This window comes from Winogradskyella psychrotolerans RS-3, assembly GCF_000427335.1.
GTDB lineage: Bacteria > Bacteroidota > Bacteroidia > Flavobacteriales > Flavobacteriaceae > Winogradskyella > Winogradskyella psychrotolerans.
Genome location: NZ_ATMR01000034.1, coordinates 1 through 57,671, shown reverse-complemented (window position 1 = coordinate 57,671; position 57,671 = coordinate 1). Strand labels below are relative to the sequence as shown.

At 32.9% G+C, this 57,671-nt stretch carries 59 protein-coding genes, 1 other RNA gene and 3 pseudogenes (1 of these 63 running past the window's edge); 40 read left to right on the top strand and 23 right to left on the bottom strand.

Annotated elements, in window-relative coordinates:
* The 9 genes from ADIWIN_RS02615 to ADIWIN_RS02575 all read left to right on the top strand — a co-directional run.
* Window positions 1-520, top strand: partial view of a DUF6503 family protein gene (locus tag ADIWIN_RS02615; protein ID WP_020894838.1) — the 3' portion only. It extends 317 nt beyond the left edge of the window; 520 of the gene's 837 nt are visible here — the last part of the coding sequence; its start codon lies beyond the left edge, outside the window; the stop codon is at window positions 518-520.
* A 12-nt stretch (window positions 521-532) separates the two neighbouring features.
* Window positions 533-1,063: a GNAT family N-acetyltransferase gene (locus ADIWIN_RS02610; RefSeq protein WP_040756379.1), complete on the top strand. Its 531-nt coding sequence runs from the start codon at window positions 533-535 to the stop codon at window positions 1,061-1,063.
* Window positions 1,064-1,080: 17 nt separating this feature from the next.
* Window positions 1,081-1,431, top strand: coding sequence for a GIY-YIG nuclease family protein (locus tag ADIWIN_RS02605; protein ID WP_020894836.1), 351 nt, complete (start codon window positions 1,081-1,083; stop codon window positions 1,429-1,431).
* Window positions 1,432-1,558: 127 nt separating this feature from the next.
* The gene (locus tag ADIWIN_RS02600; RefSeq protein WP_040756377.1) at window positions 1,559-2,764 is read left to right on the top strand and encodes a tetratricopeptide repeat protein; all 1,206 of its coding nucleotides are present in this window, start codon (window positions 1,559-1,561) and stop codon (window positions 2,762-2,764) included.
* Window positions 2,764-4,413 carry an ATP-binding protein gene (locus ADIWIN_RS02595; protein WP_316929620.1) on the top strand — a complete coding sequence of 550 codons (1,650 nt, stop codon included), beginning with the start codon at window positions 2,764-2,766 and terminating at the stop codon, window positions 4,411-4,413. Before ADIWIN_RS02600 ends, ADIWIN_RS02595 begins: the two co-directional genes overlap by 1 nt.
* 212 nt (window positions 4,414-4,625) lie before the next feature.
* Window positions 4,626-5,168, top strand: a complete 543-nt coding sequence (locus ADIWIN_RS02590; RefSeq protein ID WP_020894833.1) for a nuclear transport factor 2 family protein — start codon at window positions 4,626-4,628, stop codon at window positions 5,166-5,168.
* Window positions 5,169-5,204: 36 nt separating this feature from the next.
* Window positions 5,205-5,681 carry a YybH family protein gene (locus ADIWIN_RS02585; RefSeq protein WP_020894832.1) on the top strand — a complete coding sequence of 159 codons (477 nt, stop codon included), beginning with the start codon at window positions 5,205-5,207 and terminating at the stop codon, window positions 5,679-5,681.
* 235 nt (window positions 5,682-5,916) lie between these two features.
* Window positions 5,917-6,291: a TlpA family protein disulfide reductase gene (locus ADIWIN_RS21090; protein WP_235046973.1), complete on the top strand. Its 375-nt coding sequence runs from the start codon at window positions 5,917-5,919 to the stop codon at window positions 6,289-6,291.
* Window positions 6,292-6,477: 186 nt separating this feature from the next.
* Window positions 6,478-7,248, top strand: coding sequence for a thioredoxin family protein (locus ADIWIN_RS02575; RefSeq protein WP_020894830.1), 771 nt, complete (start codon window positions 6,478-6,480; stop codon window positions 7,246-7,248).
* A gap of 92 nt (window positions 7,249-7,340) precedes the next feature.
* On the opposite strand, the pseudogene guaB reads toward ADIWIN_RS02575, so the two are convergent.
* The 7 genes and pseudogenes from guaB to ADIWIN_RS02545 form a co-directional block, all read right to left on the bottom strand.
* A pseudogene (guaB, locus tag ADIWIN_RS02570) lies at window positions 7,341-8,812 on the bottom strand (IMP dehydrogenase).
* 97 nt (window positions 8,813-8,909) lie between these two features.
* Window positions 8,910-9,512, bottom strand: a complete 603-nt coding sequence (locus ADIWIN_RS21085) for a ferredoxin reductase domain-containing protein (RefSeq protein ID WP_040756375.1) — start codon at window positions 9,510-9,512, stop codon at window positions 8,910-8,912.
* Window positions 9,513-9,612: 100 nt separating this feature from the next.
* Complete coding sequence (locus tag ADIWIN_RS02560; protein WP_020894825.1) at window positions 9,613-11,106, bottom strand: PepSY-associated TM helix domain-containing protein; 1,494 nt, start codon at window positions 11,104-11,106, stop codon at window positions 9,613-9,615.
* Window positions 11,107-11,116: 10 nt separating this feature from the next.
* On the bottom strand, window positions 11,117-11,602 hold the full coding sequence (locus tag ADIWIN_RS02555) for a DUF2271 domain-containing protein (protein WP_040756372.1): 486 nt from the start codon (window positions 11,600-11,602) through the stop codon (window positions 11,117-11,119).
* A 13-nt stretch (window positions 11,603-11,615) separates the two neighbouring features.
* Window positions 11,616-12,374 carry an ankyrin repeat domain-containing protein gene (locus ADIWIN_RS21080; RefSeq protein ID WP_235046983.1) on the bottom strand — a complete coding sequence of 253 codons (759 nt, stop codon included), beginning with the start codon at window positions 12,372-12,374 and terminating at the stop codon, window positions 11,616-11,618.
* Window positions 12,353-13,096: an ankyrin repeat domain-containing protein gene (locus ADIWIN_RS21075; protein WP_020894822.1), complete on the bottom strand. Its 744-nt coding sequence runs from the start codon at window positions 13,094-13,096 to the stop codon at window positions 12,353-12,355. The genes ADIWIN_RS21080 and ADIWIN_RS21075 overlap by 22 nt, the downstream gene beginning before the upstream one ends.
* 26 nt (window positions 13,097-13,122) lie before the next feature.
* Window positions 13,123-14,025: a DUF6607 family protein gene (locus ADIWIN_RS02545; RefSeq protein ID WP_020894821.1), complete on the bottom strand. Its 903-nt coding sequence runs from the start codon at window positions 14,023-14,025 to the stop codon at window positions 13,123-13,125.
* Window positions 14,026-14,127: 102 nt separating this feature from the next.
* Here ADIWIN_RS02545 and ADIWIN_RS02540 point away from each other — a divergent pair, with 102 nt between their 5' ends.
* Window positions 14,128-16,266, top strand: a complete 2,139-nt coding sequence (locus tag ADIWIN_RS02540) for a TonB-dependent receptor plug domain-containing protein (RefSeq protein ID WP_020894820.1) — start codon at window positions 14,128-14,130, stop codon at window positions 16,264-16,266.
* Window positions 16,267-16,278: 12 nt separating this feature from the next.
* Entirely contained in the window at window positions 16,279-17,376 is a 1,098-nt protein-coding gene (locus ADIWIN_RS02535) for an HmuY family protein (protein WP_020894819.1), read from the top strand.
* A gap of 65 nt (window positions 17,377-17,441) precedes the next feature.
* Here ADIWIN_RS02535 and ADIWIN_RS02530 read toward each other — a convergent pair whose 3' ends face one another.
* Both ADIWIN_RS02530 and ADIWIN_RS02525 read right to left on the bottom strand, forming a co-directional pair.
* A complete protein-coding gene (locus tag ADIWIN_RS02530; protein ID WP_020894818.1) occupies window positions 17,442-18,293 on the bottom strand; it encodes a hydroxymethylglutaryl-CoA lyase in 852 nt (283 codons plus the stop codon).
* Window positions 18,294-18,437: 144 nt separating this feature from the next.
* Window positions 18,438-19,055 (bottom strand): LysE family translocator, encoded by a 618-nt coding sequence (locus ADIWIN_RS02525; RefSeq protein WP_020894817.1) that lies wholly within the window; start codon window positions 19,053-19,055, stop codon window positions 18,438-18,440.
* Between the two features lie 97 nt (window positions 19,056-19,152).
* Between ADIWIN_RS02525 and ADIWIN_RS02520 the strand changes: the two genes are divergently transcribed.
* Window positions 19,153-20,082: a T9SS type A sorting domain-containing protein gene (locus ADIWIN_RS02520; RefSeq protein WP_020894816.1), complete on the top strand. Its 930-nt coding sequence runs from the start codon at window positions 19,153-19,155 to the stop codon at window positions 20,080-20,082.
* Here ADIWIN_RS02520 and ADIWIN_RS02515 read toward each other — a convergent pair.
* The gene (locus ADIWIN_RS02515; protein ID WP_020894815.1) at window positions 20,075-21,118 is read right to left on the bottom strand and encodes a quinone-dependent dihydroorotate dehydrogenase; all 1,044 of its coding nucleotides are present in this window, start codon (window positions 21,116-21,118) and stop codon (window positions 20,075-20,077) included. The genes ADIWIN_RS02520 and ADIWIN_RS02515 overlap by 8 nt on opposite strands.
* Window positions 21,119-21,255: 137 nt before the next feature.
* On the opposite strand from ADIWIN_RS02515, the gene ADIWIN_RS02510 reads away from it, so the two are divergent.
* The 7 genes and pseudogenes from ADIWIN_RS02510 (at window position 21,256) to ADIWIN_RS21065 (ending at window position 25,179) form a co-directional block, all read left to right on the top strand.
* Entirely contained in the window at window positions 21,256-22,086 is an 831-nt protein-coding gene (locus ADIWIN_RS02510) for a universal stress protein (protein WP_020894814.1), read from the top strand.
* 21 nt (window positions 22,087-22,107) lie between these two features.
* Window positions 22,108-23,337 carry a peptidase T gene (gene pepT / locus ADIWIN_RS02505; protein ID WP_020894813.1) on the top strand — a complete coding sequence of 410 codons (1,230 nt, stop codon included), beginning with the start codon at window positions 22,108-22,110 and terminating at the stop codon, window positions 23,335-23,337.
* A gap of 133 nt (window positions 23,338-23,470) precedes the next feature.
* Window positions 23,471-23,836, top strand: coding sequence for a DUF2200 domain-containing protein (locus tag ADIWIN_RS02500; protein ID WP_020894812.1), 366 nt, complete (start codon window positions 23,471-23,473; stop codon window positions 23,834-23,836).
* Window positions 23,837-23,935: 99 nt separating this feature from the next.
* Window positions 23,936-24,055 (top strand): annotated as a pseudogene (locus ADIWIN_RS22085) (A24 family peptidase C-terminal domain-containing protein); the annotation flags it as partial.
* Between the two features lie 99 nt (window positions 24,056-24,154).
* Window positions 24,155-24,583, top strand: coding sequence for an SMI1/KNR4 family protein (locus tag ADIWIN_RS02495; RefSeq protein ID WP_040756370.1), 429 nt, complete (start codon window positions 24,155-24,157; stop codon window positions 24,581-24,583).
* 43 nt (window positions 24,584-24,626) lie between these two features.
* A complete protein-coding gene (locus ADIWIN_RS21070; RefSeq protein ID WP_020894810.1) occupies window positions 24,627-24,908 on the top strand; it encodes a DUF1801 domain-containing protein in 282 nt (93 codons plus the stop codon).
* Between the two features lie 211 nt (window positions 24,909-25,119).
* Window positions 25,120-25,179, top strand: a complete 60-nt coding sequence (locus ADIWIN_RS21065; RefSeq protein ID WP_235046981.1) for a hypothetical protein — start codon at window positions 25,120-25,122, stop codon at window positions 25,177-25,179.
* A 191-nt stretch (window positions 25,180-25,370) separates the two neighbouring features.
* Here the strand turns inward: ADIWIN_RS21065 and yajC are convergent, their stop codons facing one another.
* The 4 genes from yajC to ADIWIN_RS02470 all read right to left on the bottom strand — a co-directional run bounded on the left by yajC (window position 25,371) and on the right by ADIWIN_RS02470 (window position 28,645).
* Entirely contained in the window at window positions 25,371-25,661 is a 291-nt protein-coding gene (yajC, locus tag ADIWIN_RS02485; RefSeq protein WP_020894808.1) for a preprotein translocase subunit YajC, read from the bottom strand.
* A gap of 24 nt (window positions 25,662-25,685) precedes the next feature.
* Window positions 25,686-26,261 carry a DUF1573 domain-containing protein gene (locus tag ADIWIN_RS02480; RefSeq protein ID WP_020894807.1) on the bottom strand — a complete coding sequence of 192 codons (576 nt, stop codon included), beginning with the start codon at window positions 26,259-26,261 and terminating at the stop codon, window positions 25,686-25,688.
* A gap of 229 nt (window positions 26,262-26,490) precedes the next feature.
* Window positions 26,491-27,435 carry a transcription antitermination factor NusB gene (gene nusB, locus ADIWIN_RS02475; protein WP_235046971.1) on the bottom strand — a complete coding sequence of 315 codons (945 nt, stop codon included), beginning with the start codon at window positions 27,433-27,435 and terminating at the stop codon, window positions 26,491-26,493.
* 106 nt (window positions 27,436-27,541) lie between these two features.
* Complete coding sequence (locus ADIWIN_RS02470) at window positions 27,542-28,645, bottom strand: Glu/Leu/Phe/Val family dehydrogenase (RefSeq protein ID WP_020894805.1); 1,104 nt, start codon at window positions 28,643-28,645, stop codon at window positions 27,542-27,544.
* A gap of 132 nt (window positions 28,646-28,777) precedes the next feature.
* Here ADIWIN_RS02470 and ADIWIN_RS02465 point away from each other — a divergent pair, with 132 nt between their 5' ends.
* From ADIWIN_RS02465 to ADIWIN_RS02455, 3 genes are all read left to right on the top strand, one after another.
* Window positions 28,778-30,532: an ABC transporter ATP-binding protein gene (locus tag ADIWIN_RS02465; protein ID WP_040756368.1), complete on the top strand. Its 1,755-nt coding sequence runs from the start codon at window positions 28,778-28,780 to the stop codon at window positions 30,530-30,532.
* 63 nt (window positions 30,533-30,595) lie between these two features.
* On the top strand, window positions 30,596-30,985 hold the full coding sequence (locus tag ADIWIN_RS02460) for a PUR family DNA/RNA-binding protein (protein ID WP_020894803.1): 390 nt from the start codon (window positions 30,596-30,598) through the stop codon (window positions 30,983-30,985).
* A gap of 84 nt (window positions 30,986-31,069) precedes the next feature.
* Window positions 31,070-33,577, top strand: a complete 2,508-nt coding sequence (locus tag ADIWIN_RS02455; protein ID WP_020894802.1) for a M14 metallopeptidase family protein — start codon at window positions 31,070-31,072, stop codon at window positions 33,575-33,577.
* A gap of 230 nt (window positions 33,578-33,807) precedes the next feature.
* Here the strand turns inward: ADIWIN_RS02455 and ADIWIN_RS02450 are convergent, their stop codons facing one another.
* On the bottom strand, window positions 33,808-34,143 hold the full coding sequence (locus ADIWIN_RS02450; RefSeq protein ID WP_020894800.1) for a tRNA-binding protein: 336 nt from the start codon (window positions 34,141-34,143) through the stop codon (window positions 33,808-33,810).
* A gap of 35 nt (window positions 34,144-34,178) precedes the next feature.
* Here ADIWIN_RS02450 and ADIWIN_RS02445 point away from each other — a divergent pair, with 35 nt between their 5' ends.
* The 3 genes from ADIWIN_RS02445 to ADIWIN_RS02435 all read left to right on the top strand — a co-directional run bounded on the left by ADIWIN_RS02445 (window position 34,179) and on the right by ADIWIN_RS02435 (window position 35,974).
* A complete protein-coding gene (locus ADIWIN_RS02445) occupies window positions 34,179-34,742 on the top strand; it encodes a thioredoxin family protein (RefSeq protein WP_020894799.1) in 564 nt (187 codons plus the stop codon).
* Between the two features lie 386 nt (window positions 34,743-35,128).
* Window positions 35,129-35,464: a hypothetical protein gene (locus tag ADIWIN_RS20235; protein ID WP_152487199.1), complete on the top strand. Its 336-nt coding sequence runs from the start codon at window positions 35,129-35,131 to the stop codon at window positions 35,462-35,464.
* Window positions 35,465-35,608: 144 nt separating this feature from the next.
* Window positions 35,609-35,974, top strand: a complete 366-nt coding sequence (locus ADIWIN_RS02435; protein ID WP_152487198.1) for a hypothetical protein — start codon at window positions 35,609-35,611, stop codon at window positions 35,972-35,974.
* A gap of 397 nt (window positions 35,975-36,371) precedes the next feature.
* Here ADIWIN_RS02435 and ADIWIN_RS02425 read toward each other — a convergent pair whose 3' ends face one another.
* The gene (locus tag ADIWIN_RS02425; RefSeq protein WP_040756362.1) at window positions 36,372-37,316 is read right to left on the bottom strand and encodes an IS110 family RNA-guided transposase; all 945 of its coding nucleotides are present in this window, start codon (window positions 37,314-37,316) and stop codon (window positions 36,372-36,374) included.
* Window positions 37,317-37,771: 455 nt separating this feature from the next.
* On the opposite strand from ADIWIN_RS02425, the gene ADIWIN_RS02420 reads away from it, so the two are divergent.
* The 8 genes and pseudogenes from ADIWIN_RS02420 (at window position 37,772) to ADIWIN_RS02385 (ending at window position 43,609) form a co-directional block, all read left to right on the top strand.
* On the top strand, window positions 37,772-38,266 hold the full coding sequence (locus tag ADIWIN_RS02420; protein ID WP_020894793.1) for a hypothetical protein: 495 nt from the start codon (window positions 37,772-37,774) through the stop codon (window positions 38,264-38,266).
* A gap of 144 nt (window positions 38,267-38,410) precedes the next feature.
* On the top strand, window positions 38,411-38,773 hold the full coding sequence (locus ADIWIN_RS22285; RefSeq protein ID WP_438874647.1) for a WapI family immunity protein: 363 nt from the start codon (window positions 38,411-38,413) through the stop codon (window positions 38,771-38,773).
* A gap of 85 nt (window positions 38,774-38,858) precedes the next feature.
* Window positions 38,859-39,299: a UPF0158 family protein gene (locus ADIWIN_RS02410; protein WP_020894792.1), complete on the top strand. Its 441-nt coding sequence runs from the start codon at window positions 38,859-38,861 to the stop codon at window positions 39,297-39,299.
* Between the two features lie 88 nt (window positions 39,300-39,387).
* The gene (locus tag ADIWIN_RS02405; RefSeq protein ID WP_020894791.1) at window positions 39,388-39,915 is read left to right on the top strand and encodes a DUF6933 domain-containing protein; all 528 of its coding nucleotides are present in this window, start codon (window positions 39,388-39,390) and stop codon (window positions 39,913-39,915) included.
* Between the two features lie 745 nt (window positions 39,916-40,660).
* The gene (locus tag ADIWIN_RS02400) at window positions 40,661-41,101 is read left to right on the top strand and encodes a thioredoxin family protein (protein WP_040756358.1); all 441 of its coding nucleotides are present in this window, start codon (window positions 40,661-40,663) and stop codon (window positions 41,099-41,101) included.
* A 37-nt stretch (window positions 41,102-41,138) separates the two neighbouring features.
* Window positions 41,139-42,082, top strand: a pseudogene (locus ADIWIN_RS02395) (FAD:protein FMN transferase).
* Window positions 42,079-42,291: a DUF4266 domain-containing protein gene (locus ADIWIN_RS02390; RefSeq protein ID WP_020894787.1), complete on the top strand. Its 213-nt coding sequence runs from the start codon at window positions 42,079-42,081 to the stop codon at window positions 42,289-42,291. Before ADIWIN_RS02395 ends, ADIWIN_RS02390 begins: the two are co-directional and overlap by 4 nt.
* Before the next feature lie 22 nt (window positions 42,292-42,313).
* Complete coding sequence (locus tag ADIWIN_RS02385; protein ID WP_438874648.1) at window positions 42,314-43,609, top strand: DUF3570 domain-containing protein; 1,296 nt, start codon at window positions 42,314-42,316, stop codon at window positions 43,607-43,609.
* Window positions 43,610-43,775: 166 nt separating this feature from the next.
* Here the strand turns inward: ADIWIN_RS02385 and ADIWIN_RS02380 are convergent, their stop codons facing one another.
* Together ADIWIN_RS02380 and katG are read right to left on the bottom strand one after the other, a co-directional pair.
* A complete protein-coding gene (locus ADIWIN_RS02380) occupies window positions 43,776-44,246 on the bottom strand; it encodes an ankyrin repeat domain-containing protein (protein WP_020894785.1) in 471 nt (156 codons plus the stop codon).
* A gap of 78 nt (window positions 44,247-44,324) precedes the next feature.
* Window positions 44,325-46,556 carry a catalase/peroxidase HPI gene (katG, locus tag ADIWIN_RS02375; RefSeq protein ID WP_020894784.1) on the bottom strand — a complete coding sequence of 744 codons (2,232 nt, stop codon included), beginning with the start codon at window positions 46,554-46,556 and terminating at the stop codon, window positions 44,325-44,327.
* A gap of 212 nt (window positions 46,557-46,768) precedes the next feature.
* Between katG and ADIWIN_RS02370 the strand changes: the two genes are divergently transcribed.
* A complete protein-coding gene (locus ADIWIN_RS02370; RefSeq protein WP_020894783.1) occupies window positions 46,769-47,011 on the top strand; it encodes a putative signal transducing protein in 243 nt (80 codons plus the stop codon).
* Between the two features lie 156 nt (window positions 47,012-47,167).
* Here ADIWIN_RS02370 and ADIWIN_RS02365 read toward each other — a convergent pair whose 3' ends face one another.
* Entirely contained in the window at window positions 47,168-48,793 is a 1,626-nt protein-coding gene (locus tag ADIWIN_RS02365; RefSeq protein ID WP_040756408.1) for an ABC-F family ATP-binding cassette domain-containing protein, read from the bottom strand.
* 353 nt (window positions 48,794-49,146) lie between these two features.
* Between ADIWIN_RS02365 and ADIWIN_RS02360 the strand changes: the two genes are divergently transcribed.
* On the top strand, window positions 49,147-50,607 hold the full coding sequence (locus ADIWIN_RS02360; protein WP_020894781.1) for a TlpA family protein disulfide reductase: 1,461 nt from the start codon (window positions 49,147-49,149) through the stop codon (window positions 50,605-50,607).
* A gap of 19 nt (window positions 50,608-50,626) precedes the next feature.
* Here the strand turns inward: ADIWIN_RS02360 and fsa are convergent, their stop codons facing one another.
* The 4 genes from fsa to ffs form a co-directional block, all read right to left on the bottom strand.
* Entirely contained in the window at window positions 50,627-51,280 is a 654-nt protein-coding gene (fsa, locus tag ADIWIN_RS02355) for a fructose-6-phosphate aldolase (RefSeq protein ID WP_020894780.1), read from the bottom strand.
* A gap of 101 nt (window positions 51,281-51,381) precedes the next feature.
* On the bottom strand, window positions 51,382-51,762 hold the full coding sequence (locus ADIWIN_RS02350) for a hypothetical protein (RefSeq protein ID WP_040756354.1): 381 nt from the start codon (window positions 51,760-51,762) through the stop codon (window positions 51,382-51,384).
* A gap of 76 nt (window positions 51,763-51,838) precedes the next feature.
* Entirely contained in the window at window positions 51,839-52,642 is an 804-nt protein-coding gene (locus ADIWIN_RS02345) for an SDR family oxidoreductase (RefSeq protein ID WP_020894778.1), read from the bottom strand.
* Between the two features lie 144 nt (window positions 52,643-52,786).
* Window positions 52,787-52,885: signal recognition particle sRNA small type (ffs, locus tag ADIWIN_RS19885), an RNA gene on the bottom strand.
* A gap of 88 nt (window positions 52,886-52,973) precedes the next feature.
* Here ffs and ADIWIN_RS02340 point away from each other — a divergent pair.
* The 5 genes from ADIWIN_RS02340 (at window position 52,974) to ADIWIN_RS02320 (ending at window position 57,637) form a co-directional block, all read left to right on the top strand.
* Complete coding sequence (locus ADIWIN_RS02340; protein WP_040756405.1) at window positions 52,974-54,002, top strand: glutaminyl-peptide cyclotransferase; 1,029 nt, start codon at window positions 52,974-52,976, stop codon at window positions 54,000-54,002.
* Window positions 54,003-54,009: 7 nt separating this feature from the next.
* Window positions 54,010-54,399 carry an acyl-CoA thioesterase gene (locus ADIWIN_RS02335; protein ID WP_020894775.1) on the top strand — a complete coding sequence of 130 codons (390 nt, stop codon included), beginning with the start codon at window positions 54,010-54,012 and terminating at the stop codon, window positions 54,397-54,399.
* Window positions 54,400-54,482: 83 nt separating this feature from the next.
* Window positions 54,483-55,256 carry a carboxypeptidase-like regulatory domain-containing protein gene (locus tag ADIWIN_RS02330; protein ID WP_020894774.1) on the top strand — a complete coding sequence of 258 codons (774 nt, stop codon included), beginning with the start codon at window positions 54,483-54,485 and terminating at the stop codon, window positions 55,254-55,256.
* A gap of 152 nt (window positions 55,257-55,408) precedes the next feature.
* The gene (locus tag ADIWIN_RS02325) at window positions 55,409-56,986 is read left to right on the top strand and encodes a right-handed parallel beta-helix repeat-containing protein (protein ID WP_020894773.1); all 1,578 of its coding nucleotides are present in this window, start codon (window positions 55,409-55,411) and stop codon (window positions 56,984-56,986) included.
* A 57-nt stretch (window positions 56,987-57,043) separates the two neighbouring features.
* Window positions 57,044-57,637: a hypothetical protein gene (locus ADIWIN_RS02320; RefSeq protein WP_020894772.1), complete on the top strand. Its 594-nt coding sequence runs from the start codon at window positions 57,044-57,046 to the stop codon at window positions 57,635-57,637.
* Window positions 57,638-57,671: the final 34 nt, after the last annotated feature.

Genomic DNA, 57,671 nt, shown 5'->3' with positions numbered 1-57,671 from the left:
ATCCAATCTTGAAGGCTTAATAGAACAAGGTTATGACGGCAACGACTATTGGTTAAAACATAACGGTGATATTTTAACTAATGAAGACTACTTAAAAAGAGTCGCTTTCAATAGACCTACAAATTTTTACTGGTTTACGATGTTTCAAAAATTATTAGACCCAGGATTGAATTATGAATTTGTAGAAGAAACAACTATAGACAACAAAAACTATGATGTTGTAAAGGTGAGTTTCGATTCAAAAAATGATAAACCTACTGACATCTACCAATTGTATATTAATAAAGACACTAAAGAGGTTGATCAGTTTCTTTTTACTGTTGCTGACTATGGAAAAATGGAGATTCCTAATTTAATGGTTTTAGACTACGAAAAAGTTGACGGTTTATTAATCCCTACAAAACGAAAATATAAACGCTCTACTTGGACAGCAGACGTCGATGAAAATCCATGGATTATCGTAAATTGGACTAACATAAAATTCAATACTAATTTAACCAAGGACGATTTCAAAAAATAAAACCAAACATTAGTGTCTATCTATAAACAGTTGCAAACCCCTAGGTTACTCATTAAGCCCATTGACACGGATGATGCTGCGTTTATCTTAGAATTAATGAACACGCCAAAATGGATTAAAAATATCGGCGATAGAAACGTAAAAACTGTTAAAGACGCTAAAGATTATATCATCGAAAGAGCCTTTCCACAGTTAAAAAAATATGGCTACAGTAATTACGTCGTAATTAGAACATCAGATAATACAAGACTGGGTACTTGTGGTTTATACCATAGAGAAGACAGAAAAGATCCTGATATTGGTTTTGCTTTCCTACCTGCTTATATAGGCAAAGGTTATGCTTTTGAAGCCGCAAATCAATTACTAATTGCTGCTAAAGAAGACTACGGTTTAACCGAATTGAGTGGCTATACATTAGAAACTAATTTAGCTTCAAGAAAACTATTAGAGCGTTTAGGTTTTAGTTTAAAAGGTATTGGCAAACTACCAAATAATGATAAAGAGTTACTCCATTGTTATCGCGTACTAAGCGATGACAAATAGAGTCTATACATCTAAAAATGGCAAAAACGCTTTACACCATATATGTTATAGAATTATCTAAGCGTGTCTTTACCGACAATGCTAAGTTTAGAAATGCCAATCCACAATTTAATGGTGTATTAGAATGTTTGTATGTTGGCATGACCAGCAAAACGCCAAAAGAACGATTTCTTCAACACAAAACAGGACATCGTAATAAAAAAGGTTATAAAATATCTGCGAATATTGTCGAAAAATATGGCACCTATTTACGTCCGAGTCTTTTTAATCATATCGATCCATTTTTTACTAGAACTGAAGCATTAAAAGCAGAAGAACAAATTGCCTTAGAATTGCGACGCGAAGGTTATGCTGTTTGGTTTAACTAACACTATAAACACTTACAATCAATAAATTACAAACTTTTAAAATTAATTCAAACATAAATAAGCAAGTGCTTTTCTACTTGAATTTGTTAAAATTTTAAACTAACTTCGTTTCAATTAGATAGAAAAATTGAGACTGTTTTTTGTAATCATATGTACATTTATTTTTTCGGAAATTTCTTTTGCTCAGAAACAAAGAGATTCTTTAAAATCAGTATGGTCTAACACAAAGCTTCAAGATTCTTCACGGTTCAAAGCCATCTCACAATTAATTCCTGATTACTATCTATTTTCTAAAACTGATAGCGCACTTGTTTTAGGTTATGAAATGCTTCAATTAGCTCAAAATAAAAACAATTCAACTTTTCAAGCTAAAGCACATTCCTTAATTGGTAATATCTATTTTGAACTTGAAGATAATAACAAAGCAACTGAAAGCTATAAAAAAGGACTAGAACTAGCTCTAGCTATAAAAGACAGCATGCTATACGCAAAGGAATTATACCATCTTGGAGATGCCTATCTTGATTACTCTGATTATACTAATGCTTATAAAGTCTTAAAAAAATCAGCTCTAGTTTCAAAGAAAATTGGTGATAGCGTCACTGAAGGCTGGAGTCTTGATCACTTAGGCATGGTTCATAGAGCTTTGGGTAATTTTGACGAGGCTGAAAAATACCATCTAGAACATTTAAAGCTGAGTACAGACTATGGAATAAAGTACAGCATTTCTGGAGCACATGGTAATTTGGGTGGTTTTTATCGCTTAAAAGGAGATATTCCTAAATCTCTTTTTCATTGGAAAGAAGGCATTAGATTAGCGAATGAAATAGGAGATCCTATATATGGATCTAAAGGAATATATAATCTAATTTCTATTTACATTGATGAAGAAGACTATGATAATGCGAGTAAGTATTTGATTGAATATATTTCAATTATTGGACACATTGATCATCCAGATTATAAAAGCAATATTAGTTTATTTAAATGTCAAATAGACTATGGTTTAGGAAACTACACAAAAGCCAACCTTGAGTGCAACGATTGCTTAAGTATTTATAAAGCCAATAACTGGAAATTAGATAAAAGCATATTAAAAAGTCTGTATGAGGTTAATAAAAAATTAAATCGGCATCACATAGCGCTTAACTATTTTGAAAAGTATCAAGTTCTATTAAATGATGAAAAAGAAGATAAAGCTAGGACAGAAATTCAGAATATTATTTTCAACAATCAATTAGCTACAGATAGTATTGCGCAAGTACAAGAAAAAGAACTCCTAAATGCTAAGTTTCAAAAAGAGCTAAATAAAAAAACACCGCGAAGAATTTAATTTTAGGTATTGGGCTTCTTGTCCTTTTATCTGCTTTAGCCTATGTTTTTATATCTAGAAAATTAGCAGCTTCAGAACGCAAAAGACTTAAAGAAATTAACCAACTTAAAAATACCTTATTCACAAATATTACGCATGAGTTTAGAACACCACTAACTGTTATTAAAGGGATGGCAGACTCCATGAAATCGAATATAAAAAACAAGGACATTAAAAATTTAGAGACATCTCTAGAAATGATTGAACGCAATAGCGATAATCTATTGCATTTGGTAAATGAAATGCTCGATCTTTCGAAAATTGAAAGCGGAAATATGGACTTACAATTGGTGCAGTCTGATGTGATTCCGTTCTTAAAATATATAAGTGAGAGTTTTAATTCTTATGCCGAAGAAAATGGAATTAGTTTAACGGTCTACTCAGAAATTGATTCCCTAATTATGGGTTTTGACAGTAATAAGCTAACATCTATTGTGTCTAATATACTTTCTAATGCTGTGAAATTTACCCCAGAACACGGTAAAATTATTGTGCATATCAATGAAATAACTCGGAAGGATCAGCATGCTTTATTTATAAAAATTAAAGATAATGGTATTGGTATTTCTAAAAATGATCTTCCAAATGTATTTAATAGATTTTACCAAACAGATGCTTCCACCATTAGAAAACATGAAGGCACAGGCATTGGATTAGCCTTGACGAAAGAACTTGTTGAATTAATGAATGGAAACATAAATGTTAAAAGTACACTAGAAAAAGGAAGTGAATTTAGCGTTACAATACCTATTACTAGAAAGGCGTCACTGAGTCCAAAAGTTCAAATAGAAGATGTTTCAAACTTTCCAACGCTTAAGACTTCGGTAAACCAAACGATTCAACTTTTAGATACTAACTCTGAATTGCCATTAGTACTTATCATTGAAGATAATATCGATGTGGCACACTATTTAAAAACATGTCTCACTGATAAATACCAAACTATTCATGCTGTAAATGGTATTGAAGGTATTGAGATGGCTTTAGAAAATATACCAGATATTATTATTTGTGATGTTATGATGCCAGGTAAGGATGGTTTTGAAGTTTGTGCAACATTAAAAACAGATGAACGTTCAGACCATATTCCCATCATAATATTAACGGCTAAAGTTACAACCGAAGATCGTATAACAGGGTTGTCTCATGGTGCCGATGCCTATTTAGCAAAACCATTTAATAAAGAAGAATTATTTACACGCTTAGATCAATTAGTGGCTATAAGACAAAAATTAATACATAAAATTAAAAATGATGGATTTAAGACCATACTAAAAAATCAGACTCAAGATCCTAAATTACAATTCCTTCAAAAAGCAATAAATTTAATTCAAACAGAAATCAATAATTCAAATTTTAGATCAGCAGAACTAGCGAAAAAATTAGTTATTAGTGAATCTCAATTATATAGAAAGATAAAAGCAATTACAGAAAAATCTACAGCTGTTTTTATTCGTTCTATTCGTTTGCAATATGCTAAAGAATTATTAACAACTACAGACAAAACCGTTTCTGAAGTTGCTTATGAAGTTGGTTTTAATGATCCATCTTGGTTTAGTCGTGCTTTTAAAGATGAATTTGGATTTCCACCAAGCGACACCTCTAAGTAATTAATTTACAATAAATTACAATACTCTCATTAACTATTTAATCACAGCTTTGCATAAATAGTACAACTAAAATTCAGCTTTTCTTAAATACTTCAAGCTTTTGAAAGCATAGTAAATGCCTCAATATAGCTAAAACTCTAATTTCGTAATATACTTTTTAAACATATAATTAAAGGTAAAAATTAAATCATTAACCTCTTAAACTTATTATTATGAAAACGAAATCAGTATTACTTGCAATCTTAACATCCTTATTACTTCTTGTTGGGTGTTCAAATGATGATGACAATGTTCAAACCGAGCAAATTCCAGATTTAATTAACCCAACATTTCCTGAAGCCAAACAGCAAGTCATGGAAACCTTTGGCGCCATTGCACAAAGTATAACTGCTGGAGCAGGTAATGGAGCAAATGGTATGCATTTAGACCAACTTATTTCTTTTCATGCGTATGGCCCTAAATTTACCGAATTCAATGATGGCCATACTTTTGATAGTGCTGGTAATGAAGCGAATGAACGTATGTTATTTGGCGAAACAGTAGATCCTGGAGGAGTTGTAAAATTTGCGCCTGTAGATGGAACTTTGAAGGTTGCTGTATATGGAAATGTGGCTAATTTAACCTTTACATCAGATTTTCATTTAATGATTAACGGAGAGCTACATATAGTCAATAATCTAATTACTTTATTATTTGTTAATACACCGGATGGCTGGAAAATGGTACATGAACATCATTCTCCTCTATCAAATTAAATAAATGGACTTAAATAAAAACTTAATACACGATTTATGAAAACACAATTCACATTATTAATCCTGACTTTCGGTTTATTCTTAAATAGCTGTAAAGCACAAACAGACCTTATTAACGATGAGTTTCCTGAGGTAAAACAAGAAGTAATGGAAACTTTTGGAGCCATTGCACAAAGTATTATGGATGGAGATATGGATAAACTAATTTCATTTCATGCTTATGGTCCAAAGTTTACCGAATTTAAAAATGGAGAACCAAGAAATGACGGTGAAGCAAACGAAGCTCATGAGCGTAACGTATTCGGTTCTGTAACTAAGGTTATAAAGTTTGAAGCTCAAGACTTACAAGTTGCCGTTTATGGAGACGTAGCCAATCTTACATTCCACTCTGATTTTGTTTTGCAATTTGGAGAAGATATCGTTACCGTAAACGATCAAATAACATTGCTATTTGTAAAGACGAAAGATGGTTGGAAAATGGTACATGAACATCATTCTCCTTTAAAGAAATAATCCCTTTTAATTAATATCTCAAACGTGTTTTAGTAGACCTAACCTTAAACTAGAACTCTTCTAGCAAAAGCAGCATAATTCCCGTGCTGCTTTTGTTTTTTTTATAAAAATCAATTTATTTTTGGATTTAAATATAGCCATTAACTAGTCTAGCTTAATTAAAATAAAAAAAACTGTTTTCAATTAAACCTTTCCTGTTTTTTTGAGTCTAACGTAAATAATTAAAAACCCAATTTTGAATTTACTTAGAATAAAGCATCGCGTACAAAATAATGTATCCTTATTTTTTCTACTTCTTACCTTTAGTTTTTTAGTGAGTTGTAACAACACCAACTCAGATAAAAATAGAATAACTCAAGAAAAGGTTGACCTTAATCAAGACATTTCCGTTTACGATTTCAGTGAATTTGAACCACTAATTTACACGGATTCCGATAAAACTTATCTCGTTAATTTTTGGGCTATGTGGTGTGCTCCTTGTGTTAAAGAGCTACCATACATTGAAGAATTTGCCGCAAAATACCCAGATGTAGAAGTGATTTTGGTAAGCTTAGATTTCCCAAAAGATATTGAGACAAAACTTAAACCTTTCTTAAAGAAAAAAACATAACCCAGAAAGTTGTACTATTAGATGATGCGGATGCTAACGCTTGGATAGACAAAATAGATCCTAATTGGTCTGGAGCCATTCCATTTACCATTATGTTCAACAAAGATGAACGCTTATTTTTTGAACGTTCATTCGAGAATTTAGAAGACATAGAAAACCAAATACATAAACTTAATTAAAACAAACATGAAAAGAATTAGTGTCCTAATTGCCATTATTGGCTTATCAGCAAGTGTACTTGTATCTTGTAAAAACGAAGGAAATACAACAGGGGAACCTTCTGCTGAAAATCAACATAAAGATCATAAAGGAGAACACCCTCCTCATGACGGAGACCGAAAAGGACCACCACACGGAGGCGATAGAAAAGGACCACCAAAAGGAGGTGGTAGTCCAGAACAAACTAAAACTTTAGAAGAAATTGGAGGTTATAACATTGGTGATGTTGCTACGGATTTTAATCTAAAGAACGTTGATGGTTCAATGGTTTCTTTAGCTAGTATTGAAAATGCAAAAGGTTATATCGTGACATTTACCTGTAACGAATGTCCATTTTCAGTATTATATGAAGACCGTTTAATTGCATTGAACAATGAATATGCACCAAAAGGATATCCAGTAATTGCGATTAACCCAAACAGTCCTGAAAACGAAAAAGAAGGTTACGCAGCAATGCAAAAACGTTCGGAAGACAAAGGATTTACATTTCCATATTTAGTTGATGAAGGACAAAAAATATATCCACAATATGGAGCTGTAAGAACACCTCACGTTTTCTTATTAGATGCAGAACGTAAAGTACAATATATAGGTACTGTAGACGATAATGCAAAATCACCTGAAGATGTAAAAGTCAACTTTGTTAAAGACGCTATTGAAGCTTTGGAAAAGGGTGAAAAACCAAGTCCAAATTTCACAAAAGCTATAGGTTGTCCGGTAAAAGCTAGTAAAGCCTAAGGACACACTAAAATAATAGTTATAAAAAAACAGCATCTTAAAAGATGCTGTTTTTGTTTTTTATATAGATTCCTTCTTTCGCAGGAATTTGGTTATCTTGAATAATTTGGTGACTCATTTGTTATTGTCACATCATGAGGATGGCTTTCATTAATCCCAGAACTTGTAATTTTCACAAAACGTCCGGTTTCTTTTAAAGTGGCAATATCTTTTGCACCACAATAGCCCATTCCAGCTCTAAGTCCACCGATGAATTGATGAATACTTTCAACTAATTCACCTTTATATGGCACACGACCAACAATACCTTCTGGAACTAATTTTTAATATCATCTTCAACATCTTGAAAATAACGATCCTTACTGCCTTGTTTCATGGCTTCAACAGAACCCATGCCTCGGTACGATTTAAATTTTCGTCCTTCGTAGATTATCGTATCACCAGGACTTTCTTTAGTTCCTGCTAAAAGCGAACCTAGCATTACCGTATCTGCACCTGCAGCAATCGCTTTAGGAATATCTCCTGTATAACGAATTCCACCATCTGCAATAACTGGCACTCCAGAACCTTTAATAGCTGCAGCGACTTCTAAAACCGCAGAGAACTGAGGAAAACCAACTCCTGCCACTACTCTAGTTGTACAAATTGATCCAGGACCAATTCCTACTTTCACGGCATCAGCTCCAGCTTCCACTAAATATTTAGCAGCTTCACCAGTAGCAATGTTACCAACAATAACGTCTAATTTTGGAAACTTCTTTTTAATCTCTTTTAAAACCAAAACCACACCTTTGGTATGACCATGAGCTGTATCTATAATTACCGCATCAACACCTGCATTTACTAATGCAGAAGCACGTTCTACTGCATCTGCGGTAACACCAATAGCCGCTGCAACACGCAATCTTCCATAAGAATCTTTATTTGCATTAGGCTTTTGAGTCACCTTAGTGATATCTCTAAACGTAATTAGGCCTTTTAGTTTATAGTTATCATCAACAATTAATAATTTTTCAATTTTGTTTTGTTGAAGAATTTTTTCAGCATCTTTTAAAGAGGTTCCAACAGCTGCAGTGACTAAATTTTCTTTAGTCATAACATCAACGATGGCTTTCTTGCTTTCGTGCTCAAAACGTAAATCTCTGTTTGTAACAATGCCTTTTAAGATTCCGTTGTCATCAACGATTGGAATTCCACCAATACCATGCTCGGCCATATTAGACTTGGCATCAAAAACAGTAGCAGTTAATGGTAAGGTCACAGGATCGATAATCATACCGCTTTCAGCACGCTTTACTTTTCGTACTTTATCAGCTTGCTGCTCAATCGTCATGTTTTTGTGCAACACGCCAATTCCGCCTTCTTGCGCCATGGCAATCGCCATTTTACTTTCGGTAACCGTATCCATAGCCGCGGAAATCACAGGAATGTTAATGGTTATATTTCGTGTAAATTTAGTTTGAATATTGACTTCGCGAGGAAGAACTTCTGAAAATGCTGGAACTAAGAGTACGTCATCGTAAGTAAGACCTTCTCCAACAATTTTATTTTCGTGTGCTGTCATGGCAATTAAAATTTAATTGCACGCAAAAGTACAATTAATATTGACAAATTATAACATATTGAAAGGCTATTTGCAACACTTAACAATCTATTAATAATCAATAACAATCCATTTTAAGCTGATCATTGTTTTCAAAAGCACTTAACGGTTTGTCTAAGTGTGTTGTAGTGATGGTATGCAACACTTCTAAAACGCGATTTTGCATGGCTACAGAACCACAAATCATTATGACTCCATTAGTATTTAATACACCACTTAACAAGTCTTGATGCTCTAAAATTAAATCTTGAACGTAAATTTTATCTTTCTGCTCTTGCGAATACGCAATATGAAAACTAGATAAGGTCTTTTTACTAAATGCAGAATCTATAATGTTCTCATAAATACTAAGAGAATCTTGTGTACGTCCTCCCCAAAATAAGTGGGTTTTTATTTTACTTTGATTATCATTAATCATTCCCAAAAACGGTGCGATTCCTGTGCCGTTGGCTATCATCACTACGTCTTTTACATCCGTTGGAAAATGAAAATCTAAGTTTCGTTTAACTTGCGCCTTAACAATTTCGTTGACTTTTAAGTCATTAAAATAATTAGAGCAGACTCCAAATTCATGCTTTTTAATGCTCAATATGATATCCTCTTCAAACTTCCCAATGGAATATTGGCGTTCAATAAAATCGGCTTCCGGATATAAAGACAATAAATCACCAGACTCAAATTTTACTTTTTTTGAGGTCGTAATTGCACTAAAAATGAATCGTCATTATTAGGCTCTGATTTATTAATAACCTTAAACTCCTTTAATTTTTTAAATTGACTTGAGGTTTTTGAAACTTAATTTTTAAATCGTGATTAGTGTGCTCATTCCATTGCTTAATCCACGTTTTAAAAGCTTCAAACGATTGATTGTTAATTTTGAAAAGCGGAAGGTGTTCCTCAAAATTGTCTTGCTTTTGAAACATCTCATCGACTTCTATGGCATATTTACAATAGTCAGGATACATTAGCGATCCAAAACCAACAACAGCATACTTAATCGTTTGCTTCTGCTGTACTTTTTGAAATAACTTTTCGAAATTTGAAGCACTTGTTGGAACTTCACCTTCGCCATAAGTCGAGGCAAAAACGATGACATGTTTAACCTTTTTATATTCTGAATACGCGTTTAAAGCTGTAATAAAAACCGAATGACCTTCTGCGATTAAAGCGTTATAAAATAGCTTGGCAGAATTAAAGGTATTGCCGGTTTCAGAACCAACTAAAATGATATAGTCTGCCTCATCTTTTTTGAATTTATTCTTAATTTTCGCTGTTTCTTTTCGTCGTTTCAACGTCATGGCAAAGCCAGAATACATAAAGAATAAAACGGCCAAACTCGCTAAGAACAATACGACTGACCAAATAATCGTCCCTTGACCTGTATGCAGAATTAAGCTCCAATTAGACGCTAATGCTACAAGCGAGGTGGTTTGATTACTGACGATGGCTCCTGTATATTGATTGACTAAAATTTCTTTGTCAGATAACTTAACGGTGAAATAATCTTCAATATCATCTGAAAATGGAAATTCAACATAGTTTACATCTTCAAGTTTTATGTCTTTAAATGTTTGAAACTCTATGATGTCTAATTTGTGTTCAACGTCATCTTGCTCAGGATAATTATGTGAAATTTTAGAATTTGGAAGTAAATCAAATTTTTCAAGCGATAGAAACACACCTGTCAGTGTAATAATCACAATAGGAATCAAGGTATATCGACCAATAACGACATGGTAATACTGATCAAAGTTTTCTCTAACCACTTTAGAAAAGAAACGTTTGATACCACCTTGACGTTTTAATATGAGTTGAATTCCTGTTACTGAAATCAGAAATAACAAAAAGGATACGACCCCTATTAAAACACGACCTGTTGTTTTTAAAAATAGCGAACGGTGAAGGTTGGTTGCGAATTCATAAATTGGTGCTTTTTTTATAATATCACCTAATTTTTCGCCTGTAATGGGATTAATATAAAAGGTTTCATTGTCTCCTTCTTTGGTAATGACTGATGCACTTACAAAATCGTTATTATCAATTTCGAGTGTAAAAACTTCATCATATTCTTGTTGCAACACACTTAAGGTTTCAGCAAGAGAAATGTCGTTTGCCCCAGAAACAGCATACGGTTGCAACTGATTTGTAATGGGTTCAAACGCCAAAATAGCACCTGTTACCGATGCTATTAAAATGAACAAAGAAGACATAACAGCCAAAACTAAATGACTGTATCTCCAAATGGAAATGGTCATAGTGTCTGTTTTATTGAGGCATCATTCGGATGTAACGGATAAAACCTTGGCCTTCTACTTTAGACTTAATGGTTTCTGAGGTTAACTCAAATTCCACATCACTTTCGTAATAGTCTTGATCTTCAACAGCTGTTTCAAATCTTAATTTATAACCTTTATCTAGCTTGTCGTTATCAATTTCAATGACATTAATAGTACGCTCACCTCCGCTCACTGTAGCTCCTGTAATAGCATCAATATCGTTACGCTTTTTGCCGTAAAAATCCCACCAAGACTCTACGGTATTATACCATTCGTCGTCGTCGCCAATAACGTTTAAGGTTTCTACATACTCACCTTCAGGATTCAATAATGAAATGACAATATAGGCTCCTTCACCTGTATAGTTGGTCATTTGAATCATGCATTTGTACTTTGTAGATTCTACTGGATTAGTAAATGATACTAAACTAAATATTACGACACATAATAATGCGATTGTACGTATGTTCTTCATATTCAAAATTATATTATTTTAAAAATTCAATTGAGGTATTACTCTTTTTTAGCAACTCATTTTCTTTTGCTAAATCATAAGCAGATTCTTCAAAATCTGTAACGATGTTTTTCTTCGCTCCATTATCTATAAGAAACTTAAGAATAGAATCGTCACTAGCTTTTAATGCCGCTAAGTGCAAAGCGGTATTTCCTTCACTATTTTTTGCATTGATATCTTGAGTCATTTTTAATGCCAACTTTAATAAATCAAGGCTATTTTTTTCGACTGCTAAATGAAACCAAGTATTTCCATTTTTTTGCACTTGAGTTAAGTCGACCTTATTGGCTTTTAATAATGCCATTTTTTCAGAAAATACATCTTTGTTTTTTGGTGAGTATGATTCGATTAAATAATAGGTTAAATTATTTCCATCTGTATCAACAATAGCAGTTTTATAACCTTTTTTGATTAAAAACTCAACTATATCTGAAGTATTACCACCTACCGCTAAAGTTAAAGCCGATTGGCCTTTCTTATTAATGTCATCATGGCTTTTTATATTATCCGCTAAAAGTTTAATGACCTCTAAGTTATTGCTTGAAGCTGCATGCATTAAGGCATTATTTCCTTTCGAATCTTTAGTACTCACCTCTAAGCCTTTATCTAGTAAAAATTTAATTATATCTAAATCTTTGCTTCTAGTTGCCAAAATATGTAGTGCCGATTCACCTTCCTTATTAGTTACATTCGGATTTAAACCTACACTTTCTAAGTACTTATAAACCTCAATGCCATTTGTTGTGCCTCTTGCTCCATTTGCGGCAAATATGAAAGCTTCATCAGTTCCTTTGATTCCTTTTTTAATAAAGCATTTAATGATTCAATCTGACCTTTTTTAGTAACGTAATTAAAAATACCATTACCATCACTGTCCACACTATTAATATCTAATCCTTTAGACTGAAAATAAGATACCAATTTAAAATCTGGATCATTTGGTGCTGCTATTAATAAAGCGTTTGCTCCATCTGTATTTAAATCTTTCTGTAAGTTTGCTCCATATTTAATCACAAGATCATATACTTTGGTATTTTGTTGACCAGAACCAGCAGCAAAATTGATTATAGAATTCCCTTTATCGTCTGTTATATTAGTTTTAGCACCATTCTCTAAAAGGTATTGCACCAATTCTACATTGCCTTTATAAGCAGCCCAAAACGCATAGGTTCTACCATCGTGTGTTAATTTATTAACGTCATTTCCTTTTTGAGAAATCATGTAAGTAATAGTCTCCAAAGGTGCATCTTGCAACGTCGCATAAACGACTCCATCAAAATTACCACCATTCGCTTCAGCAGGATTATTACCTTCTTTTATTTTCTGCTTTACTGTTTCTACCGTTGGATGAGTTCCCCAAAATTCACGGTCTAAAAAGATATTTTCATTCTGTGCGAAAGTAGATAAAGACAAGGCCACAAAAAGGATGACTAGTATCGATTTAATTGTTTTCATATATATAATGGTTTATTTTTAATTTTCTATTTTACAAAAGATTCTATAATACTATTAATGTCTTTTTCGGCCGTGATGTCGTCGTCTAATAAGTATTTAAACAACACTTTATTATCCACTTTTTCTTTAAGAGTTAAATCTTTGTTTCTGCCATAAACATCAGCCCACTTCGCTCTCACTGAAGCCCACTTATCTTGTTGTACTTTCCACCAATCTATTGAGGCCTGACATCTACTATCATCTATTTTTTTATAAGTATTAAATCCTTTTTCTTTTGCAATAATAACATCTTCTTTTCCAGTTTCTCGTAACACTTTATCATTATCTTGGTCGTGTGCCCAACCATAGTTAGTAATCTCATGACGGTTACCCCTTAATGTAATATTGTAATCGCTACGTTTGGTGTATTCACGTCTTGGTAATGGTGCTGTTGTTGTATTTTCCCAATAATTCTTACCATCTACATGAACCCAAGTCCCAGAACCTTCATAACGTGGACTATCATCTACTTGAAACACTTTCTGTGTCCACTGCCCTTTTACATCATCCTTAGATTTTTTTTCAAAGGTCCAATTATTATCTCCATTATACATATAAAAGTCTTGATTTTGAAATAACCAATCTTGTCTCCAGTGTTTTACAATATGTGGACTATCAGGTCGTCCAACTTGTAATAAATGTTGAATTGAAATTTTATCATCTTCATCTTCTATAGCAAAAGCGTACTCTAAACCTTTATCAACTTTGGTTTCTGAAGGTCTATAAAGCGAATCATTACTATAGTTGAAGGTTTCAGTAAAATTGAACGTTACTTCAAAACAACCACACATATCTTTAATGGCTTCCTGATCTAGAGTCTTCTTTTTTTGTGCGTTACTGCTCAAAGTAAATGCTAATACAATGGCTAAAACTGGTACTACTTTTTTCATATTTAAAAGATAAATAATGTGTTTTAAAATTATTCAAAAAAAACTATTCTTATTTAGAATGAATTAAAATAAGATTCTATATTTGCGACAAATTTATCAAGAATGAGTCTAAATAAAAATAAAATCTCAATTTATTTTTCAATTATTTTCTTTTCGTGGTCTTTTGCTCAGAAAAGTAAAATACCAACGGACAGTGTTACAGTTAAACCTTTAGATGAAGTCGTTGTTACTGGTCAGTATAATCCAACCTCAATTAAAAAGTCCGTACATAATGTCATTGTTATTAATAGAACTCAGATTGAACAAGTTGCCGCTAACAATCTGGCCGATTTATTAAATTTCAACCTTAATCTTACTATAATTCCTAATGCTCAAACAGGACGATCTACGATTTCGTTCTTTGGATTGGACTCGCAATATTTCAATATTTTAGTGGATAACATCCCCATGGTTAGTGATAATGGTTTAGGGAATGACATTGATTTAACTCAAATTAATCTCGATGATATTGAACGTATTGAGATTGTTGAAGGCGCAATGGGAGTGGAATTTGGTGCGAATGCTGTTTCTGGAGTGATTAATATCATTACCAAAAAGTCTATTGCTAACACATGGAACATTCGAGCCTATTTACAAGAAGAAACCGTAAGTGATGAGTATGCTTTGTTTGATGAAGGTAGGCATATACAATCTCTTAGCGTGGCTCATAATATTAATGAGAAATGGATGGCTAAAATTGGAGCTAACCGAAATGATTTCGCAGGTTTTTTCAACCAGCGCCAAGGACAAGATTATTACCAAAATGATGGTCTTAGAGGCTACGAATGGTTACCAAAACAGCAATTAAACACCAATGCTTTAATTAATTATAAAGGCAATAATTTTAGAGTACTATACAAGTTTGAATACTTTAACGAGCAAATTAATTACTATGATGCCGCCGTAAGAGCGAATATTGATACTCAAAATCAAACGAGTAATCCATCTGCTACAGATCGCATATTTACCACCAACCGATTTGTCAACAATCTTAATATTGATGGTAACCTAAATTCTGGAGCTAACTATAACGTAGCACTCTCCTACCAACAACAAGAACGCGACTTAAACGAATTTAACTATTTCATTTTAAGTAAAGAACGCAGCAATGAAACGGATGAAACCTACCAATCTAGTAAAGTCTTCTTTTCTAAAGGAACTATAGACAACTTAGTGAAAAGTGATTTTTATAATTTCCAACTCGGTTATGAAGCGCGCTATATTGAAGGCTTTGACACACAAGCTTCAGGTGATCTTACCCAACAAGATAAAACCAATAAGCAGACTAATTCAGCCATTTTTGGGTCTTCCGAATTAAACTTATCCAATGCATTCTCTTTACGACCTGGTGTACGTTATGAATATAACTCACTTTTTAAATCGAAATTAATGGGCTCTTTAAGTGCGCGTTATTTAATGGATCATGGTTTTGAACTTAGAGCCAACGTTGGCACCTCTTATAGAACGCCTAATTTTGAAGAGTTATACTACTATTTTGTAGATTCTAATCATGATGTTCAGGGTAATGAAAACTTAAATCCAGAGAATGGATTTTCAGCCTTTGTGAATCTAAAAAAGAGAAGTTGGTTTAATGAGCTTTCTCTAGTCAACAACTTAAAATTAAGTTATGTAGATGTTTCAGATAGAATTGATCTGGCTGTTGTTAATACCAGTCCATTGCGATATCAATTTATAAACATTGATAAATTTAAACTGTGGAGTCTTTCATTAGAAAACTCGTTGAAGTTAGATAAGTTATCATTCAACTTAGGCGCAACGTTTCAAGGTATTTCTAGAATCAATAGTAATGAAGTTAATGGCACTGATGATTTTCTGTACAATTTTCAAGTGAATACAAGTACATCCTATTTTGTGGAGCCTTGGGATACGTCATTCACCTTATTATTAAAATACAACGGAGAGCAAGAACAATACCTAGCATCTGGATCTGATACGGATGGTAATTCAACATTCTCAAAAGCGACAACGGATGCTTACAGTTGGTTAGACGCCTCTATCAAAAAATCATTTTTAGACAATAAAATTAAAGTTACGCTTGGTGCACGAAACCTATTAGATGTCACCAATGTAAACGTTAACAATGCTGCCACTGGTGGCACACACTCTACTAACAGTAATGCTTTATTGTTAGGCTACGGAAGATCTTTTTATTTAAAACTATTATATAACCTAAATTTTTAAACACTAAATATTATGACAAATAAATTTTTAAAAACGGCTCTATGCCTATGTATTATTGCATTTTCTAGCTGTAGTAGCGACGACGACGTTTCTGGCCCGCTTACGATTGTGATTGAAGGTGCTTCTATCGCTCCAGAAGTTGGAGGCCCTAATCAACAAAACCAAGTCTATATTGATTTAAGTACAAACACAACGACATCAGCGCAACGTGATTCTTGGGACCTAGGATTTTACTCTGGTTCAGATTTCAGGGTTGCTATTAATGGTTCTATAGAAATGGCTGCAGCAGAATTATCATTTACAGATATTGATGCCGTAAATTCAACAATTCAAGAAGTAATAGATGTACAACCACTAGCTAAAGTTGGTATTTTTGATACTTCAAATTTAGCTTTTGTTGATGCTTTTGACGGAAACATATATGGTACTGCTATCAGTGACATATCTGCTACAGACTCTGAAAACAAAGTATATTTGATTAATCTAGGTAGTGAAGTAGGTACAGAAATACCTGCAACCGGTTCTGTTGATTTAAAAGATGAAGAAAGAGGTTGGAAAAAAATCCGAGTATTAAGAAATGGGAATGACTACACCATTCAATATGCCGACTTGGACGCCACTACACATGAGGAAATCACAATCTCTAAAGACAGCAACTTTAACTTTACATTCTTTAGCTTTAATACAGAAAGTATTGTTAACGTTGAACCAACATCTTCAAGTTGGGATTTAAACTTTACAACTTTCACCGATGAAGTTTTCGCCGGACCAGATAGTTACGGTGCTTATTTCTATGGAGACTTTGTAGCTTCAAATAACTTAGCTAACGTAGCTATTTATATGATAGATACTGAAGAAAATACGGAACTATCTTATGACAATTTCACAATAAATGATGTTGCTGCATCTAATTTTTCTAATGATCAAAGAAGTGTAGGAAGCAGCTGGAGAAATGGTGGCGGACCAGGTTCATTACCTTCTCTTAAAGATAACGTCTTTTATATAATTAATGATACAGATGGTAATCTTTACAAATTGAAATTCTTAGCCTTAACTAACGCTGAAGGAGAACGTGGTCATCCTGAGTTTGTATATAGTTTATTACAGTAAACTTTTAAAATAAATATTAAAAAAGCCTTCATTTTCAATGAGGCTTTTTTTTTTAATGATACACACTAAAAAATCTTAGTCGCTTCATTATAAGAACTCTCAAAACTCATCGCATTGAGCTCGTGTGCTTTTTTTTGAGTAAAATACGACAACATTTTCTCGGTTGGCATATTACCTGTAAGATCATCTTTTGCCATTGGGCAACCACCAAAACCTTGTATAGCTCCATCAAAACGTCGGCAACCCGCTTTGTAGGCGGCGTCAATTTTTTCGAACCAAGACGTTGGTGTGGTATGCAAATGGGCACCAAATTCTATGTTTGAATATTCGGGAATTAAATTTGAAAATAAATAGTTAATATTCTCTGGATCTGAACTTCCAATGGTATCGCTTAATGACAATATACTAACTCCCATTTTAGATAAGCGTTCCGTCCACTCCCCTACGATATCTACATTCCACGGATCACCATAAGGGTTTCCAAAACCCATTGAAATATAAACCACAACCTGTTTATTGCTTTTGTCTGCGACTTCTAAAATTTCAGACAAGGTCACAACAGATTGCGCTATTGTTTTATGTGTATTACGCATCTGAAAGTTCTCTGATATTGAAAATGGAAATCCTAAATAATCAATTTCAGAATGCACCGAAGCATCGTTTGCTCCTCGTGTATTTGCTATAATAGCAAGCAATTTACTTTCCGTTTTACTCAGATCTAATTGTGCTAAAACTTCAGCGGTATCAACCATTTGCGGAATCGCTTTTGGAGATACAAAACTTCCGAAATCAATGGTATCAAAACCGACACGAAGCAAAGATTGAATGTATTGTACTTTCTTTTCTGTAGGTATAAAAGCCTTAATGCCTTGCATGGCATCTCTTGGGCATTCTATTATTTTAACCGCTTTATTCATTAGTTCAAATATACATTAATTGAAATTGAAATTAAACTCGAAATAGAAATTGAAGGCGATAATAATTAGCATAAATGATTCTTCTAAATTAGTGATTCCGATAACTATCTCAATGTGTTAACATAAGTCATATAGAATATCTTTCTAAATGAGAATAAAAACCGCAATCCCTATAAAAACCACAATCTGAAGCCATTTTAAAACTAAGCCTGAGTTTTTATGTTTTAATGTGTAGGTTTTAATCTGACCTGCTAATAAAGCAATTGAAGAAAAAATAATGAAAGACACCAGCATGAAAAGTCCACCTAAAATATAAAATTGCCAAACGGTGCTCATGGTTTCACTAAATAGAAACCCAGGAAAAAAAGCTAAAAAGAAAATGGTCACTTTTGGGTTGAGGACATTCATAAAAAAACCTTGAACAAATAATTGTTTTAGACTTTTCTTAGGCACATGTTCAGAATTAAAATTAAGACTTGCATCAGACTTAAAGACTTTGTAGGCTAGATATAACAGATAAATCGCTCCCAAAAGTTTAATACCGAAAAACAGATTTTCGTTCGCTGCTATGATAGCAGAAACACCAAAGGCTAATAAGGTGGTATGAATTATACAACCAGTAATTAAACCGCAGACCGTTGCTAATCCATAAGATTTACCATGACTAATACTTTGTACTAAAACATAAATATTATCTGGCCCTGGCGAAATTGCCAATACTGATGTCGCTAATGCGAATGATATAAGTATGTCGTAATTCAATTATTAATGTTTGTTCGAAAATAATATAAAACCCGAAAAATTATGTAAATTTCCATGACTTAAATCGAATTAAGTTTCAGAACACATTAAAATTACTATGAAAAAGATTATACTTACACTTATTTCATTTTTTATACTAATTGTCTCAAATAATATTAGTGCACAGTCCTTTGCAAGTTACAATATTAATTTTACTAGTACATGGAATTCTAATGATCATGGTCCTTTACCAAGTAATGCACACTGGTCTGATTTAGTTGGTGCCACTCATAACAATGATATCACATTTATAGAATTAGGAGGTACAGCCTCGCCTGGTATTAAAAATGTTGCTGAGTTAGGAGATAATGTTATTTTTAATACAGAAGTACAAACGGCAATAAATGCTGGTGATGCAGAACAATGGCTTTCTACGACTTTTGACGATTATGCTGCAATATCGTCTGCAACGCTAGTTGATGTGATTCTTTCCGAAGATTTCCCTTTACTGACATTAACGTCTATGATTGCTCCAAGTCCAGACTGGATAATCGCTGTGAGTAACCTTGATTTATGGGATATAAATACAAACAACTGGAAAGAGACATTTACAATAGATTTGTATCCTTATGATGCTGGAACAAAGGACGGATTTAATTATTCTGGAGACAACATAGCTACAGATCCTAGTGGTGTTATTACTAATGTGGCAGGTGTAGAAGGCTATCCCTTTAATTCGGAAAAAATTGGAACTTTAACAATCACATTAATCGCTATTACTTTAAGTACTGAGGATTTTAATAAAAATGAGGATATTAAACTATTTCCTAATCCAAATGATACGGTTAGAGTAACTATTACGAATTCAAGGTTACTAAATAGCGTTATTTTTTACGATTTATTAGGTAAACAAGTGATGCACGTTGATAACTCAAATAATAAAGACAATCTTGCTATAGATATTTCAAATCTAAATAAAGGAGTTTACATTGTTCAATTAGAAAACACTTCAGGTAGTGTTAACAACAAAAGACTAATAGTTAATTAGAGCAATTTAACTTCAATAAGGCCTTATTAATTTGTTTTACTAGAGAAGGTCCTTCATAAATAAAACCGGTATACACCTGCACCAAATCTGCACCAGCTTCCAATTTCGCCAAAGCGTCAGTAGCAGAATGAATACCTCCGACTCCAATAATAGGAAAAGACTTGTTACTTTTCTCAGCTAAATACTGAATGACTTTAGTCGATTTGTCTTTAATTGGTTGTCCGCTTAAACCTCCATTTCCAATTTCATTAAGTCGTGCATCACTCGCTTTTAAATCTGTTCGGTCGATAGATGTATTACTTGCAATAACACCATCGAGATTGGTTTCTGCAATTAATTCTACAATCTCATCTAATTGAACGTCGTTTAAATCTGGTGCTATTTTAAGTAGAATTGGTTTCTGCTTACTAAATGTAGCATTGGCTTTTTGTACCGTAGAAATAAGTTCTAACAAATAATCTTTATCATTCAGTTTAGCATGGCTTCCTACATTTGGACAACTGACGTTAAGTACAAAATAATCGACATAAGGATGTAATGCATTAAAACACTCCAGATAATCTTTAGTATAATTTTCAGGAAGCGTTTGGGTATTTTTCCCAATATTCCCACCAATGATTAATTGTCCTTTATTTTTCTTTAATTGAGAAATAGCAGCTTGCAAACCGTCATTATTAAAACCCATGCGGTTAATAATGCCTTTATCGTCCTTTAATCTAAATAAACGTTGTTTAGGATTGCCTTCTTGTGCCTTTGGTGTAACCGTTCCTATTTCAATAAAACCGAATCCGAAGTTGGCCAATTCATTATATAAAACGGCATTTTTATCAAAACCTGCTGCTAGACCGACAGGGTTCTTAAATTTTAATCCGAATAATTCACGTTCCAATTGTTTATCTTCAACAACATACATGGCTTTAAATATACTTTTAACTCCTGGTATTTTAGATAAATTCCGAATTAGAGAAAAGGTAAAATAATGTACTTTTTCTGGGTCGAAAAGAAATAAAATAGGTCTTATTAAAGCTTTATACATGAGAATGATTTTGCCCTGCAAAAATAAGCATCTATTCCTTAAAAAGGAACTATTAATTTTTTCATAAACTGTCAATTATCATAATTTATACTTTCTAATTTATGTAACTTTGAAACACTAACCAAAATCAAATTATCATGAAAAAAATTATTGTTCCTGTCGATTTTTCAAAATATTCAGAATATGCCTTAGAAACTGGTGCTGCATTAGCAAAACAACATAATTCAGAATTAATTGTAATGCATATGTTAGAAATGTCTGAATCCATTTTCTCTGCTTCAAGCACTGAAAGAGGTGAAGAAAATGCATTTATGCTAATGGTAGCTAACAAAAAATTTGAAACATTTTTAGATCAACCCTATCTTGAAGGCCTTGAAGTTACACCAATGGTTAAGTATCATAAAGTCTTAAAGGAAGTTGCAGAGGTTGCAACTGATGTTAGAGCAGACTTAATCGTTATGGGTTCTAGAGGACATAGTGATCACGATGGCGTTTTTACCGGTTCTAACACCGAAAAAGTAGTACGTTACAGTAATACACCAGTATTAGTTGTAAAGTCTAAACCTAAATCTGTTAATTTTGAACATATTGTATTAGCTACAGATTTTTCTGAAGAAAGTATTCCTGCTGTTAAAAAGTCTCTTGAATTATTATTCAAATTAGGTCAGAAAACAACCTTATTACATATTAACTCACCAAACTTAGCATTTTTAAGCACTGATGAAATTGACGAAAAAATTTCAATCTTTTTAAAGCTTGCTAAATTAAACGAAAGTGATGTTACTATTGCTCGTATTTCAGATCACAATGTAGAAGATGGTGTTTCAAATTTTGCAAGAAAACAACAAGCAGACGCCGTTGCTATGATTACTCATGGAAGAAAAGGACTAAGTCATTTCTTTGGTGGTAGTATTTCTGAAGATGTTGTTAACCATTCAAAACTTCCTGTTATTACCTTTAAACTTTAATTTTTAAATACAAATAATTTTATGCAGCATATCATAAATCGCTTTATAAGTTACGTTACAATAGACACAGAATCCGATCCAAATTCTGAAACCACACCGAGTACAAAAAAACAATGGGATTTGGCTAACAAGTTGGTAGAAGAACTAAAAACGATTGGCTTAAGTGATGTTTCTATTGATGAGAATGCATATATCATGGCAACCTTACCAAGTAATGTTAATCACGATGTCCCTGTTATTGGATTTGTATCTCATTTTGATACCTCTCCAGATTTTACAGGTGCGAATGTGAAACCTCAAATTATTAGCAATTATGATGGGAAAGACATCATTCTAAATGCCGAAGAAGATATCATTCTCTCACCAGATTATTTTGACGACCTATTACTTTACAAAGGTCAGACCTTAATAACAACAGATGGTACAACACTTTTAGGTGCTGACGATAAAGCTGGTATTACTGAGATTATTACTGCCATGGAATACCTTATTAATCACCCTGAAATTAAACATGGTAAAATAAGAATTGGTTTTACACCTGATGAAGAAATTGGCAGAGGAGCACATAAATTTGATGTCGATAAATTTGGTGCAGATTGGGCTTATACCATGGATGGTAGCCAAGTTGGAGAATTAGAATATGAAAATTTTAATGCCGCAGGAGCTAAAATTAAAGTAAAAGGGAAAATTGTGCATCCTGGTTATGCCAAAGGAAAAATGATAAATTCTATGTATTATGCTTCAGAGTTTATTACTATTTTACCACGATTAGAAACTCCAGAATGTACCGAAGGTTACGAAGGTTTTTTCCATTTACATAATATAGAAGGAGATGTTGAAGAAACAACTCTTGAATATATTATTAGAGATCATGACAAAGATAAGTTTGAAGCTCGAAAAGCTTTATTGGAAAAAGTGGTTTTTGATTTAAATACAAAATACGAAAGTGAAGTTTTTAAAATTGAAATAAAAGATCAATACTTCAACATGAAAGAAAAAGTGGAACCTGTAATGCATATTGTAGATATTGCAGAAGAAGCGATGAAAGCTGTTGGTGTTACTCCATTAATTAAAGCGATACGTGGAGGAACTGATGGTTCTCAACTCTCTTATATGGGATTACCTTGTCCAAATATTTTTGCCGGTGGTCATAATTTTCATGGGCGCTATGAGTATGTTCCTGTCGAAAGCATGCAAAAAGCTGTAGAAGTTATTTGTAAAATTGCTGAATTAACGGCTATAGAAAAATAGTTTCAGTCCTTTATAAAGACTTATAATAATTTCAATAAGCAGTAAACTATATTATTTAGTTTACTGCTTATTTTTTTTATGCTTAAATTTAAGAACCAAAAATCTTTCGTTTTTCAATTACAATATATTCATTATGACTACAACATCAAAACACGACGAACGTATTGCTGTAATGACATTTGCATCTGTTTACCCTCATTATATCACAAAAGTTGAAAATAAAGGCAGAACAATAGCAGAATTACACCAAGTCTTAGAATGGTTAACCGGTTTTGATGATACTAAACTTCAAACACTCATTAATGACAAAGTCACGTTCAAAACCTTCTTTAAGAAAGCTAAGTTAAACCCAAATGCACATCTCATTAAAGGTGTTATTTGTGGTTACAGAATTGAAGCTATAGAAACTCAATTAACTAAAGAAGTACGCTATTTAGATAAATTGGTTGATGAATTAGCAAAAGGAAGGAAGATGGAAAAGATTTTACGTAACGCATAATTCACATTTCAAACTTTTAAATAATCAGCATAGTATATAACACGAAGCAACACCGAAACATAAATAATACAGCAATTATAAAAACTAAAATCATCAACCTTTACCGATGAAGATGGCGAAACTTATACTTTAGCTTTTAAAGAGGGATTAACAACAGAAGACATAGAAAAGTTAAAGCCTTTATTTCCCAATAACAAAATTGACAATGAACTCATCTAAATTTTAAAAGAGACGCGTGGTTGGGAAGACTATGGTTTAGATGACGTTGATTTTTCATCAATAGGACAATTTGGATTTACCGAATTGTGTCCGAATTCTGTGACTCTAGGACACGATGGATTTGGTAATCATTGGGTTTTAGATATATTAAATGATGGCTCATTAGGTCATGTATATTACGCCTGCCACGATCCTGCTATTTTTATACGCTACGCTGATAATTTAAATGGATTTTTAAGCAGTTTATTGGAATTTCACGATTCACCAACACACAATTACCTCAATGATATCCATGATAATGTCGTCTATGATATTTGGAAAAATAATGGTCAATTATTCGATAAAATCAATTTTGAAAAAGCTAACACATCCTATTTTCCATTTTTAAATCAATTGGAAGGTAATGATTGGGCTATAGCTGATCTAAGAAATGCTAAAAATAAAACAGGTTTTGCATGGGGGAAATTTGGACCTAATAGTGAAATAAAACGTCATCCAAAAGAATTAATTTGGGGTATTAAAAAGTAAAAAGGATTATTTAAACGCCTTTTCGGAAGCTAAACCAATTCCAATGAAAAAAGTAACCTTAGTAGAAGAATACATTGAAGTCAATCAGCACTTCTCAGATGCACTTAGCATTTTGCGACGTATTATGAATACCACTGAGTTAGAAGAAACCATAAAATGGAGCATGCCAACCTACTGCCTAAATGGTAAAAATGTTTTAGGTATTGGAGCATTCAAAAATCATTTTTGCATCTGGTTTCATCAAGGTATCTTTTTAAAGGATGGGAGCAATTGCTTTATAATGCGCAAGAAGAAAAACGAAAGCCATGCGGCAAATGCGTTTTGAAACTAAAGTCGATATTAATGAAGTTGCAGTTTTAATGTGCGTAAAGTAAGCTATAGAAAATCAACGCTTAGGTCGTGTTATTAAACCACAACGTAAGAATAAATCTATTGTTATTCCTAATGAATTAAAAGATTTTCTTAGAACCAACACAGAACTAAACACCAATTATAACTTACTGTAACTTTCTAAACAACGCGAATACTGCGACTATATTTCTGATGCAAAACGAGAGACGACAAAACAAACACGTCTAAATAAAATAAACCTCTGATATTAAAAGGCATTGGTTTACACGATAGGTATAAGCAGTGTTAGTTGTTGGTTGTTGGTTGTTGATTGTTGGCTGTTGGCTGTTGGCTGTTGGTAACAAAACGATTATGTTTTTAAGAACAAACTATTTATAACAAAAAAAAGACTGTTCAAATACATGAACAGTCTTTTAAATTTTATACGCTAATCAGCTTATTTTACAACAGCTGGTGCATTTAATTTATTACTCATTTCCATAGAAATTGCAGAGCGGTCAAATTTAATTTTCCCTGCTAATGTTTCAATAACACAACTGCTATCTTTATCATTTAATTCTACAATTTTTCCGTGCATCCCGCTTTTAGTAATTACACGAGTTCCTCGTGTTAACTCGCTTGCAAACTTTTTTTCTTGTTTAGAGCGTTTCATTTGTGGTGCAATCATAAAGAAATACATCACTGCAAAAATAGCGATAAACGGTAAAAATGATCCTATTGCGTCCATTCAGTAATTATAAGTAATTGTTTATTAATCGTGATTATGTCCTTCGTGACCTGGTTGCGTAGAATACTTTCGAGGCGCAGCGGCAGCAGCTCCATTATCTGTAGCTAAAGGATTAACTTTTGGTGCTAATGATTTAGTAGCAGCAGCAGGTGCATTTGGATCTTTTTCAATAAAAGCAGTAATCTTAACTGGTAATTGACCTTTTTCAGTATTAGTCACCATTGTTAAAGACTTAGTTGTTTTACCATTACCCTTACCGTTAAATTTTACAGTAAATTCACCTGTTTCACCTGGCTGAACTTCTTTAGTAAAGTTTGTTGGTACTGTACATCCACAAGTACTTTTTATATCACTTACCACTAACATAGAGTTTCCAGTGTTTGTGTATTTAAAAACTGTTTCTACAGGAGTTCCGTTAGCTATCGTACCAAAATCATGCTCTGTTTTATCTAAAGTTAAAACTGCAAAATCACCAGCATTAGCATCTCTTTCTGCAGCAACAGCAACATTTTCAGATTTAATTTTACTCGCTGCATCATCCTTACAAGATGTGAAAGCTACCATGCATAATGCACTAAGTCCTAAAATTACTTTTTTCATTATTCTATTTTTTTGTTAAAAATTGTTTCAGCTTACGAAGTTAATGATTATTTTAAGGAATTAAAATTTTTAAGTCCTTGTTAACATATTTTAGTAAGAAATCACTTTCTAAATTATTACTATTCAACTTCATTATATGACCTAAAACACGGTTTTACTGAAATTTAGTCCATTTTAAATTCAAAAAAATAACATTTAAAGTTGTCCTCCTTACAGAAAACAGCTTTTACTACATTAAACCTCTTCCTGCTTTAGGGTGCATATTTTCAGCTTGATATTCCTTTACGATCTTATCTAAGATTCCGTTAATAAACAAACTACTCTTTGGTGTTGAGTATTCCTTGGCAATTTCAAGATATTCGTTAATCGTAACTTTATGAGGAATAGAAGGAAATTTTTGAAACTCGCAAAGTGCCATTTTTAACAATACACCATCTAAACTTGCTAAACGTTCAGAATCCCAATTGGTTGTTTTCTTACTAATTTCTTCTGCAAACTTAGAACTATTCAAAAAAGTCTTTTTAAATAACTCAATTGCAAACTCCTTATCATCATCATCTTTATACAAACTTGGTAACAATGCTGTTTCTGGAGACGTTAGCTTCAGCTTACGCAATACTTTTAACATGGCAGTATTTACCACTGGCAAATCATCTACCCAAGTGATTTTCTTATCTTCAAAGAAATCGTAAAGTTTCTCGTTTGGAGCTATGATATCCGTAAAAACATCGATCACAAAATTTTTGTCTTTCTTAAAACTTGGTTCTGAGTCTTCTGTGTAGTTTTTATAAATGTCACTTTTTAAAATCGCTTTAAAAAGAATATCCACATATTCAAAATCTAAATCCCAAAAATTCAACTTCTTATTAGCAATGGCATCTTGCAACATTGTATTACTACCAATAAGATGTAACAGTTGATTCTCTTGAAACTTTAAATCCGGGTTCTTATCAGCTGCCGTTCCTAAAAGTTTACCTTGTAGTTTATCGTTATGATCCTTACTCTTCTTATGCAGTTCTGTCAGCAGCGCTAAAAGCGATAAGTATAAATCATACATACTATCTAAACTGTATAACAAAAACTTCTGTTCTTTAATTAAATCATCACTTTCTGTACCTTTAAAAGCATACATGGATTGCATAGCTTTAATTCTGATGTGTCTTCGGTTTAGCATGTGTAAGAACTCACTTTTATATTGGTTGTTAAAAAAGGTGAACCTATTAAAGATTCACCTTGCAAAAATACTATTATTTAATTTTTATATCCGAAAATAATTGAGACTATTTTAAGTTTTCTCTCTTACGAGTTTCAATACGTTCTCTAGCAATATTTAAGGCCGCGTTGTGCGTTGTAAGATTATTCACCTTAGCATTATCTAAAATTTCGAGCGTAGTATTATAAATATTCTCAGTTTTACGCATTATTTCTTGTCTGTCGTAATTCTCTAACTCTGCATATACATTGATAATTCCACCTGCATTAATTAAAAAATCTGGTGCATAAACGATACCGCGTTCTTGCAAAATTAAACCATGACTTTTCTCTTCTGCTAATTGATTATTTGCAGCTCCGGCAATCACTTTTGCTTTTAACTTATAAATAGTATCATCATTTATTGTCGCTCCTAAAGCACAAGGTGCATAGATATCCATATCTTCACTGTAAATATCATTACCACCATAAATTGTTACTCCGTACTTAGAGCGCACTTCTTCTAATCGTTCTTGGCTGATATCTGCGATAGTGACATTAGCACCTTCGTTAACCAAATGCTCAACAAGCGCTTCACCTACATTACCAATACCTTGCACGTAGATGTTTTTATCTTCTAATATATCTGAACCAAATTTAAATTTAGCAGCAGCTTTCATTCCCATAAAAACACCATAAGCAGTGATTGGAGACGGATTACCAGCACCACCTTTACTTTCTGAAATTCCGGTTACATAAGGAGTCACCTCTCTCACAGTATCCATATCTTCAGTAGTCATCCCAACATCTTCTGCAGTGATGTAACGTCCGCTTAGCGAATGTACAAACTCACCAAATCGTCTCATCAACTCTGGTGTTTTTTGTGTTTTAGCATCGCCAATAATAACGGCTTTACCTCCACCAAGATTTAAACCAGTAATCGCTGATTTAAACGTCATGCCTCGAGATAAGCGCAATACATCATTAAGTGCCTCCCACTCGTTAGCGTAATTCCACATCCTAGTACCACCTAATGCTGGGCCTAAAACTGTATTATGAATACCAATTATAGCTTTTAAACCAGTATCTTTGTCATTGCAAAAAACAATTTGCTCATGATCGTCAAAAGAATGTTGTCCAAAAACAGGATCCATTTTTTTTAAGTCTTTTGCAGTTATAATATCTGAAGTCATTTTTGTTAATTTAAGGGCGTTTAAGTATATTCTAAAAACAGCATGCAAAAGTAAATCATAATTAAAGGATTAGCAAAACATTAACTATTAAATGCGATTATCATAATACTTTTGAAGTATTAAAGTCATAGAATGAAGGCACTAAAACATCTTAATAAATATTTTTACAAGTACAGATATCGCATAATCATTGGCATCCTTATTACCATCGTAGCTAAGATCTTTGCCCTTTTTACACCGCGATTAGTCGGTGCATCCATTAACATAGTTTCTGATCGGTTAGATGGAAAAATTTCTGAAGAAATTTTCAGACATGAGTTAATGATTAACGTTCTCTACCTTGTTGGCGCAGCTATTATCGCCGGAATTTTCACCTTTTTAATGCGTCAAACCATCATTAATGTGTCTCGTTATATAGAATTTGATCTCAAAAATGAAATTTATCAGCATTACCAAGTTCTGTCTTTAAAGTTTTATAAATCCAACAGAACTGGTGATTTAATGAATCGTATCAGTGAAGACGTAGGAAAAGTAAGAATGTATGTTGGTCCGGCCATAATGTATACCATTAACACCATTACTTTATTTGCCGTTGCTATAATTTATATGGTTGATCGGTCACCTTCATTAACCTTATACACGTTACTACCCTTACCTTTTCTGTCCGCTGTTATATATAAATTAAGTCGTTTAATTAATAAGCGAAGTACCATTGTGCAACAGTCACTATCCACACTTTCTACATATTCACAAGAAACATTTAGTGGTATTTCTGTTATAAAATCTTATGGTATTGAACCTAGAACAAATCTAGAATTTGAAAACCTTTCAGCAGAAAACCGACAGAAACAGATTAATCTTACTAAGGTACAAGCCTTATTTTTTCCGATGATGATTTTATTAATTGGAATTAGTAATCTTATTGTAATTTATGTTGGCGGCATGCAATATATGAATGGCAAAATTGAACATATAGGTACTATTGCAGAGTTTATTATTTATGTCAATTTATTAACTTGGCCAGTAGCTACCGTAGGTTGGGTAACCTCTTTAATTCAACAAGCGGAAGCATCACAAGAGCGGATCAATGAGTTTTTAGATACAGAACCCGATATTAAAAACACAGCGAAAGAATTGACACCTATTAAAGGTGATATAGAGTTTAAGAATGTATCATTTGTCTATCCCGACACTAATATTGAAGCTTTAAAAAATGTAAGCTTCACTTTAAAATCAGGAGAAACCTTGGCTATTCTTGGAAATACAGGTTCAGGAAAATCGACTATTTTAGATTTAATTGGCCGCTTATATGATATTGATAAAGGTTCTATTTTAATTGATGATACGCGTATTTCTGATTTGAATCTTTTCAGCCTAAGAAGCAGCATTGGTTATGTACCACAAGATGCATTCTTGTTTTCTGATACTATAAAAAACAACATCAAATTTGGAAAAGAAGATGCTACGGATGACGATGTTATTGAAGCTGCACAAAACGCTAAAGTCCATAAAAACATCATCGGTTTTACTAAAGGTTACGATACTATTTTAGGGGAACGTGGTATTACACTATCTGGTGGTCAAAAACAACGTGTTTCTATCGCTAGAGCCATTATTAAAAAGCCAGATATTTTGTTATTTGATGATTGCTTATCTGCGGTAGACACCGAGACCGAAGAGAAAATCCTTAAAAACCTTGTGAAATTAACCAAGGATAAAACGACGATTATTGTAAGCCATCGTGTGTCTTCAGCTAAGAATGCAGATCGTATTATTGTTTTAGATGAAGGAAAAGTAATAGAGTCCGGAAATCATGAAAGCCTTATGAATACTAATGGCTACTACAAGGAACTATACAACAAACAACTCTCTGAAAAAGAAATGTAATTATTTGTTGTTTAGGTAAGTTTTTTTTAGATTTTTGGATTGAAATAAAAAATAGATTGAGTTATGAGTGATTATGAAATGATGGATAAGGAAGAAATATATTCTAAAGTATTACGTGCGGGAAGAAGAACCTATTTCTTTGATGTTAGAGCTACAAAAGCTGGTGATTATTATTTGACCGTTACTGAGAGTAAAAAATTCACGAATGACGATGGTTCTTTTCATTATAAAAAGCATAAAATCTACCTTTATAAAGAAGATTTTACTGAGTTTAAAGAAATCTTATCTGAAATGACCGATTATATCATTAACGAAAAAGGTCAAGAAGTCATTAGCGAACGTCACCAAAAAGACTTTAAACGCGAAGATGATTTTGTAACTCAAGAAGCAAAAACACCTGAAGACACAAAAAGCATAGACAGTTTTACAGATATCAGTTTCGACGATATTTAAAAACAGCTTCTGTTAAATAACACCAAACCTTGACAATTATGTCAGGGTTTTTTTATTTTTAGACTCTAACCAACCTTCCATACTATGCAACGCATCCTTCTAATCCTAATTCTAGCGACCACTACCCTTTTTTCGCAATCGCAAACAGAACTATCTTATTATTTACCACAGAATGCGGAGTTAAACCCAGCTATACCAACACCACAAAGTGTTATAGATCATAATGTTGGTGAATGGCATATCACTCACGATAAGCTTGCTGAGTACATGAAAGCCTTAGCAAATGCATCTGATAGAATTACAATTGAAGATAGAGGAAAAACGTTCGAAGGCAGACCACTACTTCTACTGACAATTACGGCCTCAGAAAATCATAAAAACTTAGACGCTATCCAATCCGAACATATTGAAGCAACAGAGTCTAATTCGGCAAATGCAAAAAATCGACCGATTGTAGTTTACCAAGGGTTTTCAATTCATGGTAACGAACCAAGTGGCTCAAATGCAGCACTATTAGTAGCGTATTATTTAGCTGCTGCAGAAGGTGCCGAAATTGATGACTTATTAAAAAATACAATAATTTTATTCGATCCATCTTTAAATCCAGATGGTTTACAACGCTTTGCGTATTGGGCAAATACCAATAAAAACATTAATCTAAATCCTGATCCAAACGATAGAGAATACAGCGAGGTTTGGCCTGGCTCCCGTACCAATCACTATTGGTTTGATATGAACAGAGATTGGTTGCCTGTGCAACTACCAGAATCTAGAGCACGTATAGAAACGTTTCATAACTGGATGCCTAATATCTTAACCGATCATCATGAAATGGGTACCAATGCTAGTTTCTTTTTTCAGCCCGGCATTCCATCACGTACACATCCATTAACTCCTCAATTAAACCAAGATCTTACTAAAGGTATTGCAACATATCACGCTAAAGCTTTAGATAAGATAGGCTCATTATATTATTCTGAAGAAAGTTTTGATGACTTCTATTACGGAAAAGGTTCAACCTTTCCGGATATTAATGGAGGTATAGGGATTTTATTTGAACAAGCGAGTTCTCGTGGTCATGTTCAAGAAAGTGAGAATGGTTTATTAACTTTTCCTTTTACTATAAAAAACCAATATACAGCTGCTTTTTCTACGCTTGCTGCTGCGAATGGTATGCGAAAAGACATTCTAGAATATCAGCATAATTTCTTTAAAAATGCAAGAGCCGAAGCGTCTAAAGAAGGTGAAAATGCAATTGTATTTGGCGATGAGAAAGATGCTGCAAAAACGTACCATTTAGCTGAAATATTAAAACGTCATCGTATTATATTTCACGATTTAAAATCTGATTTTTCAGAAGATGGCAAAAACTATAAGAAAGGTTACAGTTATGTGGTTCCAAAAAACCAAAAGAATACACGATTGATAAATGCTATGTTTGAAAAGCGAACCACGTTTCAAGATAGTTTGTTTTATGATATTTCTGCTTGGACATTTCCTTTAGCTTTCAATTTAGATTATACAGAAACAACGACTGCAAATGCAGGAGATGAAGTCACCAATTTAGAACACTTAAACGGAGGTGTTAATTCTAAAAGTGAATACGCTTATTTATTTGAATGGCACGAATACTACTCTCCTAAACTTTTAAATTCAATTTTAAAGAAAGGTTTAAGAGCTAAAGTGGCCTTAAAGCGTTTTAAAGCCAATGGTAAATCTTACGATTATGGAACCATTATGATTCCTGCAAAAAACCAAGATTTAACCACTACTGAGATCTATAACTTTTTAAATGAAGCAGCCCAAGAAAGCCATATTAAAATTGATGTTGTTTCTACAGGTTTAAATGAAGGTATTGATTTAGGTAGCCGAAATTTTAGCAATCTAGAATTACCAAAAATAGCACTTTTAGTTGGTGACGGAATAACCTCTTACGATGCTGGCGAAATATGGCATTTGTTTGATACACGGTATGATATTGTAGCTACAAAATTAGATACCAAAAGCATTAGTCGTGCAGATTTAAGCCGTTATAATACAATTATAATGGTAAATTCTAATTCTGGTTTAGACGAAAACAATACAAAAAAACTACAATCTTGGATTAAAGAAGGTGGGACTTTAGTGGCTTATAAAAATGCTTTGAAATGGTTGAACTCTAAAAAATTAATGACCATTGATTTTAAGAAAAGTAAACTCGTCGCAAAAAACATTAGCTATGAAGAGCGTAGAGATTTTAGAGGTGCACAAGTTATCGGAGGTGCAATTTTTGAAACGGAATTAGATCGCTCCCATCCTATCAATTTTGGCTATAAAAATGATAAATTGGCGGTATTTAGAAATTCAACATTATTTATAAATGAAGACAAAAACAGCTACAACAATCCTATTCAGTACAGTAAAAACCCATTGCTAAGTGGTTATATTTCAGAACAAAATTTAGATAGTATTAGTAAATCAGTTCCTTTTAAAATCGGAAAAATTGGCAGAGGAAATATCATTGGCTTTACAGACAACACTAATTTTAGAGCCTTTTGGTATGGGACTAATAAGTTATTGATGAACGCTATTTTCTTTAGAGAGGAGATGTAGTTGGTTGTTGGTTGTTGGTTGTTGGTTGTTGGTTGTTGGTTGTTGGTTGTTGGTTGTTGAAAATAATGTTTTTATAATGGATAACACGAGCTATTTCAAAAGCAAGAAATCCAACAATCCTTTTGTAAGTTTTGGTATCGGTATCATCATTTTCAAATATTGAAGCTTAGAAACTTTAAAACTTCGAACCCTTGAGACTCTAAAACTTTGGAACTTTGAGACTAAAAAAACTAAGACACTTGCATTCCGTTTTTAACTTTAGTTTCAGGATGTAATAACAACACGTCATCTGCTTTTACGGCACCAACCACTAAGCATTCGCTCATAAAATTAGCAATTTGCTTTTTAGGAAAATTAACCACTGCCACAATTTGTCGATTAATTAAATCGTCTTTTTGATACAGGGTCGTAATTTGTGCAGAAGTCTTTTTTACACCTAAATCACCGAAATCTATGGTTAATTGATAAGCAGGCCTATGCGCATTTGGGAAATCATTTACGGTTATTATTGTACCAATACGCAAATCAACTTTTGTAAAGTCTTCAAATGTTATTATCTTTTCCATTTAGTAAAATTAACGAATAAAATAAACATAATATAATGGCTAACACAAAATCTAATATGTTGCCTTTAGGCACAAAAGCACCAGATTTTAATCTCATAGACACCGTAGATAATACAAAAAAATCATTAAACGAACTTAAAGGCACTACCGGAACTTTAGTTATGTTTATATGTAACCACTGCCCTTTTGTTATACATGTCAGCTCAGAATTATCACAACTGGCTAAAGATTACATTTCAAAAGGCATTAATTGTATTGCTATTTCTAGCAATGATGCTGAGAATTTCCCACAAGATCGTCCAGAATTAATGACTAAAAATGCCATAGAAAACGATTATATCTTTCCGTATTTGTACGATCAAACTCAAGAGGTTGCCAAAGCATATGATGCTGCCTGCACTCCAGATTTTTTCTTATTTGATGGTGATTTAAAATTAGTTTACACAGGTCAATTAGATGATTCTAGACCCGGTAATGGCCAACCCGTAACAGGAAAAGATATCAGAACAGTCATGAATGCTTTGATAAATAAAGAAGCTGTAGATCCGAACCAAAAGCCAAGTATGGGTTGCAGTATTAAGTGGATGAGGACTAACTAGAATAAACTGAGCTACTTTAATTAGTTGTATTAAAAACGTTTGATATCCTGAATCTATTAAGGGATAACACGTATATTTATAGTTATATAACGAGTTGTAAATAATTTATGAAAACACTTCAAACGAAATTTACCGTACTTTTTTTATTATTTGTAAGTATATGCTACAGTCAAAACTATAAGTTTGATAAAATAGTAAAGAATAGTTTTTCCACACAATTATTTCCGAATCAAGAATGGACTAACCTATTCAATTCAGAAGACGACTCATATCATATGCAGATATATAACCGAAACGATTCTCTAGTATCTAGAATATTTGATACAAAAGAAAATCAAGTGCATTATTTTCATATTGACAAATCGGATTCTTTAAAATTATATTTTATGGAAACGAAAAATATGTCGAAAAATGTCAATGGAAACAAATTTGAATTCTCTGAAATAAAAGAAAAAAAGGGAATTAAAGAGATTACTTTTAAAATTCTTAATGATAGAGACAAGAAAATTGCGAAATATAAGTTCGTAATTAAAGAAACTGACAAAAATTATTTCTCAGTTTTTAAACTCTCTGCTCTTGAGACACAATTATTCAATAAAATAAAAACACCTATGAATTTTATAGTTTTAGAAGCAAAAGGAACGAATATCAGCGGACGATTTGTCAAATACAAACTAGAAACAATCGAGGATATTGACCTAAATATTACAATACCGAAATAAAAACTATTTACAACACCGTGTATAATTAATTGCTAGTTCTAGCCTGCTTACGAATATTCCTGCGGAATATTCTATCTGTGATTTATTTGCTAAATTAGTTGCTTAACCACGCAACTAACCATACACAAAACCGTTGTACACCATTTGAGAAAAGCAATCTACATAGCATTAATATATGGAATTTTGGCTTCTTGCAAACAGAAAACCAAAACAGAAAAGGCGGAAATTAAACCGACTGAAATTCCTGCGTGGAAAGTTGATTTGGACACGATTTTGGAAAAGAACAATCCGAAAAATCTTGACCTTTCCAAACATCAACTGTTTATCGACACAACTCGGAATTCAGAAGCGTTTAAAAGACTGATTAACTGGAAATCAAACCGAATGGATAATGACGCAATTTCATATCACGAAAAAGAAATTGCAAAAAAGCACAAACCAATAAAAATTGACCTCAAAGAATTTCCAAGACATTGGATAAGTTTAAAAAACTTAACAATGAATTTGTGATTTACGAACCTTGTGATGGAAATACAACCGCTTTTGAAATAAATGAAAGTTCAGTTCTATTCTTCTACCAACTGGAACCTGATGCTGACTTGATATCTGAATTAAAGAAAATTACGGAAAATGAAATCGAATTGGAATTAAGAACTGTTCCACAAAAACGGAAACTGAAAAAACTGAACTGACCATAAAACCGACCGAATTTGAAAATGTCTATTTGCTAACTTATAGTTTTGGCGAATGGTACGTGACACCAAAAGAAAAAGTGTCTGAATTTGATATTGTGGTTAATCATTGTCCGACAATGAAAAGAATGGAATTTAAAGGGTTTGACAAAAAATAACGTGAATAAAAAACGGTGTACAACAAAGTACTGTGCTAAAAAACAAGTAAAATCCCATTAATTTTTCACTAACGTACTTTTATATGTTGCATCAAATATTAACCCAGATTTTGCGATAGCAAAAGCTTGTTTTAGTAGCTTATTACACACTGCGATTAATGCTAATTTTTTACTCTTTCCTTTTGCCACTATTCGCTCATAAAGATCTCTACATGCTTTGTTGTATTTGCAAGCTGTAAAACTGCACATAAATAATAAATTCCGAAGTTTTTGATTGCCCATTTTACTAATTCTTGGTCTCCCCTTTACACTACTTCCACTTTGTCTAATCATTGGAGTTAGACCCGCATAACTACACAATTCACTTGCACTTGAAAAGCGTTCAAAACCTCCGGTTAAAACGATCAACATGATAGCCGTTTTTCTTCCAATTCCTGGTATCGTTGTTATACGGGTAAATAAATCTTTATGGGTATCCTTTACCAAAAATAATAGCCTCTCTTCTAAAGCTTGCATCGTCTTATCAAGCTGGTTTAAACTCTGTTTTAAGGACCTCACAACAATTTTACTTGGCTCTCCCAAAACAGATTCTCCATGTAACTTATTCTTTAGCATAGTTCTTTGTTTTGTATATACCCAAAGGGCTCTGGTGATTTGAAGACATTCTTGTACCTCTTTTGAGTTACCTTTCCAAAGCTTCAATTCTACATGCATCGCATATTCACAAATAAGTTTTGAATCACTCTTATCTGTCTTTAACTTAGAAAGGCGCATTTGGATATAACGTTTTACTGATAATGGATTTTCTACTGATACTTTGAATCCAGTTTCTAGCAAATAATAAGCTAACTGATAGTGATAATAACCTGTAGCTTCCATAACGCAATAGCTATTAAAATCTAAGAGTTTTGAGAACTTTTTAAAGCCAAGTTCATTGTTTTTAAACTGATAGTAATTACCATCAGAATCTGTAACATCAAAAACCTTTTGGCTGATGTCAATTTATTCATCTTTTATTATTTTATTAATAAGAATTCATGATGTGCTTCGCAGTTCAAAATATTTAATATCTTTATTCATAAGAAAATGTTTTTTTGAAAGGACATACTACGCGAGTTTCAACGACTTAAAATCGAGGTCTAAAAGCCTCACAGAACTGTACGAAATCTGTGTAGAAAAGAGAGGGGATTTTCAATGTTGACGAGATCTAAAGTCTCTGCGTGTATATTAACCTTATTCCTCTCTTTTGTCTTTTCTGATTTATGCTTAAATTTAATGAATTGTAAACTTAAGCCGTGTATATTTAATTGCTTTGGTAAGTATTTATTTGGAAAATTCCTTCGGAATTTTCTCGCGTCCGTTTTTGTTTACTAAATTAGTTGCTTAACCACGCAACTAATCATACACAATCACGTTGTAAGTAATTTCCAAACTGAACTCGAAAACAATAATAATTAATGGATTATGGAATAATTTACTTTATAATATTTGTTGTTATAATGATAGTAATCTACCAAAACAACAGAGTCAATAACAATCGAGCAAAGGAATTATTAACTGAATTGGAATCTGAATTTCCCAAAAAATTTAAAGTAAATGGAGAAGTGAAATTTTCGAAACTTCATAAATTGTTAGATGTGGATTTAAAAATTTTACACACTCAAAACGATATAATAATTAGTGGATTTGATTACTATCGAGATAGACAAACGACCTTTGTGTTTTACAACAATAAAGACTTGGACTCATTAAATAAACTTTCAATTCCAAAATACTTAATTTCTAGTATAGAGATTTTAGACAATGATAAAATAATTATAGAAAGTGGAGAAAAAATAAAAATTACGCTGAATTACAAAAAACACGGAAAAGAAAAGCTGGAATTAAAAGAAATTGAATTTGACAAACTGATTAGAAAACTGAGTAAAAACGACGTACAACACCATGTATAGTTAACTGCTTTGTTCTTCTCTACTTGCGAATATTCCTGCGGAATATTCACTGGTTCGTAAAAGTTCAATAATTTAGTAGTTAAACCACGCAATTAACTCATACCAAAAACCGATGTATGTAAGCTAGAAAAGTATCGTAATCGAATGATCTTGAATGGGGTTAATCAACAAACTGTTGACTTTCGGATAACGAATTATCAGTTTCCTGAAATAAAGGATTGCCACTATGATTCAAATTGGTTATTAGTCTATTTAAAAGTGAAAAGTAATTGTAAAAATTGGCAAACAGTAGGTTCTTCTCTTTTGGTTGGCGATTTAAATGAAATTATCAAATGGTTTGACAAACTTTCAAATAACATAGAAACTGATTCCGATTCACTTGGATTTTTGGAACTAAATTTAAAATTTAAACTATCAAAAAAAAGTACGGAGGAAAAGCATATCAGAATTATGTTTAACTTGGAATCACGACTAAAAATGAAGATGATGAAAAAGAATATTTTGTAGATTGTGTTTTCAATACTGATGACTTAAAGCTAATTGTAGAAGAATTAGAAAAAGAAGCTAAACAATACCTTAAAAGAGCAAGCTAATGACAAAAAAACAATCAGAATTAATAAAGAACATAGCACAAGAATTAGATAGCGGATTTAATTGCTACTACAATTCTCAAACTGACGAAATTATTGCAATTCCAAATTTTTCTCAATTTTCATTCGAGGAAGAATTTATGGAAGCATTTAATGAGAGTTTAGAAAAAGTAGAAAAACATAAAGCAGATTTTTTAAAATTTGAGCCTTTAGAAAGCTCTGAATCCTTTAAAATTATGGAGCTTTTTGTTAACCAGTTGCCTGACGAAAGTTTAAAGATGGAATTAGAAAACACTTTAGCAAATAAAAAACCATTTCAGAATTTTAAGCACAGAATAGACCACTCTGATTTTAGAACAAGCTGGTTTGAATTTAAGAAAAATGAGTTAGAAAAAATAGTACATAAACGATTAGCCAGTTCCCTCGGCTCAAGTCTAATATAATATTATTTAATGATGTCTTTACAACATACAACGCCCGAGCAGAGCAAACAAGCGAATCAAGATAGACACAACCATATCCCATACCATATTGATACGAACTAAAATATATACAACTAAAAAGTTAGAAAAGTTAATTAAAAAGCTTATCACAACGAACAAAGAAACCGACTCAGGAATTCTTGGAAAATGGAATGCTACCGTATTCTATATTGACAGAAAAAAATGTTGGTTAATAACAAATGGACTGACAAAATATACTGTTGTTTTAACGGACATAAAAGCATCGGAATTAGGCAAGATTGAACAAATTTTTAAAGATGCTCTTTTCGCACAACTGATTTACGACGGAATAATAACAGACGTTGATAATCTGAATTCAATTATCGGCGGAATAGGTTTTCTGCCAACCGATAATGACCGCAGCACCACAGGATTTCAAAATCAAAGAATAGAACAAATGGAATGGTGGAAACATGAATTTGGAAATCTAGAAAACATGCCAATACAGGACTTAGTAAACCGAATGAATACAATTCCAATCCATATCGGAAAAGGAAGAAAAACGTCTGATTTCACCAATTCTCTTATAGAAATGAAAAAACTATTAACAGAATAAGAAAATAACTAATTCTCTTCCAATCCAATTTGTACTATTTTTTTAATAGCGATCTTCCAATCAAAAAAGGACTTATTGATTTACACGCTACTTTTTATATATTAAACCGTAGCCAATTTGAAAGAGACATTTGAACTCAGAATTAAATAATATAGAAAAGCGGAACCATTAACAACTAAAGAATGGTTCACCTTCTTTATAATTCTTATTAACCCCAATTCACGTTTAAACTCGAAAAGTGCCAATAAAAGTGAATATTAACGCTATAAAAAATTCGGATTTAAAAAGAAAATGGAACGAGTAGATACTCCACAAATTGTTTGAGTTTTATTTACTTTTTTATAATCTTAATTGCAATTATAATTTATTACATAAAATTATAAATTGGTCAATAACGGAACACAGCAACTAAATCCATTTTTTACATCAACAATATCCTATTTTATTTCATAAAAACGCAAATATAAAATATAGGTTATAGCGTGGTTATAGCATGCTTATAACAGCTTTATAGTAACCTTATAGCATGCTAGACTAGGCTAAACCTAAGGGAAAACACCCCGAAAACATTCGTAAAGCATACTTCACAATTCAATTACAAAAAATTGAGTTCAAAAAAAGCCTTAATAAGCAATTTTTAATTATAGCAAAGATGTACCCATCTTACAACAAAAAATAATACATGCGTTGATAGGTATTGGTCAAACAGTTGACTAAGGAGTTGTGAGAATTAATTAATAGTCCAATGAAAAGAATAATTGCAGTCTTAGTCCTAATGATTTTTGGTGTTAGTACCGCAAGCGCTCAAGAATGGCAAACCGATTTTGCAGTTGCAAAAGAAATTGCAGCCAAAGAAAGTAAGCCTATCATATTAGTCTTTCAGGGTTCAGATTGGTGTGGACCATGTATTAAGCTAGACCGAGAGATTTGGAATACAGATACATTTAAAACGTATGCCAATGAAAATTATGTGATGCTAAAAGCAGATTTTCCGAAACGAAAGAAAAATGCCTTGTCTGAAGCACAAACAAAAGTAAACGCACTACTTGCTGAAACATATAATAAACAAGGGTTTTTCCCTTTTGTTGTAGTCCTAGATTCTAATGGTAAGGTCTTAGGTGAGAATAGTTACAAGAAAACGACACCCGAGAATTATATTAAAGAATTAAACGCTTTTATAAAGTAATTTGAAATATACATTCGCCATAGTATTGCTATTCTCAATGATGGTTTGTAGTGCTCAAGAGCCCTATAAGCGTACGCTAAAATTAATGGGTAGTCGGTTTGATATAACAGTTGTAGCAAATGATTCTATTCAGGCAAATAAAGATATAGATACAGCAGTCGCAGAAATTTCTAGAATTGAAAAGTTAATCTCCTCTTGGGATGAGGATTCTCAAACCTCAGAAATTAATCGTAACGCAGGAATTAAACCTGTTAAGGTTGATGCAGAACTCTTCAATTTAATTGAAAGAGCCATAAGTATTTCAAAATTGACAGATGGTGCTTTTGATATTAGCTATGCGTCAATGGATAACATTTGGAAGTTTGATGGTAGCATGACCACTATGCCTTCAGAAAAAGAAATTACAGCGTCTGTTGAAAAAGTAGGTTATCAAAACATCGTTCTAGATAAAAAAAGAGTACGATCTTCCTTAAACTAAAAGGAATGAAAATCGGTTTTGGTGCTATAGGAAAAGGGTATGCTGCCGATAAGGCTAAAACTTTACTCATGTCTAAAGGTGTCACTTCAGGAATCATAAACGCGTCTGGCGATATGAATACATGGGGACAACAAACCAATGGTGAAGATTGGAAAGTCGCCATTACCAACCCAATGGATAAAAATAAAGTGTTTGCATTGCTTCCTATTACAGATGGAGCTGTTGTGACCTCTGGAAATTATGAAAAGTATGTCAATTTTAATGGTAAACGCTACACGCATATTATCGATCCAAGAACAGGATATCCTTCTACCGGAATTATCAGTGTCACCGTATTTGCACCAAAAGCAGAATTAGCAGATGCCCTTGCAACTTCAGTTTTTGTAATGGGAAAAGAAGCGGGTTTAGATCGCATTAATCAATTGCCTAAAATAGAATGTATTATCATCGATGATAACGGAAATATTTCAAAATCAAAGAACATAGAAATCAATAAATTATGATTAAAAAATTTATATACGCTGCATTAATAACAACGTCTCTTAGTAGTTGTGTTGTGGTGAAGGAATATGAAAAAGTGAATATCAACGACCCTGATATGGCACTATCAGATAAGAATGCAGATCGTAATATCTCTACGATGCATTCTTACCGTGAGGCGGCCGTAGGAGCAAACGGAGGAAAAACGGGAGGTGGCTGTGGCTGCAATTAATAAATTGAGAAAATTGAAAAAGATAATTTTAATAGTATGTGTATTTGCCTTGGCTAAATCCTATGCGCAAGACTCCACCAAAGTGTATAAAAAACGTGTGTTAGAAACTACAGAAGTAGATTTTTTAACCAGTTACTATGCTCAAGATGGAGATAATGCTGCAGTTAGTGGAGGTATTGGAACAGAAGAATTAACAGATGTTACAGGAACCTTTGTGGTGTCCATCCCTTTAAATGATGATGACGTATTAACTATTGATGCAGGAGTTTCAGCGTATACGTCAGCGTCATCAAGTAATATTGATCCTTTTGATGATGGTACAGCAGATCCATTTCAAGCCTCATCTGGAGCCTCAAGTAGCGATCTTTGGGCAAATTTAACCGGTAGTTATACGCATAGCTCGGACGATAGAAATGATATTTGGTCTGCAAAAGCATCGGTATCCTCTGAATACGATTATTTTTCTGCTGGAGTTGGAGGAAGCTACACGAAACTATTCAACGAGAAGAATACTGAAGTAAGCGTAAACGCTAATGTTTATCTGGATACCTGGAATGCTATCTATCCTACTGAATTAAGACCTTTTGGAAACAATGGCAATGGGATAAATAATCGCTTGTTTACAGAAAACACAATTACAGGCAACCCAAATTATAATCCTATATTTAATGAGTTTCAAGATGAAGGACGTAATTCTTATGCCTTAGGATTTGGATTCTCTCAAATTCTTCATAAAAACGTACAAGGATCGTTAGCTTTAGACTTTGTACAGCAAGAAGGTTTATTATCTACACCATTTCAACGCGTGTATTTTGATGATGTAGCGGATTCGTTTATTGATGATTTTCAATTGGCTGATGCGAATGAAAGATTACCTGATTCAAGATTTAAAGTGGCTGTTGGTGGTCGCTTAAACTGGTATTTAAATGAAACGGTTACCGTCAGAACATTCTATCGCTATTATTTTGATGATTGGGGTATAAATTCACACACGGCTAGTATTGAAGTGCCCATAAAAATTACAGATAAATTTACGTTATATCCATCTTACAGATTCTATAATCAAACAGCAGCCGATTATTTTGAACCTTATGAAACGGCCTTATCTACCGATGAGTTTTATACGTCGGATTATGATCTTTCTGAATATTCTGCCAACCAATTTGGTTTCGGTGTCTCGTACACCGATATTTTTACAAAGGCGCATATCTGGAAATTTGGACTAAAAAGTATTGATTTAAAATTCTATCAATATGATAGAGACACCTCTTTTTCTTCAAGTATTATTACAGCAGGATTTAAGTTTGTAATGGATTAATTACCTATTGGAGATTTGGTTGTTTAGGACATCCAATAGCGTTATACAATAATAACAATTTCAGTAAGCATTAAAATTGAATTGTATCTAAAACAAAAAAACTGAGTTAAAAAAAAGCCTTGATAAGCTAATTTTGAACTCAGTTTTTAATTGTATTAAGAATATGTTACCCTAAGAGCGTAGCAATCTCATGATACTGTTTGTCCTTCGCATAATCTAAAGCTGTTTTACCGTCATTATCTTTAATGTTAGTATCTGCTTTATGTTCTAAAAGCAATTTTACAATATCAATTTTATTGTATTGCGTCGCAAATGTCAGAGCCGTGATGCCGTTGTTATTTACAGCATTAATATCGGATCCCTGTTCTAATAAAGTTGTCGCTAAGGCAACATTCCCTTTAAAACTAACACCGATTAAAGCGGTATTTCCTGATGCATCTTTAGCATTAAGATCAGCCTTATTCTCAATAAGAACATGTGTGGCTACGTCATTATCAAAATAAGTTGCTAGAATGAGCGGAGTAAATCCACGAGCATCTTTTTCGCTAATTAATTTAGGGTTTATATGTATTAAGGCTTCTAGTCTATCTTTATCTCCAGAACGAATAGCCTCGAAAAACACATCAATATCTCTCATGATTTTTCTTTTTTTAAATAAAAAGGAATGAGTTTTTTAAGCTCACTCCTCTTTACGCTTTTTTATTAATTCTTTTAATTATTTTAAATCAAAACGATCTAAGTGCATCACTTTAGTCCAAGCTGCAACGAAATCTTTAACAAAGCGCTCTTGGCCATCGTTGGCTCCGTACACTTCGGCAATAGCTCTTAATTCGGTATTAGATCCAAAAATTAAATCGGCACGTGTACCTCTAAATTTTACAGCACCTGTTTTACGGTTACGACCTTCAAAAAAGCGATCATCTTCTGACGTTGCTTTCCATGTGTAAGTAAAATCAAGAATAGTCTTAAAGAAATCATTGGTTAAATGACCAACCGTATCAGTAAACACGCCATTAGTTGAACCATCATAATTAGCACCTAATACACGTAAACCACCTACTAAAACAGTCATTTCAGGCACTGATAACGTCAATAAGTTAGCACGATCGATTAATAAATCTTCAGCGGCTATTTTTAAATCTGACTTAATGTAATTTCTAAAACCATCCGCTAAAGGTTCTAAATAATCGAAAGCCTCAATATCCGTTTGTTCTTGTGTAGCATCTCCTCTACCATCAGCAAAACTTAAAGAAACAGTAACACCTGCATTCTTCGCGGCTTGCTCTACTCCAACATTTCCTGCTAACACAATTAAATCAGCTATAGACACGTCTCCACTAAAATCAGCTTTAATACGCTCTAAAATGGCTAATACTTTATTTAATTCCGTAGGATTATTAACCTCCCAACTGCGTTGTGGTTCTAAACGTAAACGCGAACCATTAGCTCCACCTCTCTTATCAGAACCTCTGTAAGTTGATGCAGACGCCCAAGCTGTAGTCACCATTTGAGAAATCGTTAATCCAGAATCCGCTATCAAACATTTTAATGTAGACACATCAGCATCGCTTAACGAATAATCTACTGTTGGTACAGGATCTTGCCATAACAATTCTTCTTTAGGAATTTCAGGACCTAAATAACGAGAAATTGGTCCCATATCTCTGTGCGTTAATTTGTACCATGCACGAGCAAAGGCATCTTCAAAGGCTTTATGATCTGCATGAAAACGTTTAGAAATCTCTAAATAAATAGGATCTACTTTAAGTGCAATATCTGCCGTAGTCATCATTAATCCTTGTGTAGCATTAGCATCGCCTGCTTTTGGTGCTCTTTTAGCATTAGAAGCTGCTGTTGGCTTCCATTGGTGTGCTCCTGCCGGACTTTTAGTTAATTCCCAGTCATAATTTAATAAGACATCAAAATACTCATTATCCCAACGTGTCGGGTTTGGTGTCCATGCTCCTTCTATTCCACTAGTAATAGTATCATCTAAAACACCCGTCCCAAATGAATTCTTCCACCCTGTACTCATTTCTTCAATAGGGGCTCCATGTGGCTCTTTACCAACATAATCATTAGGATCTGCCGCACCATGTGCTTTACCAAAGGTATGTCCACCGGCGACAAGCGCTACAGTTTCTTCATCATTCATTGCCATTCTTGCAAATGTCTGTCTCACATCTTTTGCAGAACCCATCGGATCTGGATTTCCATTTGGACCTTCTGGGTTTACATAAATCCATCCCATCATTACCGCTGCTAACGGATCTTCTAGATCACCATCTTCATAACGTGCTTCATTTTCTCCCCAAACGGTTTCACTTCCCCAATACGTATCTTGTTCTGGTTCCCATACATCTTCTCGTCCTCCTGCATAACCAAACGTTGGAAAACCCATAGATTCTAAGGCACAGTTTCCTGCGAGAATCATTAAATCTGCCCAAGAAATTTTGTTACCATATTTCTGCTTAATAGGCCATAATAATAATCTGGCTTTATCTAAATTTCCATTATCTGGCCAACTATTAATAGGTGCAAAACGTTGGTTTCCGGCTCCTGCTCCACCTCTTCCATCTCCAACTCTGTAAGTTCCTGCACTATGCCACGCCATTCTAATCATTAAGCCTCCGTAATGCCCATAATCTGCAGGCCACCAATCTTGTGAGTCCGTCATTAAATCAGTAACATCTTTTTTAAGCGCTTCAAAATCTAAACTATTAAACGCTTCTGCATAATTAAAATCATCTCCCATAGGATTAGACTTCGTTGCATTTTGACGTAAAATATTAAGTTTTAATTCGTTTGGCCACCAATCTCTATTTTCAACACCACCTCCAGCAGTGTGTTTAGTAGTGCCACTTAAGTAAGGACATTTAGATGAGCTTTCGTTAATATCGAAATTTTTGCCTTGGGGAGCGTCGTTTGAGTGCGGATTTTTTTCCATGTATTACAAGTTTTATGTGTTTTAATTTTTATAAAATTATGCCTTTATGCACTTTTAGGCATAAGATACACATTTTTTTAATTTATTTTTTGATAGCTAAAAACTATACAAAAACAAAACACCATAGTTAATGCGAATAAAATTATGATTTATTTAGTAAATACTATCGAGAAAATTTCGTAACTTTTATTTATCAATTAAAACATATCATTATGAGCACTACAGAATATACCAAAGTTTACTACGGAAATTTTATTTTAGTTACACGAGTTAAAGATGAGTTAGAACATGTTGGCATTATCCCAATTATTAAAGACGAAGGAGAATCGCAACGTTTAGCAGGCTATGCTTCTATGAACCAGGGGTTTCAAGACCTTTATGTTCATAATGAGGAGTTAGATAAAGCCATGGTTATTGTGAATAGAGTGAAGGCTGAAATGGAAGCTGCTTCTTAATTATAAGAAGCAATCACTCAAAATTGTAATTCACTAGCTGAAACAATTAGTTTGGATTTTACAATTCTTATTTTATTAATAGACACTTCGTGTTAAAACAAAAAAATGCTGATATTTTTCAATATCAGCATTTTTATTTAAAATTAAAAAGATTGCTTAAGCGTTTACGCCATACATCTTTTCACGTTGTTCTTTTATCTTTTTATCACTCATGTACTCATCAAACGTCATGTAACGATCAATAACTCCATTTGGTGTTAATTCTATAATTCTATTACCAACAGTTTGCGCAAACTCATGATCATGTGTTGTTAACATGATTGTTCCTTTAAAGTTTGTTAGCGAATTATTAAATGCTGTAATACTTTCTAAATCTAAGTGGTTGGTCGGTTCGTCTAACATTAATACGTTAGCTCTCATCATCATCATACGACTTAGCATACAACGTACTTTTTCACCTCCAGATAAAACATCTGATGTTTTTAAAGCTTCCTCACCACTGAAAATCATTTTCCCAAGGAATCCACGAATGTGAACTTCTTCACGTTCTTCTTCAGTTGTTGCCCACTGGCGTAACCAATCTACTAATGATAGTTTATTATTAAAGAATTCGCTATTGTCTAATGGTAAATACGATTGCGTTGTAGTCACACCCCAATCAAACTTACCTGAATCTGCTTGTTCTTTACCATTTAGTATCTGATAAAAAGCTGTTGTTGCTCTAGAATCTTTAGAGTACACGACTACTTTATCACCTTTATTTAAGTTGATGTCAATATTGCTAAATAACACCTCATTTTCTAAACTTGCTGATAAACCTTGAACATTCAAGATCTGATCTCCTGCTTCGCGATCGCGTTCAAAAATAATTGCAGGATAACGACGACTAGAGCGTTTAATGTCTGAAATATTTAACTTTTCAATCATCTTCTTTCTACTCGTTGCTTGCTTAGATTTAGCAACGTTAGCAGAGAAACGACGAATAAAATCTTCTAATTCTTTTTTCTTTTCTTCAGCCTTTTTATTCTGTTGTGCATGTTGTCTTGCCGCTAATTGAGACGACTCATACCAGAAAGTATAGTTACCGGAGAAATGATTGATTTTCCCGAAATCGATATCCGAAATATGTGTACAAACTGAATCTAAAAAGTGTCTATCGTGAGATACTACAATGACGCAGCTTTCATAATTTGCTAAGAAATTTTCTAACCAAGAGATTGTTTCGTAATCTAAATCATTGGTAGGCTCATCCATGATTAACAAATCTGGATTTCCGAATAAAGCTTGTGCTAATAAGACACGTACTTTTTGCTTACCATCTAAATCCTTCATTAAGGTATAGTGGTAATCTTCCTTAATCCCTAAGTTTGATAACATCGCAGCAGCATCACTATCTGCATTCCAACCGTTCATTTCCTCAAACTGCACTTGAAGCTCTCCTATTTTCTCAGCATTTTCATCTGTGTAATCTGCATAAAGTGCATCCAACTGAGATTTTAATTTATATAAAGGTTTATTTCCTTTTAAGATCGTTTCTAAAACAGTGTCTTCATCATGTAAATTGTGATTCTGCTCTAAAACAGACATACGTTTACCTGGCTCTAAATGAACACTTCCTGATGTTGGATCCATTTTGTCTGCTATAATCTTTAAAAATGTAGATTTTCCGGCACCATTGGCACCAATAATACCATAGCAATTACCATTATTAAATGTGGTGCTTACTTCATCAAAAAGTATGCGTTTTCCAAATTGAACTGAAAGATTAGAAACTGATAACATGTCTTTAAATTTTAATCTATTAACCTTATTATAAATGAAGGCGAATTTTTGAGATTGCAAAAGTAGAAAATTAAACGCAAAATCTGCTATTTTACGGCATTATGAATCTTAAAAAAGTGGTAAAATTTAAATTGAAAGATGATTCTGAATCTCATTTCTGTACTTAGGTTCAAAAACAGAACTCAACTCAAGCTATTGAAGGCTCTAATAATAAAGCTAACGAGCTGCAACATATCTAAGATTTATGCATTTCATTGAAATTATAAGACTTACTCGTAAGATTTAACGAGGTATTAACAGCAGATGCGTAAAGCATCCTATATTTTTGTTTTCTAAACTATTATAAATTCTACATGCAAACCCTCCGTATAGTTCTTACTGTTGCCTTGTTATCAACTATTTTTGGATGTCAATTCAAAGGTGGAAACACTAGTGACTATGCCTATATTGGTGGTGAAATTATCAATCCTAAAAACAATAGTGTTATACTCTATAATACTAATGGGCAGGTTTTAGATTCTATTACTTTAGATACTAATAATCGATTTATTTTTAAAATAGATAATCTTCATCCGGGGTTATACTCTTTAACTCATGGTGGCGAATACCAAATGTTATTGTTAGAGCCTAATGATAGTATAATGTTTAGACTAAATACTTATGATTTTGATGAGTCTTTAGTATTTACAGGAAACGGTGCCAAAAAGAACAACTACCTTCTTAAGACCTATTTATCTAATGAAAAAGAAGCGAAACAATTAGTGAAATATTCTAAGATGGAACCTGAAGTTTTTAATGAATTTGTTGAAAACAGACGACAAATGCAATTAAATGAGTTTCACCAATTTTTAATTCGAAATGAAGAATCAGAATTCTTCAAATCTATTATAGAAGCCAATATTAACTACAATGCCTATGCTGACAAAGAAATTTATCCATTCGCTTATTTTGGCAACAATAAATTAATTCACATTAAAGATTTACCAGAAGGCTTTTTCGGACATAGAAAAAATATCGATTACAATGCCACACATTTAAGTCGGTTCTTTGCTTATAATCGATTCTTATTTTCTCATATAGATAATCTGGCTATTCACGATTATTATAAGAATAACGCTTATCATAGTAAGTTTAATAGACATGCGATGGATTACAATAAGTCTAAATTAGATTTAATTGATAGTATTATTTCAGATCCAATTATTAAAAATAATTTATTAAAATATAAAGCACGAGAATATATCAGCTATAATCACACTGAAGATGAAGCCAATGAAGTGCTTAATTATTACTTAGAAAAAAGCACTAACGAGGAGGATAAATTATACATGAATGATTTAGTATCTTCTTTAAAATTGCTACGTCAAGGTAATCCGTTGCCTAACATTTCTATTGTAAATTATAATGACACAGAACATTTTATAAATTCGATTATTACAAAACCTACGATTATATATTTCTGGTCTTCTAATTCTAAATCGCAATATAAAAATAGTCATTATATGGTAGACAAGTTGAAAGCGAATTTTCCTCAGACTGATTTTATCTCTATTAATGTGAATGACAATAATGATAAATTCTGGAAGAATATTATTGAGAACTATAACTTCCCTACGATTAATGAATTTAAATTTAAGAATTCAAAAGCAGCACGTAAAACTTTAGCCGTCAATTATTTAAACAAGTGTATTATTGTTGATGAAAATGGTATCATTTTACATCCTAATGCTAACATCTTCAACTCTGAGTTTAACGAAACCCTTGAGGAGTTATTACAACAAAAGCATCTTATTGTAAAACAAGATGCTCTTTAAAACTGTTGTAGAAATTTATTTAATTTCCTTTCTTATAATCTGCTAAGAACTTTTCTAAACCACTATCTGTTAATGGATGTCTAAGTAATCCGGTGATAGAACTTAAAGGTCCTGTCATAACGTCTGCACCCAATTTAGCGCAATCTATAACGTGCATTGTATGACGTACAGAAGCTGCTAATATTTGAGTTTCAAAAGAATAGTTATCATAGATATGACGAATCTCAGCGATAAGGTTTAAACCATCTGTAGAGATATCATCTAAACGACCAATAAAAGGAGATACATATGTTGCACCTGCTTTAGCCGCTAATAATGCCTGACCAGGAGAGAATACTAAGGTTACGTTTGTTTTAATTCCCCTATCCGAAAAATACTTACAAGCCTTAATGCCATCTTTAATCATTGGTAATTTTACCACAATCTGATCGTGCAATTCTGCTAAGGCCTCACCTTCCCTTACCATGCCTTCAAAATCTGTAGATATGACTTCTGCAGAAACATCACCTTCTACAATATTACAGATATCCACATAATGCTTCATAATATTATCTGTTCCTGTAATGCCTTCTTTAGCCATTAATGATGGGTTTGTTGTAACACCATCTAAAATACCCATATCTTGAGCGTCTTTAATCTGCTCTAGGTTTGCTGTATCGATAAAAAATTTCATGTAATATGATTTTGAATTATTGTGTTTTTAGTTGTGGCGAATTTACAACTTTAAGCTCACATTTAAAGAAATGATTTTTCAGAATATATTAACAAAAACCTCTAATTGACAATTATAGTAAACTCTTTTGAAGTAGAATAGGCACACAAAGAATCTTCGTATTGCTCAGAATCTTCATCATAATACTCAGGTGGATCAACATAGAGATAAACCTTAAATGTAAAAGTTCCTGAAGTCCGTGCTGTTCCTTCTATCGATAATGTTCTAAAATTAGTGAATGTCTCTAAACCATCTGGTAAGTCTCCATAGATTTCATAGGTATAGCCATAATCATCGTCGTTAGGCTCATTTTTAATTTCTGAAGTCAACTCTTCGTAATAGTAATTATTAACATAACCGACACCAAAAGATTTATTAGGTATTTCGGGTCTTTTGTTAATTATACACTCTATAATATCTTCGCATCCAAAGCATAAAAACAAACTACAATAGGAAGAATTTTAAAGCGTTTCATTCTGGTTGATTTGGTTTTACACCTCAAATAATGTACCACAATACCTACAACTTATAATGATTCATCAATAACTTCTCGTAAGTTGAATCTGGAAGTATGCGTTTTAAAACAATTGAAAACTTTTGCATAAAGGCTCCAACCTTATAATGGATTTTCGGATTTTTAGTCTGAATGATTTTATAAATCGCTTCTGCCATTTGTTTAGGATCACTACCACTATCCACATGCTCGTCCATCATACCCAAAGTTTTTCCGTAGGTTGCTTTGTAAGGAGAATCTTCTAAAGCAGGCGCATGATAACGTCCAGCAGCTATATTAGTAGCAAAATCACCAGGAGCAACATTGGTCATATTAATATGAAACCCTTTCAATTCCATTCTAAAGGCTTCGGTAATTAGCTCCAATGCTCCTTTACTAGCGCTATAAACTCCTCTATATGGTAATCCCATATAACCTGCAATTGAGGTCACATTAATAATTAAGCCAGAATTTTGCTGTCTCATCGTAGGCAAAACAGCCTTAATCATATTTATGGGGCCAAATAAATTAGTTTCAAAATTGCGTTTAATTTCTGCATCAGGAATCTCTTCTATAGGTCCAGTAATACCTGCACCTGCATTATTTAAGAGTACATCTATTCGAGATTCGTATGTTAATAATTCTGCAACACAATTAGAAATCGTTTCAGGCTTTGTAACATCTAACGCTACAATAGGAAATTTACTATTCGGATACCGATCAGGATTCCTGCTTGTGCCATAAACTTTAAATCCTTTGGTTTGAAGAAATTCACCAACAGATTTTCCTATTCCTGAAGAACCACCTGTTATTAATACAACTTTAGACATACTGTTTTATAAATTATAATGTCGAAAATACAAATTCTGAAATTAGTAGACCTTTTAAGACTAGGCTAACCGCGATTAGAACCTATATAAACTGAAAAAATCTCGATTCGCCGAGGCGTTCAAGATTTGACTTTAGGGCACAAAAAAAGGCAAGCTACCTACATCACACCGCTACGACCATTTACCTTTGCTGCGTTCCCGCCCTGGAGGGTTCAACAGGAGCTGGTTGTGTAGGACTTGCCAGGTGCAAAGATACAATCTTTTAATACTTACGCAATGATTTTTAAACTGAATTTTATTTAATAACTTGCTAAAAATTCAAACAGACATTATGCATATTTCTAAATATTTCATTCTCTTATCTTTAAGCTTAATTTTATCCAATTGCGGTGAAACAAATGCTTCAAAAATTTCAAGTTTATCGATAAATACATCGGTAAAATCTTTAATGCTTGGTGATACACTGAAGCTTTCAATAGATAATCCCAAGAATTTAGAGATCACTAACGTAAGTTATCAGCTAAATGGTAAACCGATTGAAAGTAATGATGTTTTAGATCAGATTACTTTAGGTAAAAAAGAAATCACTGCAATAGTTAATTTTGAAGATAAAACGGAAACAATTACTAAATCTATTCAGGTTTTTAATAACATAATTCCTTCTTATTACAAGTATGAAGTTATAAACACCTACCCTCACGATATTACATCTTATACGCAAGGTTTGGAATTTTACAATGGTGAATTATATGAAAGCACAGGTCAGCGAAAAGAATCGAAACTTAGAAAGCTAAATTTTGAAACTGGCGAAGTCTTAAAAAACATCAACTTAGAAGACCAATATTTTGGAGAAGGCTTAACCATTTTAAATGATAACATCTACCAATTAACATGGCAAGCAAAAATAGGCTTTGTGTACGATGTGAATACTTTTGAAAAGGTAAAAACATTTAATTATCAAACGAGTAAGGAAGGATGGGGCATTTGTAATGATGGTGAAACACTTTATAAATCTGATGGTACAGAGAAAATCTATTTTTTAAATCCTGATGATCTTAGCGAAAAAGGCCATATTGAAGTCTATACTGAAAAAGGTGTCATCGCGAACTTAAATGAAATGGAATGGATTGACGGAAAGATTTTCGCCAATATTTACCAACGTAATGGTGTCCTTATCATTAACCCAACAACAGGAGGAGTTGAAGGTGTTATAGACTTTAAACCTTTAAGAAAACTAGTCACACAACATCCTGAATTAGATGTTTTAAACGGTATTGCTTACCACCCAGAACGCAAAACTATTTTTGTAACAGGAAAAAACTGGGACAAGCTTTTTGAGGTTAAAATAATGAAACAATAATAGCACTGTGCACGTATTCGAAAAAACCATTACCGTTACTGAAGATGATATAGATGATCTTAACCATGTAAACAATGTACGCTATGTGCAATGGGTTCAAGATATTGCTAAGGACCATTGGCTCGCCTATGCTACAAAAGATATTTTAGAAACCTATTCTTGGTTTTTGGTGAATCATTATATAGAGTATAAAAGTCCGGCTTTGCTTGGAGACCAACTTTTATTAAAGACGTATGTTCCAAAAGTTGCAGGTGTTAGTACTATAAGACATGTCGAAATTACCAATGTCAAAACCCAACAATTGATTGTAAGCTCTAAAGCAAAATGGTGTCTGATGGATTCTAAAACACAGCGTCCTACGCGTATACCTCCAGAAATTGGTGAGCTTTTTAATTAACATTTTATTAGGTTAAAGTTTTTTTAAAACGCAGATTGCTTTCAACTTAATCACTTTACTTTAACGCATCAATCAAATCAAGTATGCGTAAAATTACTATTCTATTCTTTTTATTAGGTCTACCTCTCTTACACTTTTCTCAAACTTTAAATGGAAAAGTATATGATGCTAGCGGAACCGTTAAAAATGTAAAAGTTTTCAATAAAACACAAAACCGGGTTACGGTAACAAATAACAACGGTAATTTTAGCCTCGAAGCTAAAGTGACAGATACCATTTCTATTGAGTCCGTATTCTATCACCCAAAAACTATTGCCTTACAAGCGTATCATTTTGATGGCACAGCCGTTTTTGAACTTAAAGAAATACTCACAGAACTCGATGAAGTTGAAGTAAAAGCAGCACCAGAACAACCCGTTTTTGTAGAAGAAACATACAATACGGAACTTAAAAATATCATTCAGGAAGACATAAAAAATCATCCAGAAAAATACAAACCTGCAGCATCTGCTTACGGTCCAGATCTCTTTGCTATTATTGACTTAGTTGCTAATCTTCTAAAAAAGAAGGATAAGTACATCGCACCAACGTATCAACCGATTACCTATACGCAAATGGACTCCTTATTTACTACTAGTTCATTTTTTAATACACAATTAATAACTGATAATTTAAAAATTCCGGAAGACAGGAAATATCTATTTTTTGATTTTTGCGATGCCAAGCAAATGAGTTCTAAACTTCTTAAAGAAGAAAACAAAATGCAATTCTTAGAAGAGCTAGTGGTAAATAGTCAGCTATTCTTAATACTATTGGATGAATATGGCGAAAAGAGCGTTAAGAAAAATAAAGATTAACAGCTCACATTGATGACAAGGCAGGAATCTCATATATTAACGAGTGGATTCCTGCTTTCGCAGGAATGATAATCTTCATATATTTATAGGCAACTATAATAAATCCTAACTTCAAAAGTTATATTTTTAAGCCTTAATTATATTTATTACTTATGAAGCGATTGCTATCATTTTTTCTCTGTTTCGGAATTTTAATTTTTTGGAGTTCTTGTCGTAACGATTTTGAATTTACTCCAAGCAAAGGCCAACTAGAGTTTGCAAAAGACACCATTTATTTAGATACTGTTTTTACAAATATTGGTTCTAGCACATATAACCTTAAAGTTTATAATCGCAGTGATGACGATATTGTAATTCCGACCATACAATTCGAAAATGGTGTGAATTCACGTTACAGAATGAATATTGATGGCACTACAGGATTAGAAGGTGCTCAAGAAGGTAAATTCTTTGAAGATGTAGAATTATTAGCAAAAGACAGTTTGTTTATTTTTATTGAAACTACAATTGATATTTCAACTTTAGGAGGTTTAGAAAATCAGTTTTTATATACGGATAAAATTCTTTTCGATTCTGGAAATAATCAACAAGATATCGATGTTGTAACCTTAGTTAAAGATGCTGTTTTTATTTACCCAAGTAAAGATGCTGTGACTGGTATTGTTGAAACGCTAAGTTTTGATGTTGATGGAGATGGCACACCAGACGAAACCACATTACAAGGTCGTTTTCTTGCGGATGATGAACTAACCTTTACTAATGAAAAACCATATGTTATTTATGGTTACGCAGGCGTTGGTGCAGGTAAAACCTTAACTATGGAGGCCGGAGCACGTGTGCACTTTCATGCGGATTCTGGAATTATTGTAACTAACAATGGATCCTTAAATATAAATGGTGCATTAAGTACAGACCAAGAGACTTTAGAAAATGAAGTTATTTTAGAAGGCGATCGTTTAGAACCACTTTACGAAGATATTCCTGGTCAATGGGGCACCATTTGGTTGTTTAATGGAAGTGAAAACAACACCATTAATTACGCCACTATAAAAAATGCGACTATTGGTGTATTGTCTGAAGGTGATCAAAATGCTACAAACAATAAATTAACGATAAGGAATTCTCAAATCTATAATGTAAGTAGTTATGGAATATTAGGACGTGCGACTTCTATACGCGCAGAAAACCTGGTTATTAATAATGCTGGACAATCTTCTTTTGCAGGAACGTATGGTGGAAAATACAATTTTACACATTGTACCATTGCTAATTACTGGAATAATAGTTTTAGGCAATTCCCTGCCCTACTTTTAAATGATTTTATTGTTGATGAAAACAATGCTGTTTTCACCAATGATTTAATAGAAGCAAACTTTAATAACTGTATCATTTATGGTAATGATAACCCTGAGTTTTTACTAGAAAATGAAGGAGATATATTCAATTATAAATTTACAAATTGCTTACTACGATTCGATAACAACGATCTTCAAGGCAATGGTAATTACGATTTTGACGATGAATCATTTTATGTTGGCAATGTATTTAATGAACAACCAGATTTTGAGAATTCTTCTGAGAATATGATGCGTATTGGTGCCGATTCTGGAGCAAACGGCATTGGACTTTCTGCTTTTGCTTCTCAAGTTCCTAATGATATCTTAGAAAAAAGTAGATCTGCTTCTCCAGATGCTGGTGCATATCAAAGTGTAGTATTTGATGAAGATTAACTAGTTTGGAATAATTGTTGAATATGTTTTAGTAGTTTAACTTTAAAACACCACATTATGACTTCAAAAATTAATCTCAGCTTTTTTGTTCTATTAGGTTTTTTAGCATTCAATACTAAAGCTTTAGCTCAAGATGAAAATTTAGACCTATTCAACCAGCAATTATTTTTCTATTCCAATTTAGATCATGATTTTTATGATGGTGAAATTACCATGAAAAATAATGAAACTATAAATGGTTTTGTTAGTTTAAATCACATTGATAATCAACACTACGCAGTGATACTAAGTACTGATGACGGTTGTATCTATATTCCTAATGAAGATGTAAGTTCAGTGACGTTATTTAATGCACACAAAGGTGAAACTACAGCAACCAAATTTGTAGCTATTGAAGGTTATGATAAGTTGTTTCGTGAACTCTATATAAAAGATGAGGATTCTGCAATTTATGATTTAATAGAAGCACCTTACGATTCTAAAATTATAAATGATGTTTATATAAAAGAGAACAATACACTCGTTAGCATTGATGATTTTTGGACATCGGGACCTAAAAAAGATTTGATAAATTATATTAATAAAAGAGATAACACTGATTTTAAGCGAAAAGACTTTAAATCTTTAAATACCTTATTTGCTAAACTATAATTAGTCATTAGTAATAAAAAAAAAGCTCTACTAA

Bases quoted from the DNA above. Each gene is read 5' to 3' on its own strand.
- ADIWIN_RS02530 (WP_020894818.1), bottom strand. From the start codon at position 18,293: ATGAATAAAGCGGTTAAAATAATAGAATGCCCAAGAGATGCCATGCAA.
- ADIWIN_RS02560 (WP_020894825.1), bottom strand. From the start codon at position 11,106: ATGACCATTTCCATTTGGAGATACAGTCATTTAGTTTTGGCTGTTATG.
- ADIWIN_RS02325 (WP_020894773.1), top strand. From the start codon at position 55,409: ATGAAGCGATTGCTATCATTTTTTCTCTGTTTCGGAATTTTAATTTTT.
- fsa (WP_020894780.1), bottom strand. From the start codon at position 51,280: ATGAAATTTTTTATCGATACAGCAAACCTAGAGCAGATTAAAGACGCT.
- ADIWIN_RS02380 (WP_020894785.1), bottom strand. From the start codon at position 44,246: ATGAGAGATATTGATGTGTTTTTCGAGGCTATTCGTTCTGGAGATAAA.
- ADIWIN_RS02410 (WP_020894792.1), top strand. From the start codon at position 38,859: ATGACAAAAAAACAATCAGAATTAATAAAGAACATAGCACAAGAATTA.
- nusB (WP_235046971.1), bottom strand. From the start codon at position 27,435: ATGCTAAACCGAAGACACATCAGAATTAAAGCTATGCAATCCATGTAT.
- ADIWIN_RS02340 (WP_040756405.1), top strand. From the start codon at position 52,974: ATGCATATTTCTAAATATTTCATTCTCTTATCTTTAAGCTTAATTTTA.
- ADIWIN_RS02585 (WP_020894832.1), top strand. From the start codon at position 5,205: ATGAAAACACAATTCACATTATTAATCCTGACTTTCGGTTTATTCTTA.
- ADIWIN_RS02345 (WP_020894778.1), bottom strand. From the start codon at position 52,642: ATGTCTAAAGTTGTATTAATAACAGGTGGTTCTTCAGGAATAGGAAAA.
- ADIWIN_RS02455 (WP_020894802.1), top strand. From the start codon at position 31,070: ATGCAACGCATCCTTCTAATCCTAATTCTAGCGACCACTACCCTTTTT.
- ADIWIN_RS02535 (WP_020894819.1), top strand. From the start codon at position 16,279: ATGACAAATAAATTTTTAAAAACGGCTCTATGCCTATGTATTATTGCA.
- ADIWIN_RS02515 (WP_020894815.1), bottom strand. From the start codon at position 21,118: ATGTATAAAGCTTTAATAAGACCTATTTTATTTCTTTTCGACCCAGAA.
- ADIWIN_RS02465 (WP_040756368.1), top strand. From the start codon at position 28,778: ATGAAGGCACTAAAACATCTTAATAAATATTTTTACAAGTACAGATAT.
- ADIWIN_RS02470 (WP_020894805.1), bottom strand. From the start codon at position 28,645: ATGACTTCAGATATTATAACTGCAAAAGACTTAAAAAAAATGGATCCT.
- ADIWIN_RS02330 (WP_020894774.1), top strand. From the start codon at position 54,483: ATGCGTAAAATTACTATTCTATTCTTTTTATTAGGTCTACCTCTCTTA.
- yajC (WP_020894808.1), bottom strand. From the start codon at position 25,661: ATGGACGCAATAGGATCATTTTTACCGTTTATCGCTATTTTTGCAGTG.
- ADIWIN_RS02420 (WP_020894793.1), top strand. From the start codon at position 37,772: ATGGATTATGGAATAATTTACTTTATAATATTTGTTGTTATAATGATA.
- ADIWIN_RS02450 (WP_020894800.1), bottom strand. From the start codon at position 34,143: ATGGAAAAGATAATAACATTTGAAGACTTTACAAAAGTTGATTTGCGT.
- ADIWIN_RS02510 (WP_020894814.1), top strand. From the start codon at position 21,256: ATGAAAAAAATTATTGTTCCTGTCGATTTTTCAAAATATTCAGAATAT.
- ADIWIN_RS02400 (WP_040756358.1), top strand. From the start codon at position 40,661: ATGAAAAGAATAATTGCAGTCTTAGTCCTAATGATTTTTGGTGTTAGT.
- ADIWIN_RS02445 (WP_020894799.1), top strand. From the start codon at position 34,179: ATGGCTAACACAAAATCTAATATGTTGCCTTTAGGCACAAAAGCACCA.
- ADIWIN_RS20235 (WP_152487199.1), top strand. From the start codon at position 35,129: ATGGAAACGAAAAATATGTCGAAAAATGTCAATGGAAACAAATTTGAA.
- ADIWIN_RS02555 (WP_040756372.1), bottom strand. From the start codon at position 11,602: ATGAAGAACATACGTACAATCGCATTATTATGTGTCGTAATATTTAGT.
- pepT (WP_020894813.1), top strand. From the start codon at position 22,108: ATGCAGCATATCATAAATCGCTTTATAAGTTACGTTACAATAGACACA.
- ADIWIN_RS02540 (WP_020894820.1), top strand. From the start codon at position 14,128: ATGAGTCTAAATAAAAATAAAATCTCAATTTATTTTTCAATTATTTTC.
- ADIWIN_RS02590 (WP_020894833.1), top strand. From the start codon at position 4,626: ATGAAAACGAAATCAGTATTACTTGCAATCTTAACATCCTTATTACTT.
- ADIWIN_RS21075 (WP_020894822.1), bottom strand. From the start codon at position 13,096: ATGAAAACAATTAAATCGATACTAGTCATCCTTTTTGTGGCCTTGTCT.
- ADIWIN_RS02520 (WP_020894816.1), top strand. From the start codon at position 19,153: ATGAAAAAGATTATACTTACACTTATTTCATTTTTTATACTAATTGTC.
- ADIWIN_RS02545 (WP_020894821.1), bottom strand. From the start codon at position 14,025: ATGAAAAAAGTAGTACCAGTTTTAGCCATTGTATTAGCATTTACTTTG.
- ADIWIN_RS02605 (WP_020894836.1), top strand. From the start codon at position 1,081: ATGGCAAAAACGCTTTACACCATATATGTTATAGAATTATCTAAGCGT.
- ADIWIN_RS21070 (WP_020894810.1), top strand. From the start codon at position 24,627: ATGAAAAAAGTAACCTTAGTAGAAGAATACATTGAAGTCAATCAGCAC.
- ADIWIN_RS02500 (WP_020894812.1), top strand. From the start codon at position 23,471: ATGACTACAACATCAAAACACGACGAACGTATTGCTGTAATGACATTT.
- katG (WP_020894784.1), bottom strand. From the start codon at position 46,556: ATGGAAAAAAATCCGCACTCAAACGACGCTCCCCAAGGCAAAAATTTC.
- ADIWIN_RS02365 (WP_040756408.1), bottom strand. From the start codon at position 48,793: ATGTTATCAGTTTCTAATCTTTCAGTTCAATTTGGAAAACGCATACTT.
- ADIWIN_RS22285 (WP_438874647.1), top strand. From the start codon at position 38,411: ATGATCTTGAATGGGGTTAATCAACAAACTGTTGACTTTCGGATAACG.
- ADIWIN_RS02370 (WP_020894783.1), top strand. From the start codon at position 46,769: ATGAGCACTACAGAATATACCAAAGTTTACTACGGAAATTTTATTTTA.
- ADIWIN_RS02575 (WP_020894830.1), top strand. From the start codon at position 6,478: ATGAAAAGAATTAGTGTCCTAATTGCCATTATTGGCTTATCAGCAAGT.
- ADIWIN_RS02360 (WP_020894781.1), top strand. From the start codon at position 49,147: ATGCAAACCCTCCGTATAGTTCTTACTGTTGCCTTGTTATCAACTATT.
- ADIWIN_RS02460 (WP_020894803.1), top strand. From the start codon at position 30,596: ATGAGTGATTATGAAATGATGGATAAGGAAGAAATATATTCTAAAGTA.
- ADIWIN_RS02320 (WP_020894772.1), top strand. From the start codon at position 57,044: ATGACTTCAAAAATTAATCTCAGCTTTTTTGTTCTATTAGGTTTTTTA.
- ADIWIN_RS02480 (WP_020894807.1), bottom strand. From the start codon at position 26,261: ATGAAAAAAGTAATTTTAGGACTTAGTGCATTATGCATGGTAGCTTTC.
- ADIWIN_RS02390 (WP_020894787.1), top strand. From the start codon at position 42,079: ATGATTAAAAAATTTATATACGCTGCATTAATAACAACGTCTCTTAGT.